The 57,671-nt window shown below is 48.5% G+C and carries 41 protein-coding genes (2 of these 41 cut by a window edge); 28 read left to right on the top strand and 13 right to left on the bottom strand.

What is annotated here, in order from left to right; genetic code table 11:
• The 4 genes from J0A68_RS01230 to J0A68_RS01215 form a co-directional block, all read left to right on the top strand.
• On the top strand, positions 1 to 289 hold the final stretch of the coding sequence (locus J0A68_RS01230; RefSeq protein ID WP_206576360.1) for an efflux RND transporter periplasmic adaptor subunit. It extends 791 nt beyond the left edge of the window; 289 of the gene's 1,080 nt are visible here — the last part of the coding sequence; the start codon falls outside the window, past its left edge; it ends in the stop codon at positions 287 to 289.
• A 2-nt stretch (positions 290 to 291) separates the two neighbouring features.
• A complete protein-coding gene (locus J0A68_RS01225) occupies positions 292 to 3,354 on the top strand; it encodes an efflux RND transporter permease subunit (RefSeq protein ID WP_206576359.1) in 3,063 nt (1,020 codons plus the stop codon).
• Complete coding sequence (locus J0A68_RS01220; protein WP_206576358.1) at positions 3,354 to 4,697, top strand: TolC family protein; 1,344 nt, start codon at positions 3,354 to 3,356, stop codon at positions 4,695 to 4,697. The genes J0A68_RS01225 and J0A68_RS01220 overlap by 1 nt, the downstream gene beginning before the upstream one ends.
• Positions 4,698 to 4,821: 124 nt before the next feature.
• Positions 4,822 to 6,213 (top strand): MltF family protein, encoded by a 1,392-nt coding sequence (locus J0A68_RS01215; RefSeq protein WP_206576357.1) that lies wholly within the window; start codon positions 4,822 to 4,824, stop codon positions 6,211 to 6,213.
• A gap of 4 nt (positions 6,214 to 6,217) precedes the next feature.
• On the opposite strand, the gene J0A68_RS01210 is transcribed toward J0A68_RS01215, so the two are convergent.
• The 3 genes from J0A68_RS01210 to J0A68_RS01200 form a co-directional block, all read right to left on the bottom strand.
• The gene (locus J0A68_RS01210) at positions 6,218 to 6,682 is read right to left on the bottom strand and encodes a RidA family protein (protein WP_206576356.1); all 465 of its coding nucleotides are present in this window, start codon (positions 6,680 to 6,682) and stop codon (positions 6,218 to 6,220) included.
• A gap of 22 nt (positions 6,683 to 6,704) precedes the next feature.
• The gene (locus tag J0A68_RS01205) at positions 6,705 to 8,018 is read right to left on the bottom strand and encodes a gluconate:H+ symporter (protein WP_206576355.1); all 1,314 of its coding nucleotides are present in this window, start codon (positions 8,016 to 8,018) and stop codon (positions 6,705 to 6,707) included.
• Between the two features lie 74 nt (positions 8,019 to 8,092).
• On the bottom strand, positions 8,093 to 10,291 hold the full coding sequence (locus J0A68_RS01200; protein WP_206576354.1) for a T9SS C-terminal target domain-containing protein: 2,199 nt from the start codon (positions 10,289 to 10,291) through the stop codon (positions 8,093 to 8,095).
• 149 nt (positions 10,292 to 10,440) lie between these two features.
• Between J0A68_RS01200 and J0A68_RS01195 the strand changes: the two genes are divergently transcribed.
• The 3 genes from J0A68_RS01195 (at position 10,441) to J0A68_RS01185 (ending at position 14,557) form a co-directional block, all read left to right on the top strand.
• The gene (locus J0A68_RS01195) at positions 10,441 to 11,640 is read left to right on the top strand and encodes a lipoprotein N-acyltransferase Lnb domain-containing protein (RefSeq protein WP_206576353.1); all 1,200 of its coding nucleotides are present in this window, start codon (positions 10,441 to 10,443) and stop codon (positions 11,638 to 11,640) included.
• Between the two features lie 52 nt (positions 11,641 to 11,692).
• Entirely contained in the window at positions 11,693 to 13,735 is a 2,043-nt protein-coding gene (gene uvrB, locus J0A68_RS01190; protein WP_206576352.1) for an excinuclease ABC subunit UvrB, read from the top strand.
• 186 nt (positions 13,736 to 13,921) lie between these two features.
• Complete coding sequence (locus J0A68_RS01185; protein WP_206576351.1) at positions 13,922 to 14,557, top strand: AlbA family DNA-binding domain-containing protein; 636 nt, start codon at positions 13,922 to 13,924, stop codon at positions 14,555 to 14,557.
• Here J0A68_RS01185 and J0A68_RS01180 read toward each other — a convergent pair.
• A complete protein-coding gene (locus J0A68_RS01180) occupies positions 14,547 to 15,464 on the bottom strand; it encodes a 1-aminocyclopropane-1-carboxylate deaminase/D-cysteine desulfhydrase (RefSeq protein WP_206576350.1) in 918 nt (305 codons plus the stop codon). The two genes, J0A68_RS01185 and J0A68_RS01180, sit on opposite strands and share 11 nt — an antisense overlap.
• A 48-nt stretch (positions 15,465 to 15,512) precedes the next feature.
• On the opposite strand from J0A68_RS01180, the gene J0A68_RS01175 reads away from it, so the two are divergent.
• Both J0A68_RS01175 and J0A68_RS01170 read left to right on the top strand, forming a co-directional pair.
• A complete protein-coding gene (locus J0A68_RS01175) occupies positions 15,513 to 16,547 on the top strand; it encodes an RluA family pseudouridine synthase (RefSeq protein WP_206576349.1) in 1,035 nt (344 codons plus the stop codon).
• A 1,535-nt stretch (positions 16,548 to 18,082) separates the two neighbouring features.
• Complete coding sequence (locus J0A68_RS01170; RefSeq protein ID WP_206576348.1) at positions 18,083 to 22,375, top strand: AsmA family protein; 4,293 nt, start codon at positions 18,083 to 18,085, stop codon at positions 22,373 to 22,375.
• A gap of 1,284 nt (positions 22,376 to 23,659) precedes the next feature.
• On the opposite strand, the gene J0A68_RS01165 is transcribed toward J0A68_RS01170, so the two are convergent.
• Complete coding sequence (locus tag J0A68_RS01165) at positions 23,660 to 24,460, bottom strand: 3'-5' exonuclease family protein (protein WP_206576347.1); 801 nt, start codon at positions 24,458 to 24,460, stop codon at positions 23,660 to 23,662.
• A gap of 346 nt (positions 24,461 to 24,806) precedes the next feature.
• Here J0A68_RS01165 and J0A68_RS01160 point away from each other — a divergent pair, with 346 nt between their 5' ends.
• Both J0A68_RS01160 and J0A68_RS01155 read left to right on the top strand, forming a co-directional pair.
• A complete protein-coding gene (locus J0A68_RS01160) occupies positions 24,807 to 24,950 on the top strand; it encodes a hypothetical protein (RefSeq protein ID WP_206576346.1) in 144 nt (47 codons plus the stop codon).
• 784 nt (positions 24,951 to 25,734) lie between these two features.
• Positions 25,735 to 26,295, top strand: coding sequence for a plasmid pRiA4b ORF-3 family protein (locus tag J0A68_RS01155; protein ID WP_206576345.1), 561 nt, complete (start codon positions 25,735 to 25,737; stop codon positions 26,293 to 26,295).
• 527 nt (positions 26,296 to 26,822) lie between these two features.
• On the opposite strand, the gene J0A68_RS01150 is transcribed toward J0A68_RS01155, so the two are convergent.
• The gene (locus J0A68_RS01150) at positions 26,823 to 28,121 is read right to left on the bottom strand and encodes an erythromycin esterase family protein (protein WP_206576344.1); all 1,299 of its coding nucleotides are present in this window, start codon (positions 28,119 to 28,121) and stop codon (positions 26,823 to 26,825) included.
• A 424-nt stretch (positions 28,122 to 28,545) separates the two neighbouring features.
• On the opposite strand from J0A68_RS01150, the gene J0A68_RS23080 reads away from it, so the two are divergent.
• Positions 28,546 to 28,878, top strand: coding sequence for a DNA/RNA helicase domain-containing protein (locus J0A68_RS23080; protein WP_206576343.1), 333 nt, complete (start codon positions 28,546 to 28,548; stop codon positions 28,876 to 28,878).
• Here J0A68_RS23080 and J0A68_RS01140 read toward each other — a convergent pair.
• Positions 28,785 to 30,668, bottom strand: a complete 1,884-nt coding sequence (locus J0A68_RS01140; RefSeq protein WP_206576342.1) for a DUF4209 domain-containing protein — start codon at positions 30,666 to 30,668, stop codon at positions 28,785 to 28,787. The two genes, J0A68_RS23080 and J0A68_RS01140, sit on opposite strands and share 94 nt — an antisense overlap.
• A 186-nt stretch (positions 30,669 to 30,854) precedes the next feature.
• Between J0A68_RS01140 and J0A68_RS01135 the strand changes: the two genes are divergently transcribed.
• The 6 genes from J0A68_RS01135 to J0A68_RS01110 all read left to right on the top strand — a co-directional run bounded on the left by J0A68_RS01135 (position 30,855) and on the right by J0A68_RS01110 (position 39,169).
• The gene (locus J0A68_RS01135; protein ID WP_206576341.1) at positions 30,855 to 32,048 is read left to right on the top strand and encodes an ImmA/IrrE family metallo-endopeptidase; all 1,194 of its coding nucleotides are present in this window, start codon (positions 30,855 to 30,857) and stop codon (positions 32,046 to 32,048) included.
• Between the two features lie 8 nt (positions 32,049 to 32,056).
• The gene (locus tag J0A68_RS01130; RefSeq protein WP_206576340.1) at positions 32,057 to 32,608 is read left to right on the top strand and encodes a hypothetical protein; all 552 of its coding nucleotides are present in this window, start codon (positions 32,057 to 32,059) and stop codon (positions 32,606 to 32,608) included.
• A gap of 26 nt (positions 32,609 to 32,634) precedes the next feature.
• Positions 32,635 to 33,585, top strand: coding sequence for a hypothetical protein (locus J0A68_RS01125; RefSeq protein ID WP_206576339.1), 951 nt, complete (start codon positions 32,635 to 32,637; stop codon positions 33,583 to 33,585).
• Between the two features lie 551 nt (positions 33,586 to 34,136).
• A complete protein-coding gene (locus J0A68_RS01120) occupies positions 34,137 to 35,057 on the top strand; it encodes a restriction endonuclease (RefSeq protein WP_206576338.1) in 921 nt (306 codons plus the stop codon).
• 178 nt (positions 35,058 to 35,235) lie between these two features.
• The gene (locus tag J0A68_RS01115; RefSeq protein WP_206576337.1) at positions 35,236 to 36,027 is read left to right on the top strand and encodes a hypothetical protein; all 792 of its coding nucleotides are present in this window, start codon (positions 35,236 to 35,238) and stop codon (positions 36,025 to 36,027) included.
• 1 nt (position 36,028) lies between these two features.
• Positions 36,029 to 39,169, top strand: coding sequence for a DEAD/DEAH box helicase (locus tag J0A68_RS01110; protein ID WP_206576336.1), 3,141 nt, complete (start codon positions 36,029 to 36,031; stop codon positions 39,167 to 39,169).
• A 329-nt stretch (positions 39,170 to 39,498) separates the two neighbouring features.
• On the opposite strand, the gene J0A68_RS01105 is transcribed toward J0A68_RS01110, so the two are convergent.
• Positions 39,499 to 39,912, bottom strand: a complete 414-nt coding sequence (locus J0A68_RS01105; RefSeq protein ID WP_206576335.1) for a helix-turn-helix domain-containing protein — start codon at positions 39,910 to 39,912, stop codon at positions 39,499 to 39,501.
• 1,432 nt (positions 39,913 to 41,344) lie between these two features.
• Here J0A68_RS01105 and J0A68_RS01100 point away from each other — a divergent pair.
• The 3 genes from J0A68_RS01100 (at position 41,345) to J0A68_RS01090 (ending at position 47,453) form a co-directional block, all read left to right on the top strand.
• Positions 41,345 to 42,829, top strand: coding sequence for a TlpA family protein disulfide reductase (locus J0A68_RS01100; protein ID WP_206576334.1), 1,485 nt, complete (start codon positions 41,345 to 41,347; stop codon positions 42,827 to 42,829).
• A complete protein-coding gene (locus tag J0A68_RS01095) occupies positions 42,826 to 46,020 on the top strand; it encodes a SusC/RagA family TonB-linked outer membrane protein (protein WP_206576333.1) in 3,195 nt (1,064 codons plus the stop codon). The genes J0A68_RS01100 and J0A68_RS01095 overlap by 4 nt, the downstream gene beginning before the upstream one ends.
• 77 nt (positions 46,021 to 46,097) lie before the next feature.
• Positions 46,098 to 47,453 (top strand): RagB/SusD family nutrient uptake outer membrane protein, encoded by a 1,356-nt coding sequence (locus J0A68_RS01090; RefSeq protein ID WP_206576332.1) that lies wholly within the window; start codon positions 46,098 to 46,100, stop codon positions 47,451 to 47,453.
• Between the two features lie 66 nt (positions 47,454 to 47,519).
• On the opposite strand, the gene J0A68_RS01085 is transcribed toward J0A68_RS01090, so the two are convergent.
• The 4 genes from J0A68_RS01085 to J0A68_RS01070 all read right to left on the bottom strand — a co-directional run bounded on the left by J0A68_RS01085 (position 47,520) and on the right by J0A68_RS01070 (position 50,048).
• Entirely contained in the window at positions 47,520 to 47,780 is a 261-nt protein-coding gene (locus J0A68_RS01085) for a hypothetical protein (RefSeq protein ID WP_206576331.1), read from the bottom strand.
• Positions 47,781 to 48,226: 446 nt separating this feature from the next.
• On the bottom strand, positions 48,227 to 48,364 hold the full coding sequence (locus tag J0A68_RS01080) for a hypothetical protein (RefSeq protein ID WP_206576330.1): 138 nt from the start codon (positions 48,362 to 48,364) through the stop codon (positions 48,227 to 48,229).
• 1,072 nt (positions 48,365 to 49,436) lie between these two features.
• Positions 49,437 to 49,847: a MauE/DoxX family redox-associated membrane protein gene (locus tag J0A68_RS01075; protein ID WP_206576329.1), complete on the bottom strand. Its 411-nt coding sequence runs from the start codon at positions 49,845 to 49,847 to the stop codon at positions 49,437 to 49,439.
• A 33-nt stretch (positions 49,848 to 49,880) separates the two neighbouring features.
• Complete coding sequence (locus J0A68_RS01070) at positions 49,881 to 50,048, bottom strand: hypothetical protein (RefSeq protein ID WP_206576328.1); 168 nt, start codon at positions 50,046 to 50,048, stop codon at positions 49,881 to 49,883.
• Between the two features lie 255 nt (positions 50,049 to 50,303).
• Between J0A68_RS01070 and J0A68_RS01065 the strand changes: the two genes are divergently transcribed.
• From J0A68_RS01065 to J0A68_RS01040, 7 genes are all read left to right on the top strand, one after another.
• Entirely contained in the window at positions 50,304 to 50,897 is a 594-nt protein-coding gene (locus J0A68_RS01065) for a Crp/Fnr family transcriptional regulator (protein WP_206576327.1), read from the top strand.
• Positions 50,890 to 51,783, top strand: a complete 894-nt coding sequence (locus J0A68_RS01060) for a terpene synthase family protein (protein ID WP_206576326.1) — start codon at positions 50,890 to 50,892, stop codon at positions 51,781 to 51,783. The genes J0A68_RS01065 and J0A68_RS01060 overlap by 8 nt, the downstream gene beginning before the upstream one ends.
• 396 nt (positions 51,784 to 52,179) lie before the next feature.
• Positions 52,180 to 52,824, top strand: a complete 645-nt coding sequence (locus J0A68_RS23075) for a DUF6266 family protein (protein ID WP_369075003.1) — start codon at positions 52,180 to 52,182, stop codon at positions 52,822 to 52,824.
• An 830-nt stretch (positions 52,825 to 53,654) separates the two neighbouring features.
• Positions 53,655 to 54,404 carry a hypothetical protein gene (locus J0A68_RS01055; protein WP_206576325.1) on the top strand — a complete coding sequence of 250 codons (750 nt, stop codon included), beginning with the start codon at positions 53,655 to 53,657 and terminating at the stop codon, positions 54,402 to 54,404.
• Positions 54,404 to 54,832, top strand: a complete 429-nt coding sequence (locus J0A68_RS01050) for a hypothetical protein (RefSeq protein ID WP_206576324.1) — start codon at positions 54,404 to 54,406, stop codon at positions 54,830 to 54,832. The genes J0A68_RS01055 and J0A68_RS01050 overlap by 1 nt, the downstream gene beginning before the upstream one ends.
• Positions 54,808 to 55,026 (top strand): hypothetical protein, encoded by a 219-nt coding sequence (locus J0A68_RS01045; RefSeq protein ID WP_206576323.1) that lies wholly within the window; start codon positions 54,808 to 54,810, stop codon positions 55,024 to 55,026. The genes J0A68_RS01050 and J0A68_RS01045 overlap by 25 nt, the downstream gene beginning before the upstream one ends.
• A 95-nt stretch (positions 55,027 to 55,121) precedes the next feature.
• Complete coding sequence (locus J0A68_RS01040; protein WP_206576322.1) at positions 55,122 to 55,373, top strand: hypothetical protein; 252 nt, start codon at positions 55,122 to 55,124, stop codon at positions 55,371 to 55,373.
• A 163-nt stretch (positions 55,374 to 55,536) separates the two neighbouring features.
• Here J0A68_RS01040 and J0A68_RS01035 read toward each other — a convergent pair whose 3' ends face one another.
• On the bottom strand, positions 55,537 to 57,671 hold the end of the coding sequence (locus J0A68_RS01035) for a beta strand repeat-containing protein (protein WP_206576321.1). The gene runs 4,360 nt beyond the window's last position; only the last 2,135 of its 6,495 coding nucleotides appear in the window; its start codon lies off the right edge, out of view; its stop codon occupies positions 55,537 to 55,539.

Below are 57,671 nucleotides of genomic sequence, written 5' to 3'. Positions count from 1 at the left end.
AGGCGGCAAGTTCCTGCCGGGCATGTTTGTGAAAATCCGGTTTATTTTGGAAGTGACAGAAGATGCGCTGATGGTTCCGGCAGAGTCGGTGATCCCAGAGCTTTCCGGCTACAAGGTTTTTGTGGTAGGAGAGGGCGGCAAAGCTGAGCAGCGCGAAGTAGAGATCGGAACCCGGACAGATTCCCATGTGCAAGTCCTCTCCGGACTGGGCGAAGGCGATCTGATACTCACGACAGGTGTGATGCAAGTACGGCAAGGAATGCCGATTCAACCCAATTTACCGAACTAAGTATGGCTAGCTTATCCCATATCAGTATCAACAGGCCGGTATTGGCCATAGTCATGTCCCTGGTCATCCTGCTGTTTGGTGGGATTGGGATTTCACTTTTGGGCATCCGGGAGTATCCCAGCGTGGACCCTCCCGTGATCAACGTCAGCACCACTTATGTGGGGGCAAATGCCGACGTCATCGAGGCGCAGATCACCGAGCCGCTCGAAGAGCAGATCAACGGGATCCAGGGCATCAAGTCCCTGACTTCCACCAGTGCGGACGGGCGGAGCAACATCACGGTGGAGTTTGAGGTCGGAGCCGACCTGGAGGCCGCCGCAAACGACGTAAGGGACAAGGTGTCCGGTGCGCAGCGCAACCTGCCCCCCGACGCAGAGCCTCCCGTCGTGTCCAAAGCGGATGCCGACTCCCAGCCCATCGTCGGTGTCAACGTGAAAAGCGACACGAGGAGCCTTTTGGAGCTTTCCGATCTGGCAGACAACGTCTTCAAAGAGCGCCTCCAGACCATCCCGGGTGTCAGCCGGGTGCAGATCTGGGGAGACAAGGAGTATGCGATCCGCCTGAGAATGGATCCGCTGAAAATGGCCTCCTATGGGATCACACCCATGGACGTGCTGAGCAAGGTACAGAGTGAAAACGTGGAGCTGCCCTCGGGTCGGATCGAGGGACAAAGCATTGAGCTTTCGGTACGGACCAAGAGCCGTCTCAGCTCTCCACAGGAATTCAACAACCTGATCATCAAGGAAGACCAAAACAACATTGTCAAGTTCCAGGATATCGGCACGGCCGAGCTGTCGGCGCTGAATGAAAAGACGGTCTTGAAGCGCAACGGCGTGCCGATGGTGGCCGTGGTGCTGGTGCCGCTGCCGGGGTCCAACAACATTGAAATCGCGGATGAATTTCACCGCAGGTTGGGTTTTATCGAAAAGGATCTCCCCGAGGATGTGGGGATAGAGATCGCCTTTGACTCCACCTCCTATATCCGCAGCTCCATCGAAGAGGTGCAGGAGACCATTATCACCGCTTTTGTCCTCGTGGTAGCGATCATTTTCCTTTTCCTGAGAGACTGGCGCACGACCTTTATTCCTGTTTTGACCATCCCGATCTCCTTGGTGGGGGTGTTTTTTGTCATGTACCTGATGGACTTTTCCATCAACGTACTGACCCTACTGGGAATCGTGCTCTCCATCGGATTGGTGGTGGATGACGCGATCGTCGTGTTGGAAAATATCTACTCCAGGATAGAAAAAGGTGAAAGTCCGCAGAAAGCCGCCGAGGCAGGTGCAGAGGAGATTTTCTTCGCAGTAATCGCGACCACTGTAGCCTTGGCAGCGGTATTCCTTCCGGTGATTTTCCTTACCGGTACGACTGGGCGTCTCTTCCGCGAGTTTGGTATCGTGGTGGCGGGTTCTGTGATCATCTCTTCCTTTGTGGCTCTGACGATGACGCCCATGCTCAGTGGGAAGATGCTGAAGCTGCGAGAGAAGCACAACGCCTTTTACAATTTTACCGAGCCGTTTTTTGTGTGGCTCAACGAGGGCTATGACCGGATGCTCGCTGGCTTCATGAAAGCCAAGTGGGTCGCCTTTCCACTGATATTGTTTATGGTGGGCGGGATCTACTGGCTGTTTACACAGATTCCATCAGAGCTGGTGCCCATCGAAGACCGCTCCGAACTGAGGGTGAATATGTCCGGACCGGAGGGTGCGACTTTCGGATTCATGGGGGCAGAGGTCGATCGGATTAGCGACATCCTGCTAGACCAGATCCCTTCCGAAGAGTTGGTCGGGCTGACCAGCGTGACCTCGCCGGGATTTGGCACGGCCAATACCAATTCGGCTTTCATGCGCCTCTACCTCACCGACGCAGACAAGCGGGGGCGTAGCCAGCAGGAGATTTTCAACGCGGTAAACGGTGTCTTGAGACAGCAGACCGCTGTCAGGGCTTTTGCGCAGCAGCCGGTATCCATCGGTGACAGACGTGGCGGTCTGCCAGTGCAGTATGTGATCCAGGCACCGACTTTGGAAAAACTAAAAGAGGTGATCCCGCCTTTCTTGGAAAAAGCATCGCAAAACCCGGCTTTCATCTTTACCGACATCAACCTGAAGTTTACCAAGCCTGAGCTGGAGATCGAGATCGACCGGGAGCGGGCCAGAAACATTGGCGTCTCTGTACAGGAGATCGCCCGCACGCTGCAGCTTTCCTACTCCGGACAGCGCTTTGCCTACTTCATCATGAATGGCAAGCAGTATCAGGTCATCGGCGAGATGCGCCTGCAGGACAGAAACGAGCCGGTAAACCTGAGAATGCTCTACGTAAGGGGTGGAGACGGGCAGCTGGTACAGCTGGACAACTTGGTACGCGTGGTCGAGAAGAGTACGCCTCCCCAGCTCTATCGCTTCAATAGATTTGTGAGTGCTACCGTGACCGCCAACTTGGCCGAGGGCTATACCATCGGAGCGGGATTGGACGAGATGGACAAAATCGCCGCCGAGGTGCTGGACGACTCCTTCTCTACCGACGTTTCGGGTCCGTCCAAGGAATTCCGCGAGAGCTCCAACAGCTTGTTGTTTGCCTTTATCTTTGCCTTGGTCCTGATCTACTTGGTACTGGCGGCGCAGTTTGAGAGCTTCCTCGATCCGCTTACGATCATGTTTACCGTTCCGCTGGCGATCTTTGGGGCCTTGGTGACGCTTTGGATGTTTGATTTTACGCTCAATATCTTCAGCCAGATTGGGATCATCATGCTGATCGGTCTGGTGACCAAAAACGGTATCCTGATCGTGGAGTTTGCCAACCAGCGCAAAGCCCATGGCATGGATGTGGAAGAGGCCATTTTCGGAGCTGCGGTCGCCCGATTCAGGCCCATCCTGATGACGAGTATGTCCACGATCTTGGGGATTTTGCCGATAGCCTTGGCACTGGGTGCCGGAGCCGAGAGCAGGGTGCCGATGGGCGCGGCCGTCATCGGCGGTTTGACCTTTGCCACGATCCTTACCCTATTTATCATCCCGGCCATTTATACCTATCTCACTTCTAAGCAAGGAAGATTAGCCAGAATTTAATGAAAAAAATAGCCTTTTTGTTCGCTTGGGGAAGTCTCCTGACCTCATTGTCGGCCTTTGCCCAAGAGAATTTAGACCTAGAAAAAGCCATCCAGATCGGTCTGGAGAAAAACCTGCAAATAAAGATTGCGGTAGAAAATGTCAGCCTGCGCGAGGGCGATCAGAAAGTCGGAGTGGGCGAATTGTTCATGCCGACCGTGGATGCGACTTACCTGCGCTCCTTTAGCAACGAGGACGTTGTCCAGCGCTTTGTGAATGATCCCGCGCCACGGGAGATCGACAACGCAAAATCCAGGAACGAGAACTTCAACGTGGTGGGGCTGTACGGCTTCAGGCCGGAGGCCATTGTGATCATGAAGCGCCTGGGTGAGTTGACCGAGATCAGCGAGCTGGAGGCAAAGGTCTCGGTGGAAAATACAGTTGCTGGGATCTCTACGGCCTATTACCGTCTGATCTTGGAGCTGCAGCGCTTCCAGGTACTGCGGGAGACGCTGGATCTCAGCCGTGCGCGACTCGACATTGCCAAGGCGCAGTATGAATTGGGCGGAGCCGGAAAGCGTGACTTCCTCACGGCTGAGGTGGACTACAACTCTGACTCCAGTCTGTTGCTCACCCAGGAGCAGATCATCCAAAATGCCCGGGTCAACCTCAATGAGCTCATGGCGGTGGATCCCCGCGAGGAGTTTTTCGTGAGGGATACCATTCTGGTGGGAGAGATCCAGACGCTGATGGACTTGGAGGAAAACGCATTTCTGGAAAACAAGCAATTGCTGATCAACCAGCGCATGAGCAACGTGGCCTTTTTGCAAACCCGCGAACTGCAAGCCTCAAGACTTCCCATGCTGAACCTAAATGCGACCTACGCCAACAATACCTCCAATTCTGACGCGGGTTTTTTGGCTCAAAACCAACGCTCCGGATTCAACTATGGCGGCAATATCACGGTCAACCTGTTTAGCGGACTGACGCTAAACCGCAGGATACAAAATGCCAAAGTCCAGCAGCGCATTCAGGACAACACGCTCGAGCAGTACGAAATCCAGCTGAAGTCGGATATTGCCAGGGCATACAACACCTACTCGAACAACCTTCGGCTCCTCGAGATCGAGCGGAAAAACTTCCAAGTAGCGAGCGAAAACACGGAAATCGCCCTGGAGCGCTTTCGCTTGGGGATCGCGTCCTACCTGGAATTTCGCGATGCGCAGGTGAACCTGCTGACCGCCAAAAACCGCCTGATTACTTCCATTTTCCAGATCAAGGAGCAGGAGATCGAGCTGCTTCGGCTCTCGGGAAAGATCTTTTTCGACAACAGTATGGAAGACCTAAACCTACCCGGTGATTGACAAAAAGACGGAAGCCCGAAAGCTTCCGTTTTTTATTCGCTTTTTTTAAGAAACACTTGGTTTTTCTTTTGGCATAGCGTTTGCCAAATGGGCTTCAGACCCATCCCGGATATTTCCGAAAGGAATGAGAAAAACACTGATTCTGACCTTTTCCCTGCTCACACTGATGCTTTTCGGCGTGCAGTGTACTTTTTTGGAGGGGAAGTTCGAAAAAATATTTCACGACCCTTACGTGCTTGACCTTCAGGGGATCAAGACCAGAGGCACGCTGCGAGCGGCGGTCGACAACAACTCCACGAGCTATTATATCTACCGCGGTCGGCGGATGGGCTACGAGTTTGAGCTTCTCAGGGATCTGGGAAAGAGGCTCGGCGTTCAGATCAAATATGTCGTCGTCAACGACATCGAGTCGGCCTTTGAGCATTTGGATGCGGGCAAGGTGGACTTGATCGCGATGAACCTGGAGCAAAGCGCATCCCGCTCCGAGCGGATCGAATTCACCCAAGCCCTGGGGACGATGAGTACCGTCGTGGTGGGGCTGAAGTCAATGGAGACGCCGGTGATTTGGGAAGGCTTTGGCAGTGACACCATCCATGTGCGAAAAGGGACGGTGTACAAAAACCAGCTGAACCAGATCAAGGATTCGCTATCCTTGGACTTTACGGTGCTGGAATCACCCGACCACGAAGAGACCCTGATCGACCGTGTCGCTGACGAGGAGATCCGCTGGACTGTGGCGGACAAAAACATCGCGCAAGCCAATGCCACTTACTACCAAGGCTTGGACATCAATCTGAAGGTGGCCGAGGAAGGAACTGTGGCTTGGGCCGTACGTAAAAACTCCCCCAAGCTACTCGAGGAGGTCAATGTCTGGCTGACGGACAAAAAGAAGCGCTTTATCCCAGACCTCTACGCCAAATATTTCCTCAACTCCAGAAACAGCTACTACCGATCCAACAGCCAGTTTTCCTCACTGGCGGGGAACAAGATCTCTGTCTTTGATGAGATCATCCGAGACGGTGCCGGAGAGCTGGGCTGGGACTGGAGGCTATTGGCGGCTCTGGTGTACAAGGAGTCCGGGTTTGACACCACGGCTACGTCCTATGCGGGCGCAGAGGGACTTCTGCAGCTGATGCCCGTGACCTTGGAGCGGTTTGGCGTGACCAATCCCAATGATCCTGTCCAATCCCTCCAAGGAGGGGTGAAATACCTGCAGTACTTGGATAAGTTTTGGAGGCAAAGGGTGCCGGACTCGAAAGAGCGCATCCGATTTATCCTCGCTTCCTACAATATCGGCCAAGGCCACGTGGAGGATGCTTGGAGACTGACCCTGAAATATGGTAAGAACACCAGAAGCTGGAAGGATGTCGCGACGTATCTCAACCTAAAAAGCGATCCCGAGTACTATCGTGATCCGATCGTGAAAAGCGGCTTTGCCAAAGGCCACATCGCGGTCAACTATGTCCGCGATGTACTCAGCCTGTTTGAGTCCTACAAGACGCTGGTAGATCCCTGATGCCTCAGTGAAGCTCAAAGAGCGCTTCGATTTCCACCGGAATGTTGTCGGGCAATGAGCCAAAGCCTACGGCAGAGCGCACACCGATCCCGTTTTCCTCTCCCCACACACTCGCAAACAATTCGCTGCATCCATTGATAATGAATGGGTGACGCTCAAACTCAGGGGTGCAATTCACCATTCCCAGTACTTTGATCACGCGCTTCACCTTGTCCAGGCTGCCGACGTTTGCCTTGATCGTGGACAGCATGGCCAGACCGACCTGTCGAGCCGCCAGTTTGCCCTCGTCCATATCCATGTCCCGACCGATTCTGCCGATGATGAGGCTGCCATCGTCCTGTACGGTACCGTGGCCGGAGAGGTAGAGATATTTGCCGTCGATGAGGCAAGGCTTGTAGACGCCTAGTGGTTTTGGGGCTGGGGGAAGGCTCAGTCCGAGCTTCGCAAAGTTGATTTCAGGGGTTTCCATTGAGGTAAAATTTGGATTGAAATTAGACAAAAAGATCCAAAATCAGGACGCCGACAAGTCCCGCGACTGCCACGATAGTCTCCATCAGCGACCAGGATTTGATGGTGTCCTTGATGCTTACGTTGAAAAACTCTTTGTACATCCAGAACCCCCCGTCATTGAAATGGGAAAACATCAGGCTGCCCGCTCCAATGGAAAGCACGAGCAAATTAGGATCGACGTTCATCGTAGTGACCAGCGGCGCGATGATGCCTGCGGTCGTGAGTCCCGCTACGGTGGCCGATCCTACACAAACTCGGATCACAGCGGTGATCATCCATGCCAGGACGAGCGGATGGATATCCCAGGTTTTGAGGCTTTCCGCAATTGTCAAGCTGACTCCCGTATCGGTAAAAATCTGTTTGAGCGCCCCGGCTCCGGCTACGATGAGTAGGATCATCGCCACGTCTTTGGTGGCGACGGTGTAGATATCCATGAGCTTCACCATATCGGTTTTTCGCAGGATTCCCAGGGAGAAAGTGGCATAGAGGAGCGAAACCAGCATCACCACGCCGGGATCTGCGATGAAGTTGACCAGGGGGCGAATGGGGTCTTCTGAGGCGATGTTCAGGTTTAGGGCTGTGGTGCCGATGAGCAGAATCACCGGCAGCAGTGCGGTGAAGACACTGTTCCCGATGCCGGGGAGTTCACTTTCAGGCTTTGGCTCAGACTGGAAAGTCTTCAGTGGCTCGGATTTGATGTTTTTCAGAAATGGCGCAAAAAGCGGCCCCGCGATGATGATGGTCGGGATGGCAATCAGGAATCCGTAGAAAAGTGTGAGGCCCATGTTGGCGTCAAACTGTGCCACCAAGGCCGCCGGTGAGGGATGTGGGGGAAGGAACCCGTGCGTCACCGAAAGTGCAGCCAGCAGGGGAATGCCCACGTACACCGCGGGAAGTTTGTATTGGTAGGAGACGGTAAAAGCCAAGGGCACGAGCAGCACGAAGCCCACATTGTAAAACAGTGGAATACCCACGATCAGACCTGTCACGGCCATGGCCCAGGTCATGTACTTTTGCCCAAAGATCTTCATCAAAAAGCCCGCGATCCGCTGTGCGGCCCCGCTCTCGGAGACCAGCTTGCCGAGCATCGCTCCGGTCACGATCACGATGACCAGGTCTCCCAGCATCGCCCCCATGCCTTTTTGCACGGACTTGGCGACTTGGTCAGCGGGCAGTCCCAGCATGAGCCCAGCGGCGATGGCGGATATCAAAAAAGCAAGAAAGGGATTGAGCTTGGCCCACACGATCAGCAGCACCAGGATCGCTATGCTGAGCAAAACAAAAACAAAGGTCATAGGTTGGTTTGGGGTTGGATGGGTAAGATAGGGAAATCGGGGAAAAGAGCCTTTCCCGCCAAGCAATATTGGGCCTATTTCCTGATCAACTTCCCGGCAAGTCTGTGCTGTTCCGAAATCACCCAAATAAAGTAGACTCCCGGAGGGAGGTTTTGCGCCACCTCGGCTAGGTCCGTCTCGGGGTATTTGTATTGGCCCAGCAGCTTTCCTTGGAAATTTTGGATCACCACCTCTGCGACTTTCCAGTCCAAGTGGTCGGGAAGCTCCAAATGCAAGGGGCCGGAGGAATAGGGGTTTGGAGAGATGAGCAGCCTGTTTGTTGTGGTTTCGTTTTGCAGGGAAGCTTTCACGACCTTGCTCCAGACAGCGTTGCCCGCCTGGTCCACTTGCTTGATCCGATAGTAGTTTTCCCCCGACAGCTTTGCTGCTTTGTCCAAAAACAGGAACTCTTCACTTGAACTTCCACCGCCGAGCAAGCTCGCTTCCCCGATTTTTTCCCACATGGATTCCAATGGATTTGGGCTTTTGTGTATTTCAAAAAGCAAGTCCTCGTCGGCCGAGAGTACTTTCCATTTCAGCAAGATTCCCTGATCGGTTTGCGTCGCGCGCATGTCCAGCCAGCGGATCGGCAAAACGGATAGGGTGCGAAAGCTGCCGACCGTGAAGTTTTTCCCGTCCAGATCCGCAAAGGTCAGGCTCCGCCGCGCCCAAAGCTCCGTGGGGTCAAGTCCCGGCAGATGGTTGCCCGGAGCGGGGTAGCCAGTGCCGACGATTCTCAGGTCATCCACGTCATCGACGATCAGCTTATCCGCCGAGATCCTCAATTCGAGCGGGTTGGGACTCGGAGTCATTCCCGTAAACTGGAAAAAGCTGAACAGGCGGTACAGGATCTTGGTGCCGTCCACATCATCAAATCCGGAATTGTACTCGGCACCGGTGTATTCTGTCAGCGCGATGGTCAGATTTCCCCCGGAGGAGTTTCCAAGGAGTTGGACTTTTCGGATGCCGCCATTTCGGCTGTCTTCAAATGGAAAGGTGGCATTTGTCCCGGTCAGGGAAGCGGGCAGGCCATGGTAGCTGAACAGCCCCACATTTTTCCAAGAGCCACCAGCGTAGCTCAACGAGCCAGCCAGCCCCGTGTTGATGGCCATATTGTTTCCCCCCAAGTCCATGCTGCCCTGTGTGAGGGTGAGATTCCGGAGGATGGTAAGAGGTGAGTTTGGGAAAAATGTGCCGCTGGGCTTGTTCAGATTAAGGTCTCGCACGGAGAGCGGGAAGCCGATGATTTCTTGGTCGCCCGATCCGGCCAAGGTCAGGCTAGTACCGGTAGCGATGAAATTCCCAGATCCAGTCTTTTCCAAACTCCCCAAAAGCGTGAGCTGACTCGGCAGGCTGAGGTTTTGGTTTCCTTGGATCTCGATGTCCCGTACCACAATGGGAGCGGATGCATCAGAATAGGTGCTGGCAAGGTAGTTTTTGGCGGCGGAACCCCCACGGAAAATGACTTTGCCGTTGAGCTGGAAGTTTGCGGCCTCTATCCTCGGGGCGTTTCCTTCCAAGATGAGCGTGCCGCCATTTTGAAGGTCGAAGTTGAGGGCGCTAGTCGTACCGCTGGTAGATCGGTTGAGGATATTGGCGTTGCATTGGGAGATAAACGTCGCTCCAGGCTCGATGCTTAAGCTGCCAAATGGTCCGGAGCCAAATACCGAAGTTTCCGTGTTGAAGGACAGCGTAAAGCATGTATTGGGTATCACCGAAGTATCGACTTTTTGCAGTAGAGTTCCCGAGCGAATGGTGAATGAGAGCGCTTTGAAAGGCGCTTCCAACGTCAGCGTTTCCCCCGGATCAGCTTCGAAGACGACGGCAAAGCGACTTTGTGTAGTCTGTGCACTCCAACTGTTTTTCTGACTGATTACCCGAGAAGTGCCTTTGAATACAATCGTGCTTGAAATCGAATTTCCAATCCAGTTTTGGCTGTTCCAAGCATTGTCCGGAGTACCGGGTGCCGCTCCTGAAAAGGCGTGCAAAGATCCATAGACATGGAGCTGAAAGCCCGACAAAACCAGTTTTTGCCCTGCGCCTGTCTCAGCATTGATAAACACACTTTTCACAGACTCGTTTGCCGTAAGAGTCAAGGTGTGGGTTTGGTCGATGTAGATGTCGTTTCCCTGGCCCGGTTTGACGGTGGCAGGGTTCCAGGCGAAGCCGTCCCAAACAGCCCAAATGGAGATGCTTTGGAAATTCCCGCTTGCGATGGTTTTATAGGCGTTCAATTCTTGGGGAAATGCCTCTCCAAGAAGTAGGTTGACCTCGGCAACTGCCAGAATTAACCAGTATATTCGGCGGTTAAAAAAAATCCACCTGAATACTAAATTGGATCGTATATCCATAAAAACAGGGATTTAAAAAAGTAGTTTAATTTATGCAAGAGGTCTCTAAAAACAAACTAGTTTACCTTCTTTTTTTGCTGGTTTTCATGGGGTTAGCTCCGGCCCGTGCGCAGGTGTATGAGATCAGCCTCTTGACCTGTTCGCCGGGAGAGGAGCTTTATTCCAGCTTTGGCCACAGCGCCATTCGGGTGAGGCAAGTGGAGCCCGCTGGGCAGGATGTGGTGTTCAACTACGGGACTTTTGATTTCAGCGCCCCCAATTTCTACGGGAAGTTCACCATGGGGCAGCTGGACGACTATTACCTCAGCGTCACCACCTTTCCCAACTTCCTGAGGGAGTATGACTACTATCAGCGGGACGTGCGGGAGCAGGTGCTGGATCTGAGCGAGGATCAGCAGCGCCGGATCGTGGAGTATCTGTGGACGGAGGCGGAGCCCTCGAGGCGGTTTTACAGCTACGAGTTTTTCTTCAACAACTGCGCTACCAAGATCCGTGATGCCTTTGAGGCGGCCCTGGGCGAGCAGCTCTCTTGGGATGAGACGGTGAAAGAGGAGGAAAAGACCTTCCGAAACCTCATCGACGAGTACGTCTATCCCCTGCCTTGGGCGGATTTTGGGATAGATCTGGCGCTGGGCTCGGTGATCGACCGCGATGCCACGGAGCGGGAGGAGCAGTTTTTGCCCGATTACATGGAGGCGGCTTTCGCCAAAGCTACCATCCAAGGCGACGGCCCATCCAGACCGCTCGTGAAAGCTTCCCGCACGGTGCTGGAATATCCCAAGTCGGAATTTGAAATGGGCCTGGTAAACCCCTACTACCTGATGTGGGGAGTAGCCATTCTTTTTATGCTTTTGACTGTCATCGGCCACAAAAAGAAACGCCTCTTCCTTGGCTTCGACCTGGGCCTGTTCGCGATCCTTGGCTTGCTGGGCTTGCTGCTGGCGTTCTTGTGGTTTTTCACCGACCATGCTGCCACCAAGTGGAACTGGAACCTGCTTTGGGCTTTCCCCGGCCATCTGGCGCTGGTATATGGTTTGGCCAAAAAACGATTTGAACCCTGGGTAAAAAAATACCTGCTTTTCGCGCTGATTCTGGCGGATGCCGCGGTGGTTTTTTGGATATTGGGTTGGCAGTCTTTTCACCCGAGCCTGATCCCGCTCTTGCTGGTGATCATTCTTCGCACGAACTACCTCTACTACAATCTGGGAGGTAGGTCGCTGGCAAGAGGCTGATTTTGGAGTTTTGAAAACCTTTTGACCCGATTTCGTTGTTGGGAGAGATGCTATGGATTTTAAACTGACCTCTGACTACCAACCCACGGGCGACCAGCCCAAAGCCATTGCGGAACTCACTGCCGGGGTGCAGGCTGGCGAGCCTGCGCAGGTATTGCTCGGCGTGACCGGCTCGGGCAAGACCTTCACCGTCGCCAACCTGATCCAGCAGACGCAAAAGCCTACTTTGGTGCTCAGCCACAACAAGACTTTGGCGGCGCAGCTTTACGGTGAGTTCAAGCAGTTTTTTCCCGAAAACGCCGTCGAGTACTTCATCTCCTACTACGATTACTATCAGCCGGAGGCTTTTATCCCCAGCTCCGGCACCTATATCGAGAAGGATCTCAGCATCAACCAAGAGATCGAAAAGCTCCGGCTGAGTGCCACTTCTTCCCTGCTTACAGGGCGGCGCGATGTGATCGTCGTCGCCTCGGTGTCCTGTATCTACGGTATTGGCAATCCGGATGAGTTTGGCAAAAACGTCGTACGCCTCCAGGAAGGCGACCGGATTCTGCGAAACCAGTTGCTTTTCAAGCTGGTGGACATCCTGTACAGTCGCACGCAAATGGATCTCACGCACGGTACGTTCCGTGTGAAGGGCGACACGGTGGATATCTTTGTGGCCTACGCCGATTTTGCTTACCGGATTTTCTTCTGGGGAGACGAGATCGAGGCGATCCAGCGCATCGAGCCCGCCACGGGCAAGAAGCTTTCTGACGAAAAGATCATCTCCATCTTTCCCGCCAACCTCTTTGTGACCGGCCGCGAAACCATACAGACTGCGATTCATGAGATCCAGGACGATATGGTGGCGCAGGTGAATTTCTTCGAAAAGGAAGGAAAATTCATGGAGGCCAAGCGGCTGCAGGAGCGGACGGAGTTTGACCTGGAGATGATCCGCGAGCTCGGCTATTGCTCTGGGGTGGAAAATTATTCCCGCTACTTCGACCGAAGGCTGCCAGGGGCGAGACCTTTCTGTCTCTTGGACTATTTTCCGGATGACTTCCTGCTGGTGATCGATGAGAGCCATGTGACGGTGCCGCAGATCCGCGCGATGTGGGGCGGAGACCGCTCCCGAAAGGTGAATCTGGTGGACTACGGCTTCCGCCTGCCTTCTGCTTTGGACAACCGACCGCTGAAGTTTGAGGAGTTTGAGACCCTCACCAACCAGGTCGTCTATGTCTCCGCGACTCCAGCCGACTACGAGCTGGCGCTCACCGAGGGCGTGGTCGTGGAGCAGATCATCCGTCCTACCGGGCTTTTGGATCCCACCATCGACATCCGTCCGAGCCAAAACCAGATTGACGATCTACTAGAAGAAATTGACCAAACCATTAAGACTGAGGCTCGGGTTTTGGTGACGACTCTCACCAAGCGTATGGCCGAGGAGCTGCAGAAGTTCCTCGAGCGGGCGGGAGTGAAGTCCCGCTACATCCACTCCGAGGTCAAAACGCTGGATCGCGTGGAGATTTTGCGGGAGCTGAGATTGGGAGTTTTCGACGTGCTCGTAGGGGTGAACTTGCTGCGGGAAGGACTGGATCTGCCGGAGGTTTCCCTCGTGGCGATCTTGGATGCGGACAAGGAGGGTTTCCTGAGAAATGAGCGCTCCCTAGTCCAGACCATCGGCCGTGCCGCGCGAAACTCCGAAGGCCGCGTGATCATGTATGCGGACAAAATCACCGAATCCATGCAGGCAGCCATCGACGAGACTCGCCGTAGAAGGGCTTTGCAAATGGCCTACAACGAGGAACATGGCATCACGCCGACTACGGTGATCAAGTCCCGAGACAAGATCATGGGACAGACGAAGGTCGCCGATTCCAAGAAAGGGGTGAAATACTACGCCGAGCCTATGCCTGCCGAGGCGATGGTGGCAGCCGATCCGGTGGTCGAGTACCTCAGCAAAGACAAGTTGGAGAAGCTTATCGTCCAGACCCAGAAACTCATGGAAAAGGCGGCCAAGGAGCTCAACTTCATGGAAGCCGCCCGACTGCGGGACGAGTGGCAAGCCCAAAAATCCCGACTGGAAGGACTCAATCGAGGTCTGGGAAATTAATCCAAGTGTAGATATGCGCTTGTTTTCCAGTATCCGAACGGCTCGAGGGAAACAACCAGTAAACTCTAGCTTTGTCAACTCTTCGGTCTTCCGCCATCGGTCTTCCAGCCTGCTTGAGCAGACAGGCCCGATTGTTATTGAAAACTCGCTTACTGGCAGAAAAGCGTATATCCATATTTCTAAGCTATGACCCTTCAGGAAGTGAAGGCCCTGGCTGCCAAAGGCGAGGGGCTGAAGATAGAATTCAAGAAAAAGGCGGCTTTTCCCGAGAAGATCGTCCGGGAAGTGATCGCATTGGCCAACACGGCAGGAGGCGACCTGCTGATTGGAGTGGACGATGACGGCACGGTGAGCGGGCAGCGCTATATCGAGGAAGAGATTTTTGTACTTGAAAAAGCCATCCGGGAATTGATTTTTCCAGAGTTGCGGACGGAGGTTTTTACGGTGAAGCTTTCGGAGAAAAAGGGCGTGGCGGTATTCCGGATTCCGCTTAGCATCGACCGTCCACACTATCTGAAGGAGGGGGAGCGAAAGCAATCCTACATCCGCGTGCAGGATCGGAGCGTGCAGGCGAGCCGAGAGGTCTGGGAGGTGCTGCGAAGAAGCCGGGTTCCCAGAGACACGATTTTTACCTACGGCTGGAAGGAAGAAATCCTGATGAAAGCCCTCGAGGAAAAGGAGCGGATCACGCTGAAGGAATTTCAGAAGTTGGCCAAGATCCCGCCATTTCTGGCTTCAAAGACGCTGGTGCGCCTTGTTTCCGCCAACGTGTTGACCCTCCATCCCCAAGAATCGGAGGACTTTTTCACCCTCAAGTCCTAGGCAGCTCGATTCCGGTTTTCTCGGCAAAACCCGCATTGCCCTGTAGGCCGCCGGTGTGGATCATCAGGATGTGGGAGTTCTTTGGGAAATGGCCTTTCCCGACCAAGTCCCAAAGACCAAAAGCCAACTTTCCGGTGTAAATCGGGTCGAGGGGAACTCCAAACTCCGCATAAAACCAAGTCATGAAAGCGATGAGTTCGGGTTTGGTTTTGGCATAGCCGCCGAAATGATAGTCGCTGCGGATGGCGAGCTCTCCTCTTGGCTTGATTTCGTGTTTTTCCAGCAAAGCATTGATTTCCCCGTGGATGAAGTCGCCCTTGAGGGAAGAAAATCCGAGCAGGGTCTGATGGTTTTCCATCGCCGATGCGAGCCCTGCAAAAGTGCCTCCAGTCCCTATGGAGACGCAGACATGGGAAAATTCCGAATGTTCTTTCCCCAATATTTCGCTAGTCCCCCGAATGGCAAGCGCGTTCGTACCGCCTTCGGGGACGAGGTAAAAGTCGCCGAATTCTTTTTTTAGCAGGTCTAAAAACTCGGGACTGTCCTTTTTTCTATAGCTATCCCGATCCACGAGATGGAGCTTCATGCCCATTTTCTGGGCGTGGCGCAGCGTGGGGTTTTCCAGATCCACGTCTTTTCCGCGAATCACCCCGATGCTCTGTAGCCCCTCTGAGCGTGCAGCGGAAGCGGTCGCGTAGATATGGTTGGAAAAGGCTCCTCCGAAGGTCAAAACGGTGCTTTTCCCTGATTCTTTCGCTGCTTCGAGGTTGTATTTGAGCTTGAAAAACTTGTTGCCCGAGACCGCCGCATGGATCTGATCCAGACGCATCACGGCTAGCTTTACTCCCTTTTCTGCCAAAAGAGCGTGGGAAATAGGCTGAATCGTAAAAGGTTGGGGGAGAAGCATTGCGGGACTTTTGCCAAAGTTAAGGCACATCCCCCTATTTTTGCAGCCATGAGCCAACAGCCCGAAGAAGAGTACGAAGAGGACGACATCGAACTGTACGAGCGCCACCGCATCCTGGTGGACAAGGGGCAGTCCCCCGTGCGGATCGACAAGTTTCTCACCGAAAAGATCGCCCATGTCGCACGGAACAAGGTGCAGCACGCCATCGAAACCGACACGGTTTTGGTGAACGGAAAGCCCGTCAAGTCCAACTACCGCATCAAACCCCTGGATGACATCCAGGTTTTCATGGACAAGCCAAGGCGGGACACAGAGGTCATTCCCGAGGATATTCCACTGGATATCCTTTTTGAGGACAAAAGCTTGCTGATCGTCAACAAGCCTGCGGGGATGGTCGTCCATCCCGCCCAAGGCAACTGGAACGGAACGCTCGCCAACGCGCTGGTGTATCACTTTCAGCACCTTCCCGAGATGAAGGGCAACGAAGGACGGCCTGGCTTGGTGCATCGCATCGACAAAGACACCTCTGGACTGCTCGTGATTGCCAAGTCAGAGGAGGCGATGACGCCGCTGGCGGCGCAATTTTTTCACCACACCATCGAGCGGACCTACCTTGCGCTGGTTTGGGGGGAGCTGGAGGAGGACTCGGGAACGATCCGTGGGAATGTGGGCAGAAATGCCAAAGACCGTAAAGTGATGGACGTTTTCCCCGACGGCAGCCAGGGGAAGCATGCCGTGACGCATTGGAAAGTGCTGAAGCGCCTGCGCTACGTGACCCTAGTGCAGTGTAATCTGGAAACGGGCCGCACGCACCAGATTCGTGCCCATATGAAGTTTATCGGCCACCCGCTCTTTAACGACGCCATGTATGGAGGGGACAAAATCCGAAAGGGGACACAGTTTGCAAAGTACAAGGCTTTCGTGCAAAACTGCTTTGACCTCATGCCCCGTCAGGCGCTGCATGCGATGAGTTTGGGCTTTGTCCATCCGCTTACCAAGGAGCGGCTGCACTTCGAGGCGGGACTTCCGGAAGACTTCAGTTCAGTACTCGAGAAATGGGAATCCTATGTCAATTTCGAATGATCTGTTGCGGAAAGTGAAAAAAAAGTGGTGGTATTGTGTAGAATAGAAAATATTTGGCTTTAAAAAGTGTTAAAAACATAAAAAACAGGCTTGCTGTTAGCAGATTGTCAAAAATCAGGGATGAATTGTGTGTCAATTTATTGATATGTCTAAATTCAATCGTTGTCATTAAAAATAATGTAAATATTTGATCATATCTTTGATAAATTTGCAATGAAAGGAAAAGCTGTGCTATATTTGAAACATCAAAAGGGATAAACGATCCCTCACACATAATGTAGGATGTTGAAACTGGCAGACAAGCCCTCCTGTCTCGGGGGTGGAGTACCGATAGCTATCGGTAGGATAAAGCATTTAGCGAGCTCGTAAATTTGCCTAACTACTCCGTGGAGGTTCGAATCCTTCTCCTACAGCAGGTTATTTTGGGTTTATTGTTAATTGACTAAAACCATGAAATTGTATTTCATGGTTTTTTTATTGCCCAAATTTTTCAGTGCGAGGCTCAATGGCGATTGAAAATCTTCCAAAAAGCCACTTTTCGCAACCCATTGCATTGATGATTGTTTAGCTGAAGTGCTTTTATTTTGAATATTGTGTAAATAATTGAAAATATGTTTGAAATATTTGTAACAAATAGCCCGGTCTGTTAACTTTGAGATATCAATAAGGGATAAACGATCCCTCACACACAATGTAGGATGTTGAAACTGGCAGACAAGCCCTCCTGTCTCGGGGGTGGAGTACCGATAGCTATCGGTAGGATAAAGCATTTAGCGAGCTCGTAAATTTGCCTAACTACTCCGTGGAGGTTCGAATCCTTCTCCTACAGCAGGTTATTTTGGGTTTATTGTTAATTGACTAAAACCATGGAATTTTATTTCATGGTTTTTTTATTGTCTGATTTTTCCGAGAAAGAATAAGATTCTGTCTTCGGCTAGGACTGCGGAATTAATATTGGATAAATATTGAAACGGTAATCTATTATCAAATTCTCAACGAAACAGCCTTTTTTCAGCCTCTCATTTTTGATAAGTGTATTTTTTGTGTTAAAAATTAACAATAATGTAAAAAAACAAAATAAAACTTGACGAAATTTTAATAAACGAATGGTATTTCTAATTTTGGGTCATCAAGTTCTCAAACCTATTCAAACTATTGCAAAAAGCTCGTAAGAGCTTTTTGACTATCAGGGGGTCGGGACGATTTCCGTCAAAGGGCGGAAAGAGCCCTTCCTCCCATTTAATTGCTTGACATACTGTAGGATGTTGAAACTGGCAGACAAGCCCTCCTGTCTCGGGGGTGGGGAGCTCAGCACAAAGCGTAATTCAAACCGGACTATTGCCTAACTGCCTCGTGGAGGTTCGAATCCTTCTCCTACAGCGCTTCAGAAAGCAACGCCTCGCGTTGCTTTTTCTGTTTTTGGCCATATTTGTGTTATCTTTTGAATACTTAATTCTTATTTCACTTTTATGGAATCTGGGAAAAGGAGAAAGCATTTTGCCCATCCCGCTCGAAGGAAAATTCTCAGGATCGCAATGATCGCCGTCCTTTCCCTACTTTTTCTGGAGTTTGTCCTCTACTTCGGCTCCAATATTTTTCTGAAGAAATACGCCCAGCGGAAGATCAACGAAGCCACGCAGGATGTGTATCTGGTGGATTTCAACCGCTTTAGTTTTTCGCTGATCCGAAGGGGTTTTTTCCTCGATGGGATCGTGATGCAGCCCGTCAATCCGGAAAACCGGAGGGCTGGGCAGGCACTGTTTGAGGTGACCCTGGATCAGATCGCGTTTCGGAGCCTGTGGTTTGATTTTTTCGACCGTGAATTGACGATAGGGAAAATCTACATCGACAATCCGACCGTAAAGCTCGATCTGCCGGAGGGAATGGACGTGCTGGGCAAGGGCGAAAAAGGCGGCGATGACGAAGGCGCTGGGAAAACTTCACCGATCAAAGCCCTGGAAGAGGAGATCAAGAAGACGGTAGCACGGGTAAAGCTGACGGGGCTTTTGATCAAGGAGGTCGAGATCGACCACGCCAACCTTTTCTTTTCCAACTTTCTAAGCCGCTCCGACCTCAAGGCGGACAATACCTCGCTCTTGATCCGCAACATCGACTTTCTTACCCAAGAGGAATGGAAGACCCCTTTCAATGCGGAGGGCTTTGAGTTTGAGCTGGAGAAAGTCACCTATCCTCTCGCCGATGGGGTCCATCTGGTCACTGCGGATCGAGTCTTCATCTCCTCGCTGGACAACGTGATCGACATCGAAATGGTGAACCTCACCCCCGATCGAACGAAGGAAAGCCGGGCCTACTATCAGGTCGGGCTGCGGGAGCTGCGTGTAGGGAATGTGGATCTGAACAAGGCTTTCATGACCTCTGTGGTGGAGATTGACGAGTTGATCCTGCAAAATCCCGATCTCCATGTGCTGAGCAACCCCCAGGCGAAATCGGATAGTGCCGCCTCCGGTGACCTCAATGATTTCATCAAGGGAAGCCTCAAGTCGGTGGCCATCAAGGAGCTGTCCATCAACAGGGGGAAGTTTGTGAGATCGGAGGTGGAGGACACGCTGAGCAACCGGGTGGAGCTCGATGAGCTTGATTTCAAGATGGTTGACTTTTACATAGGAGAGGATTCTTTGAAGAGAGAGGATAGGTTTTTCTATGGGGAAGATGCGTCGATGGAGATCAAGGGAAGTAGGATCTTTCTCGGGGACAAAATCCACCTGGTGCAGGGCGCAGAGGTGAGCGTGTCCTCTTTCAAAGACCAACTCATCGTAAAGAACCTAAGCGTACAGCCTCGGCCCGAGGCCTTGGCTTCGGAAGATCCGGAGCATTTGTTACAGGTTGAGTTGGCCGAGTTTTCCGTTGAGGAAGTGGGGCTCCGCCAGATGTACAACGACGGAATCCTCCGCGCCGACCAGATCAAGCTGCTCCGGCCAAAAGTGGAATACACCGAGCTGACCCGCTCCGCTTCCGATGGGGAAAACCAAGTGCCGATAGGCGAAATCGTAGGTGGGTTTTTGAGCGAGGTGGCTGTGGGAGTTTTTGAAGTTGAGGATGGCACCATCCAATTTGTGGGTTCCGGAGGGGTGAGACGAAACGATATAGGGTTTGAACAGTTTAGCGTGCGCCTAGACAACCTGCTTTTTCAGCCCAACATCTCCCGGCAAGTCCAAGAACAGCTCCAGCTGGATGAGATTTTTCTGCAGTTGGACAAATATCGCCTGAAGCTGAAGGACAACCTGCACATCATCCTGGCCGATCAACTGACGATAGATTCAAAAAACCAATTGCTGGAGGTGCAAAACCTGAGCATACAACCCGAAAATCGCTCCCAGATCCCTGAGGCACTGGAGGCCTACGGCAAGACTTCCGTAGTCGAGTTTTCGGTACCGATGTTTCGTGCCGAAGGGGTGGATATCAAGGGTGTATTTTATGAGGAGCAGCTCATGGTGCATCGCATTTTGATGCCAAGCCCGGTTTTTTCCATTGAGACCCATAAAGAAAAAATGCAGTTGGCCGGGGAGTCTCCCGGATCAAACGACGAGCTGCGGGACGTTTTGCTGGGATACTTCAAGACCATAGCCATAGACACGGTCAGTATGGATCGGGCCCAGGTCAGCTATCAGAGCTTCGTGGAAGGGAAGAGATCCAGTTTTGAGGAAGACGGCCTGGCGCTCAGCCTGAAAAACTTTTCCTTGGATCGGCAGACCCCCCTGGCTAACGACAAAACGCTGTTTTCCGATGAGATCGACCTGATATTCAACAATTATTCCTTCAGCCTGAGCGGAGGCAAATACGAGGTCACGACCGACAAACTCCAGTACAACTCCCTGCGCCAGTCCCTGGAAGTCAAGGATTTGGTTTTGGCTCCTGCCTCTAATTTTAAGGGTCGCATACAGCTCGGACTGAGCTTGCCCAAGGTCAATTTCAGGGGGGTGGACATCGAGCAGTTTCTTTTTGAAAACAAGCTGGACCTAAACAAACTAGAAATAGACGAGGGACAGATCAGAATCGGGATCGACCAAAAGATAGAGACCAAGCCCCTTGCTCGGGGTGCCAGAAAACGAGCCGGGATCGGTAAAAGGTCCGTCGAGGAAATCCTGATAGACACGATCGAGACGAGCAATTCGAGGCTGGCCATCAACTACACGCTGGACGAATCCTCCGTCAACTCCATCGAAACGGACTTTGGGCTGCTCATCCGTGGGTTTAGGCTGGACTCGACGATCACTGCTACCAAAGACGTGGGAAGCCTCTACGATGACGTGAACCTGAGCCTGAAGGAGTTTAGGTTTGCGCTGCCCGACAGTGTCCATACGCTTGGTTTCTCTACCGTGGAGATCGGCACGCTGAAGGAGGAAATCGTGTTTTCGGATTTTTACCTCAGTCCTAGGGATGTATTTGGGAAGTCGGGCTCACCCACTTTGGATGCGAAGATCGACCAGGTCATCCTGAAAAACAATCGCCTGGCAGAGATCCAGGATACTGGCATTTTCGACTTGCGGGAGTTGCGGCTGGTAAACCCAAAACTCAATCTCTACCTCGATACAGCGGACATCGAGCGTCCGGAGCGGGAGCCCAAGACCAAATCATCCGCTTCCCTGGTCCACACGATTTTGCTCGGGGACTTTGCGTTGGAAAATGGGGAAATGGTACTCCACAGAAAAGGCAAGGGGCCCATCCCGAGGCTTGATTTCCAAGGGCTATCCGTCGATGCGAAAGCGCTCAATCTGAACCTTTTGGACGCAGATCAGTCGCTCGATCTGAAGACCTTGGCGGAGAAAAATACCCAGTTTGGCCTGAAAGACTACTCCACCGTCACTGCGGACAGCCTCTACAAGGTGGATGTAGGCAAGCTGGACTATAGACAGGGGGAGCTGGTATTGGAGGACATCTATTACCGTCCCGTCGATGGCAACTATGCCCTGTTGAGGAAATTGCCCTTTCAGGCGGATGCGGTCACCGCCAGGGTAGGGTCGGTTCGCTTGACGGATATCGATCTGGAGAGCTATCTGGAAGGCAAGCGGATCAAGGCCACCGAGCTAGTGGTGGAGGAACCCCAAGTGGATCTTTTCAGGGACAAACGGCGTCCCCTCGACTCCACCGCCCAAAAGCCCATGCCGCAGGCTTTGATGGAAAATGCGGGTATAGATGCCGACTTGGTGACTTTGAGGGTTAGAAATGGAAGGGTGCGCTATTTTGAGTTTGCGCCGAAAGGCGTGATGCCGGGAATGATCTCCTTCAATCGACTGGATCTGGATATGGCACCTTTCTATTTAAGAAGACCGGGCGGCGAATATCCCCTAGACCAGCTGAGGCTGGGGGTGGAGGCCTATATCATGGATACTTCTCGGGTAAACCTAGAGGCTTTGATGTATTTCAAGCCGAACTATCCTATGGACGTGCACGTGAGGATGAACGATTTCGCCTTTGCGGAAGCCAATGACTTTCTGTCCAAGACCCTTTTTGTGAAAGCCCTGGACGGCACCGTCACAGACGGCAGCTGGCAATTTACGCTGGATGATGACGAGGCGAGGGGAGAGATGGAATTTGGCTACACAGACCTGAAAATCCAGTTTTTGGACTCACTGACACTGGAGCGGGGACTGGGCAAGCTGAAGATCTACACCTTCGGAGCCAATCTGTTCGCAAAAAATTCGAACCCCCGTGGGCTCTCTTCGAAGCTCGCCAAGCGGAGGATCTATCTGGAGCGGGACAAGCGGAAGTTTGTGTTCAGTGCTTGGTGGAAGGCGACCTTCAGTGGTCTTCGGGGCACCTTGGGATTTGGGAGAGCAAAAATGCCTAAGAGGAGAGAAGAGGAGTGAGGATTCGAAGAGAAGAATTCGTTGAGGCGGGTAATATCATTTTCCAATTTGATACCACCTAGGAGCTCACTCTTCTTTGGGAAAAGGGTACGAAGCGTCGAGAACTATTTCTGCGAATTCGTTTAGGGTCGCGCTGGTCTGAAGGAGAGCTTACAGCTTGGCTCGGTGGACAGGCTGGTGTAAGCCATCTAACGGAGTCGAATGCACCAACTAGTGACAAAATATTCCGTTCGACTTATTTATAAACAAACAAAATTAAGCTCTTGCCAAGGGACGCGGACGGATTTAGCAAAGAAGCCTTTACAGTTGACTACCCATGTCCATTTGAGCTGCCTCAGGTTTCACAAACCACCCACTTCATAACGCATCTGAGAGCTAAAACCTCAACAAAAAGTAAAACCACTGAATCGGTAGTGTCCCGTTGTGTCTGGCGCGGTGGGAGGATTTGCCAGCGGGCCAGCGTCCGGCCTCGTGCGGTGAGGACCGAGCGTTAAAGATTAACCCGCCGCGGCGGGCTAATCTAGCGAGAGCCTGTCCCGAGCAGCGCAGCGTATCGGGAGAAAAAGAACAAGAAAAATGAAATTAACAAAACTTTTCCAGCCGGAACGTTGAATACTGAATTCGCAAACCAATTCCAATTCCAATTTCTCACCTCATACCCCTTCACCACCCCTTCCAAAAACTCCACAATTTCCCGTCCAGCGGTTTCCGCTTCATCAGTCAACTTAAGTTCCTCAAATTCACGCCACTCATGATCCACGGCTGGATCAAAGGGCCGGACATGTAGCCGCTTAAGCTTTCAGACTTTACGAACTGCCTACTGCCACTGCAAACTTTACACCTCCAAACTTCCTACTTCCAGGCTTCCCAACCTTTCAGCTTTCTCACTTAGCTTTCTGACTTTTCAACTTTCCCCGAAGTAGGGCAGTGGCCGTCTCGACGGACATTCCGGTAGGATTGGCAAAGACCACACTCCCAAACTCCCTGTAATTATGTGCATCCCGGTAGCGGTTTTGATGCGGAGGTTATTCATTACACACCAATTGATCCCGACAACTGTACGGGATGGTTTTGATATTAGGGTAGGACAAGGCGTCAAAAAATCTTTTTGTAAAAGATTTTAGCCTTGGGCCAAGACGCGGGGTGGCCAAACTTCACCCAACCTCAAGAGGAACTTCTGAGGTTAAGAGAAGATACTACGCCTAGAGGAGTAAGCTCGTTTCCAATCGCTGTGAAAAATGTCCCGATCGCTATTCCAGACAGGATTAGTATCGAATGGAATTCCTATTGATAATTACCCGGATTCAAGTGGCGGACATGATTTCGATAGTTTGGATATCCTTTGGAAAGCTCATGGAAAACATTCGCACAGGTCACCGCATCTTCACACACGTTGTCTCCAAGATTCACTTTAAACCCGCATTCCCGGCCTAACTGAGCATATTTTTCATAATTCCCGGATAATTCAAGCAGGCCTAGGACATCAGTATACCAAATGCTGAAACTTTCTATCCCGTAATTTAGAAATAAGGTCTTAAGAATACCCAGTTCTACTACCGAATCATAGATTACCAGTAGATTGTTATTGCAGATATCTGATAGCGTAGAATCCCAAAGTCTTCTAAAGTTTTGAACAGTTACTATTTCATGAGGTCTCACCTCACGGCCTTTTGGCAAAAGCAACGCATCTTCCTCATCGGGGGGAAGAATGTAGTAGTTAGTCCAATGGACGAGCTCTCCATTTTTCACAAAAGCCAATCCCACATTGCAGACGATTTCCGGGGGTGAATTGACAAATTGAAAAGCCATACTGATGAAATCAAACTCCCCGTCAAAGTAATCCGGAAATTTGTGGGGGTTTTCAAAATCCCCCTTTCTTATTTGGCGCTCGATAGCCTTCAAATACTGAGGTTTAAACGTGATACCCTTTTCCCTGTAATAGGATAAATATGATTTGAGGTACGCAGGCCGGGCGCCCTCAATAGTTTTGAAAAACCAATACTCATTTTCCATGCCTGGGGATGTTCCCAAAGGCGAAAAAGTAGGTGCCTTTTCTCTGTCAAATAAACCATCAAACCAAATCATGCCGATACCTTTCTGGTTTCCAAAAATCTAATCCTGTCGTTTAGAAATGATGTATTAAGTTAATAAAAGGTAACGGGAGATTCAACTAGAGAAATGTCAAAAGGAATATCCAGGTTCAAGAATCCAATCATCCGGTTCAATTTCTCAATCGCGCATCATGATCAATAAGGAACCTGAGAATGGCCGATTCCCGAGATTCCATGCCAGACCAAATTTCCACCAACCCCCCAAAAAAAAACTTTCTCTTTCACTTTTCTCCATTTCAAATCGAAAAATACCCTGTACATGGTATTTTTTATGTCTTAGTTTTTGTTTTTCTTTAGAATATCCAATTATTCCATAGGTCATGGCAAAGAAAAATGAACAAACATCCAAAAAGGCTGCTACTGCGGCGTCGAAAGTTTTAAAGGATACAAAATCCACCAAGGACGCTAAAACAGCCGCTGGGTCGGCTTTAGCTCAGACTCCTGATAAAAAGAAGAAGAAATAATCGGCAGAAAGTATTCAAACTCTTTAATTTTCACTAGATATTAACTCTTTCACCCTAAAAATACCCACTACCCGGTATTTTTTCTTTACCAAAATTCCCTTTCTTAGCAAAACGAAGATTTTGATAATCAGCTAAATCGATTGTGGGAAAAGCCCCTTTGGATTACTAGCCTTACGTTTTTGTACTGCTCGGTCGTCCTCTCTTATAAGAGAGGTGAGGTAGAGAAAGGAGCGTTCCCCGGTCCCGAAAAGCATCGGCAGGAAGTAGTTATTGCTGGCAGCATGCGGGATAGGATAAGAGGCCAATTGCAAATTGGTATGGATATAAGGGTGGAATTGCAAATTCCACCCAGTTCCAATTATAATTTGACTACACCCAGACAGGGGTATCGGTAACTCTGAGTCTATCACTACTCAAGCTCCTTATCCTCGAGAGCCTGTCCCGATGAGCGAAGCGTATCGGGAGAGGGGTGAGGTAGGAAAGCCAATTGCAAAAAGGTTTTGATATCAGGGTAGGACATGGCGTTGAGAAATCTTTTTGAAAAAGATTTTAGCCTTGGGCCAGCTTGCAGGGTTGACAAATCCCACCCAGTCGAAACGATAATTTGACTACTCCCAGATGGGATCTAAGAATCTCAAATTCCTATAGTAAGTGGTTTGTAACACAGATTGACCTTATTTTGGGATGCCTTTCCCGAATGGTTATTAGACGATTGATGATTTTATAGGCTATAACAGTAGCTGAAAATGATCAAGTCCAACCCCTGAAAACAAACCCTAACCTCATGAATGTATATCAGTTACATGTTCAATTGGATGAAACAGAACCGATCATTTGGAGAAGGATATTGACCACTTCCAATGTCAGACTGGATGACTTTCATCGCATCCTTCAGACCATCATGGGATGGACTAATTCCCACCTTCACCTTTTTGAGGTTGGCCGGGCCACCTATGCACCCCTTGAATTTGAAGTTGAAGAGGCTCAGGATTCACGGAAAGTGAAACTTGAAGATATCTTGAATCAGGTGGGATCAGCTATTCGGTATGAATATGATTTGGGTGACGGCTGGGTTCGCACCCTAACATTGGAAAAAATAATCCAGTTAGATAGCGATGCCTTCATAACCCAATGCATCGAAGGGGAGCGTAGCAGTCCTCCGGAAGACTGTGGTGGGGTATTTGGATTTCATCGAATGCTTGAAATACTCAAAGATCCTGGTCATGAGGAATATAGGGAATTTAAGGTTTGGCTTGGCCGCAGCTATCATCCCGAGAAGTTTGACTTGAATAAAGTCAATAAACAGCTTCAGAAGAAAGATTATGGCTGTGAGTGGATCATGTGAGTTTGAATACTCAAGCGTATCTGAGTACTCCTTTTCAAAATCTCCAAAAGGGCCAGAGATTGTGCACACGCTGTGTTCACAATTAAAATATTCTTAAGGAGCTTGAGATCAAAGGCGGGGGAGCCTCTATCGGTTATTCGCTTGAGACGAAGAGGGGGGGGAGACGGAGCCAGGCCAGAAAGAAGACTCAGCGGATGTATCGGAATTTCCCTTTTTCCATTCTTTCTAAGAGCTTCTTGTTCATCTCCTCCAATCCAATCTCCTTTCTCATTTTGTCGATCAAAAGACCCAATTCTTAGATTGAAGGAGGATGTACTCATTCAGTTCAGGAATTGGATTATTGGAGTCTTTTGTTTCAAGTTGTCCCTAGAGACCCGACAAATAGTCTGTAATTTCGTTAATAAGCTCTTCGGTGAAATAGATGGATTTCATCCCTATGTCCCTATGGATTTGCTCAATTTCGGAATCGACTTTGTCTGCCAATAGATTCATTTTTAGGTTATTCATGAATGATCGACCTTCCAAGATCAATCAAGAGCAAATTTGTCAATGTTCAGCACATCTGAACAAGGGTACATTTCCTCAATGTAAAATATTCCATCAAACATTTCTGTCCAGTCAAATTTATTTGGAGAATGAGCTATACCATTCATCCAAAATGTGGATTTTTTGCTTGATTGTAACTCGTAATCCTTAAAATTGGTAAAGGCATATTCAGCTCCGGTTTCCTCAACAAAAGCCTCAAAACTGTTCTTAACCGGCTTAACAAGTTCATATTTTGGATTATAAAGCCTTCCCGCTTTTCCTCTATTGGATGTAAATCCTAGAACATAAAGTTCATCCGAAATACGGTCCGCTATCAATGTTCCTGTATTGATGGAGTCATTGTCTCTTCCTATATGGTAGGGCAAATCCCTGTAACCCTTGAACAGGTGTGAACTACTTGCCCAAACAATTATTTTTTTATCTGAAAATACTTCATTCTTTAGCCATAAGAAGTTGTCACTCATCTGGATATCCCTTGCATTGTTGCTTTCCGCTGTGTCCAATGCATTAAGTGTAAATCCCCTCAAACTTCGAAGTGATTGGGCTAAAAATGACTTCGGTTTCAATCTCTTTTCTGCCTTATCGAAAAAATTGTACAGAGAATCGATCTTGGCGGTAGAAAGACTAGCCTCGTATTCGTCCCTGATCAATACTTCGAGAGATTTGGTGATATTTTCTTTCTCCGAGGAATCATCAAATATAGTTGCGCTGTCCAGGATCTCAATCAGTTGGGCAATAGGGAATTTCCCTTCATTCGAATAAAATAGTCTCGAATCCATTCCAGAAACGAAAATTGGACGTTCTGTTAACTGACTTGAATCTACATAGCTGAATAGCTCGCTACATTCCGTGCAATTCGTCCAAATAGGGGAAATGAATTTCTTGTATTCCGGATCAGAGGAAAAACTCAAGTCGTCGTGATTTGCCAATGCCCGATTAAGTCCCAGAAAATTGCTTTCAAACACAAGCACATCGAAACCCATTTTTTCATGCAGGTATTTGATGATTTTCGTTTTTGCCAAAAATGTAGGGGCATCGCCATGGTCTTGCTCACCTAAGAAAACCACCTTGGAATCGCCTATGGCCGCAGCTATTTCTTCATATCCCTCATAGTTTGAACTCTTCGGATCAATATTCTCTATGGGCCTAGTGTTTGTAAGTACGAAATCCTTGAAGTTCTTGTCATAGGGATACAAAAAATCAACTATGAAAAATCTGTAACACAGCCAGGACACTAAACCAATAGCAAAGAAAAGCAGAAGCCAGCTTTTTGTCTTCATATTAAAAGTTTTTGAGTTTATCGTTGGCTAAAACTAAGACAAAAGTCCGTATTTCTTCAATTTTTAAGTGAAAGTGAGAAATCACCCCTTTTCTTTTACCCTATTGTGGATCTTCGTAGTTTAAGGTGTTAGTATGCCAAACCGTTATAAACAGAATGCTGGAGCCTTTGCTAATTGTAGCCTTATTCCTTAGCGCTGGTTTTTTACTCTCGATGATCCAAGATGCGCACATGAAAAAGCCCTTTCTTTCCAGAATGGGCTTTCGGTTGGTCAGTTTTGCTTCGTTTTGCTTTTTTCTGCTTGGATCTTTCGCGTCTCTGAAGGGCCTGTTTGTTGTGGATCATTTTGGCTGAGAGGTTGGCCATGGAACAATCGGGGTGATTCTGATTAATTTGATATCGAATTTCCTGAATTTGATTTCAGAATGAAATGGAATCTGACCGAAGATGGTTCAGCCTGGGTAATCCGGCCTACTTCGGTAAATGAAATAGGATGTATCCATACCTGTCAGGGTTTGGAAGTTGAATATGTAGGGGTAATAATTGGAGACGATTTGGTAGTTAGGGATGGGGAAATTATGGTGGATCCTTCTAAACGGGATAAAAATGACCGAACAATCAGGGGGTATAAATCTCAAATGGATTTTCTTCTTCTACTTAAGAATTATCTTGAGATATTTCCATTTCCCTCCCACTTAAAATTATACTTTGATATTCTGAGTAAAGCACAGATTATTAGTATTCCTGTCATTATATGATAATTCTCATCATCATAAAAACAATGAGCTACGTTGTTTCTAATATCCAAGCTGCCTTCGCCTCCGAATAAGTAATCGAAGAACAGCTGATCATCTTCATCGAAATACTTCTTAAAACCCTCTGATTCTAAAATCTGGTTTAAGGTCATCGCCTCGATTTTCTTGGTTTTTGCGACTGTGGTCTTTAGACCTGATTGGTACAAGAAAAAACGAAGTAGCCCTTCGATCTTGAGTACGAGGCTGTCAATAGCTAAAACGTAACTGGGTTGATACGTAGAGCTTGCCAGGGAGACTCGAATTTGGGAAAAGAGTTCATGGATTCCTGGAGCTAATAAGGAAATCCAACTTTTAATGCGATCCCTGTTTTGCTGATCCTGGATAAAGTACGGATTTCCTATCCATGTTTTAGTAGCCAGATGTTCGATGAGATTTTTTGCCGTCAACTTTCCGGATTCAATCCCCTTAGTGAAAAGCTCATACAAAAAAGGGATTGTCTGAAAATCTAACTCCATTTGATAAAAATTCATTAGCATCACCTTCCCATCCAAGTCGTCACTTCCAGTAATGGCGTTTCCGTTTATGTCAAAAAAGACAGTTTGAACTCCTTTGAAAAAGTCAGGAACAAGATCTTTCGTCCCCTCTTTAAATGCTGATGCTTTAGGAAAGTCGATTCCTAAAATTAATCTGCCATATATTGAATCAGAATTGGACTCCTTAACCAGTTTCTTTGCCAGTTCTTCTCTTGAATCCCTGTAATGAAATAGTTCTTGGTGTTGTTCTCTGGTAATGGTAAGTGGCCTTGATCCAAGTTTTACAGTCGGCCTTATTTCTTCGTATAGTTCCTCGGCTTCCTTCAACAGAGACTGGTCACCGCCCTTTTTTAAATTATTTCGAGCGCCTAACAATTCACTTAAGTTAAGCCAGTCCCTGTTTTTGTGATTTTCTTTCTTAACGTGGTCTAGCTGTAACTCCCCGATCAAGCGAAACCACCTCTTCTGGTCTTTCTTCAGTTTTCGGGCAAATTTGATCGCGTTTGGAGCATAATGGTGGATTATTAGAAATGGGTCCGCCCTGCTTTCGTCTTTCCAGAAATGGTCTTCGTAGGCGTTGTAGCAGAATACTATGCTATCCTGACTGAATAAAGTCGGGTACTTTAAAACTACTGTGGCTAATTGTTCCTTTACGTAAAAAGGAATGTTTTTCTGATCTTCTAAAATCTGTTTTAAGATCTTGTCGATCGCTACATCATTAAGTTTTGCTTCTTTGCAGATGGCCGCTAGATTTTCGAAATCTTGCTGCATTAAGCTTAGTAGGGTTTCATTTCCTCTTACTGTTATTTCATCTAACAACAGCTCGATGGACTCAACATAATGTATTGCCGCTGCTTCCGCAAAACGTCTATTTCGCAACCCTGACGGGCATTGCCATAGAATGTGGTAGAACTTTGCTTTAAGAAGTGGGGTTTTCGAGTTTTCTGCTCTAAATAGTAAATGACCAAACTCCTTTTTACCTCCCTCACAAAGATCCGGATAGCTGCAAGTTTTCTCCGCTTTTCCCGTTTTTCCATGGATTAGAGGGAATAATTTGCCATCAAGGAGATAATGTAGCAGATAGTCTATTTCAAACTGAGCTTTTTCTTTTTCGTCTTCATTCCTGGCAGCATCGCGATACCTAACCCACATATTTGCCAGATCTCTTCTTTTTTCAAGCTTCAATGCATTGGCATCTATAAATTCATAAAATTCTTCGAAGGAGTGGAATTGCTCTAAGTTGATCTCGTCTGCTCTCATAGTCGGGTATTTTAGGCAAGATGAAGATTGACAGCCTGATCAACAATAGTGTTGACACAAACTGACAGGCTTTTACATTGACACATCCCCCGCAAAAGAACATTCGGTAAAAAATAAAGGGTAATTACCCTCATTATATTATTATTATTCAAAAATTGTCTAAATTTAAAGGGTAATTACGCCCCTATGAAAAATCTAGACGTTGAAAGACTCCTTCAGGACATCTTCAAAGATGATTCGGTTTTTGACGTAAAAGAACGATTCGAGGAAAAGATCGCTGAGTACGGAATCAGTAAAACCAGAGCACTGAAACTGCTCAATGTAGACAAGGACGTCTTTGAGGAAATCCTCGATGGCAGCGCCAAGCAGCCCAACCTGATCCATGTCGTGAAAGTCGCTGAATTTTTGGATGTCGACGTGCATGAGTTTATCAGGATGGTCCTCAGAAACCAAAATCCCGAAAACATCGCCTCTATTGACCGAGCCAGGAAGCTTAAATTCCTGATGAAGAACTTCGATGTCAAAGCCCTGACCAAACGGGGATTCTTTGATGGGGGAGATGAGGTCGAAGAACTCGTGGAGAAGGTGTTGGCCTACTTTGGGTATGATTCCATAGCTGAGTATGAATCCCAACTGGTCGAACCGCTCTACAGCAGATCCAAAAGACCCTTTTCCGACAAGATGAAGGATTTTTGGGTTCGCTCCGCCTACCAGACCTTCAGGCTGATCGACAACCCCAATCCTTTTGACCGAAACCGGCTGAAGGATACCATTGTGAAGATCAAGCCCTATTCTCAGGACGTGAACAATGGGCTTTATATCGTCAGCAGAGCGCTATATAATGCAGGAGTGACCGTCATCTTTCAGGACTATCTGGACACCACGCATGTCCGAGGAGCGACATTTAACATCAAGGACAAGCCCTGCATCGTCATCACCGATTACTTGAAGCGGTATCCTACTCTTTGGTTTACCTTATTGCATGAGCTGCACCATGTGCTTTTTGATTATGAGACAGTGGTTTCCAACAACTTCCATCTTTCTGATCACCAGGATTTGTTTTTGATCGAGGAGAAGGCAAACAGTTTTGCCAGGGACTACTTTCTGCCTGTTGATGGATTTCACTACATCAAGAATTACATCAACAATCCCTACATGGTGGAGCGATTTGCCAAGGACAATGAGATTCACCCCTCCTTGGTCTATTCATTTTATTCCTGGTATCAGAAGGAGCTCTACGGTAAGAACTTCTTCGGAGCCTTTAAGGAATCCTATCCCACCTGTAAGAGTGCGGTAAGCAGATTAAATCCCATCTCCTGGAACGAAGAATCAATTAAAGTCGCCAGTGAGAAAATTAAAGCAGTCTTTGAACTCAAATAATCTCCATAATGGCAGAGGAAAATAAAAAAAGCAAAAAAGAACAGGAGCTGAGTCAAGCGGATTTGGAGCGGCTTGAACTACTTCAGCGCGCTCACGAAAAGAAAGGCAAGCAGTTGACCATTTCCGGAGACACCGGAGCACTGGAAGAGATCGACGAATTGAAGCAGTTGGTCGGAAAGCAACTGGACAGCCCCGAAGAGAAGTATAACATCTACTACAAAGGAATTCGAAAGCTGTTGATCGATCATTTACCAAAAGGTGAGAACTCCAAGCAGATGCGGGAGATCATCTATGATGAAAAGAACATCTTCCTCAATCTGGGCAAGCGCAAAAGTGACAATAAGGGAGTACGGGGCTCAGATGGGCGCATGACCTACCAGCCGGTGATGAATGAAATGCTTGATATCGTGATCGCTTGGGTGGGCGGATCCCAAAACCCTTTTCAGCTTTACAAGGAACTTTACCTGCTCAACGAACGGCATAGCTATCCCCATGAAGAATACGATGAATCTGGAAGGGCAGTGGCTAAGGCAATGTTGAAGTTGGCGGAGAATTTCTAAGTTTTTATTTTATAAATACGTTGAAAATGGTAAATAAACTTACAGCCAAGCAAAAGGTAAGACTAAGAGAATTGGAGCCTAGGCTTGATGATGCAATAAATAAATTGGATATTATCAGAGCAAAAGAAATAGTTTTAGAATTGCAGCAACTACTCAGGCCGACTGGTCATCTTGTTCGGCTGTGTCAGTCGAAGAATAAACTATATGAATTAGCAATTAATTTAGGAGAGTATGATTTGGCATTATCTGGCCTCAAATCAAATAAGATAGTACTTAACGATAATACGAGGATTTACCTAGAATCGATATCTCTACTTGCTATTTGTTACATACGGAAGCAGGACATCGAAAATGCAAAGCCTTTTATTAAGGAAGTTTTATTAAATGAGAAAGTGATAAAGTCTCAGAGAAAAAGAGAAGCTTTTCATTCTGAGATAATAAATAGGTTTAATGAAGAGGTAGCTCTTTGTTCGTTGAAGAGTCCTAATAAGGCACAGTTTGACGAAGTTGAAATTGAAAAAGAGGTAATTAAGATAATTCAAAACTTAAATGAGAGTGAAATTTTTGCAGAATTGGGCAATTCTACTCCGAATTCAACTAAAGAGCTTATCTACTTGGTTCATGATTTTTCTTTAAAACAGCTGCCCTATACGGAGCGGAAAGCACTGCCGAGCCCTGATCAGAAAATTGAAAATGAAGAGATGGGTAAGACGATTTTTCATTCCATAAAAAGAGTAATCCACAATTCCTTATGTAATCCAGAGAGTGAAATTTACAAGGTATGGTATAATGGTGGTGCCAGAATGGTACTCAATAAGGGATACATCCGGACGTCAATCTTGACATGCTTGGCAGACATTGGCATTGGGGCTACTTTTCTAGCTGCTTCGATTATTGCTCTTGTTATCAAGTTTGGGATTGAGGTTTACTGTAATTTGTATGAGCCGATAGGTTTAATGGATATACGAGGGAAGTAGAGCGCCATCCTTTTATCTGTTCAAAAACTTCATATTCCCACCCAAAAAACCTCCTTTCCCCCTCATTTTTTCTCTTTTACCCTAAAAATACCCTGTACTGGGTATTTTTTGTCCCTTAGTTTTTTCTTTTCTTGAGAAACCAACTCACTACCACCCAACTCACTACCACCCAATTGCCAACCTCTAATTAATCGAATTATTCCAGCATTTCGGGGATTTCTTGATCTTCCGTTTCTCCCAAATGCTCAGGCCACTGACTAGGGCAATCCGGAATGTACGCGGATATTTTATCCACCACCACTTGATCGCCTTCTCCTAGAGGACGCCCGTCCCGAAGCATTTCGGGAAAGGAAGGGGAGATATGCATGAGTGGTGAAATTAAAAAGCCAAAAAAATGCTAAGGATAGAAGTGCGAGATTGCAAATCCCACCCAATCTTATAGAATATTTGAATACTCATAGAGCGGTGGAAGAATTCTTCCATATAATTAGTAATTGGATTAAAATTTAAAAGAATAAATCATTCTTAAAACCAATTTGAAAAAAAGTGTAATGAAGAAAATTTCAGCTACAGCAGTAAATGCGCTTAAAATAGCTTTAACAACAATCTATTGGTATAAATCGGACCTTAGAAGTTTTTTTGACCATACGATTTCGAATAAGCTGATACTCTCATATTTGGATTGGAATGACTACAAAAGAAATATCTGTTCACGCCTGGTTGACTTACTTGTTAAAAACGAGGAAAAAACACAGAATGATTTGCTTAAACTTGTCTATGAAATATGCAACATGAATGACTTCACTCATCTTAGACAACTTGATGATGGGGAAGAGAAAGAAAAAAATGCTAAGGAAGCCGTCAATGCGCTAAGAAAGGTTTCTCAAGGCCATTTAGTCCAAATCAAAGAACAAGAAGAAATTGAAAACAGAAGAAAGAAAGTTTTTCATGAGCAATTGAAAAAAACAGCAGTAAGGGAAAAGCTTGAAGAAACAAAAATTGACTTTTACGCACTGTTGAGTTCAAGTGACCCCCAAAAGCGAGGCTATCAGCTTGAGAAATTATTAAAAGATCTATTCAATCTCTTTGATTTAGATTCAAAAGCATCGTTCAAGATAGTTGGTGAACAGATAGATGGAATGTTCACGTTTGAAAATAATGATTTTCTTCTTGAAGCAAAATGGCACAAAGACCCCATTGACATAAGTTCCTTAGATTCATTCAGTGGTAAATTAGGCAGGCGACTCGAAAACACTTTGGGGTTATTTATTTCTATTAATGGTTTTTCTCCTGACGCAATTCAAGCGCATTCAGCGGGGAGAAAATTAATGATATTGATGGATGGAAGCGATTTAATGGCAGTGTTAGAAGGGAGAATTGACTTGATTCAATTGCTTGCTAGAAAAAGAAGATACGCGGCTCAGACAGGAAATATATTTTTGGGTATACATGAAATAATGAAAGGTATATAAGCAAAACGTAAGGTGATTTAATAAACTGACGTTATCTAATTCCTCCATTCCACCTCTAGAACTATTGTAATCAATTGTTTTTTAATTTTTGGAAATGGTTGATATAAACTCTTATTCTTCCGAGTTTTCTGGAATTATGAGATATTTATTTCTTAATCTGAAAATATTGTAAATATCAATGCCATTAATATTTAAGCTAACTGACCATGCACCATTGTTTTACGAAAGGGAGATGGTTGTCAATGATTTTAAAAAGCTCGCAGGACAGGTGGGGCTGTTATTATTGGGGAAGCACAGGCATGTGGCATCAATTCTTTCCGCAAAACATAAAGGAGTTTCTGCTTCTACGGATGTTATGATAGATAGAGCTCAAAGGCAAATGACGGTAAATTCTGATGAAGAAAGGTGGAAGCGCGATGGATGGCTTTTCCAAATGATGACTTGGATTTCAATTCGATTGGAACAACCCGGAATCCAGATTATATCTTATCCTCCACATGACAATCCTGCACAGCATGGTATTGATGGACTTGCCATAATTCTTACTGCCGACAACAAAATGGAGGCATTGATAATCGCCGAGGACAAATATACTGAGAATCCCCGGCCTACTTTAAAAAAATTAGTTTGGCCAGAATTCAAATTATTCGAAAAGGGAGAATTTGATAGCCAATTGGTCTCTAGGACTACAATGCTATTGTCACATCTTAGTGAAGATGAGATAGACGAGATGGTTGAAAATGATATTTATAAAACCTCAAAAAGGATTTACCGGGCAGGAATTACTCCATTACCAAATAGTGTCACGCCGACTCATCGAAAAAAGCTTTTTAAAGGCTACGACCGATGCATTTCAGGGTCCGACCATTTACGACGTCAGGCTTTAACATTTAGTCAACCTGATATAAGAAAATGGATGGATGATTTTGCGTTTGAAATTTATGACTTTTTAGAAACCCAAAGACCTTAAAATGTACAATTCGAAAACAGAGCAGGTCATCCGCAATGCCCCTCAAATTGATGGGTCTGAAACAGATGGCCTTCCCCAATATCTTACCAGAATATATGCACGTATAGTTTCAATTAGGCACAGATTCGACGGATCAAAGAAAATAGATAAAAGGCTAAGACTTGATATTGCTGAATTGAGAAAGCTTGCAAATAATTTGGAATCACTTACAGTACTAAATGTTAATAATGTTAACCATGTATCTGCTGCATTCGTAGCGGGAACAGCGCATCACTTGCTCCAATTAATTAGGGACCAGGCCTATGTTGGTCAAAATTTAGATTATCAATTAGTTCCGGCCTGGATGTCATCAATTTTGTTGTTTTTAATTGGAGAGAGTCCTGCTGATGCGGCAGAGATTGCAGGTAAAATATCTGCTACTAAAGGAGATACAGTTAAAGATCAGTTCTCTAATTCAATACTTTTATTGGCAAGTGGTCAGTTGGAGGCTTTAAGGTCAATTCAACCAATTTTTAAGAATTATACTGCTACTGAAAATAATATTGAAGCGGAGGATTTTTTATGGCATCAATTGCTATTGGGGCTTCAGCAAATGGCTGGGGTTTTTCTGGGTATAACTTCTTTAAAATACGGATATTTTCAAGAAGTTATTAATTTATCTGTCCAGGAAGTCTCATATGGTGATGGAATATTTAAAAGCGGTTATGCTGGCCAGTACCATTTGGCAATACTACTAAAAACGTTAGAGCCAAAATTAATCAGTAGGGGTATTATTAACGTTGAACCACCAATTGATATAGATCGCAGTGATTGGTTTATGTTTTTGCAGAGGATGGCTATTACAAGACCATATTTATGGGAGAATCATTTTGATGCAATTAAAACCGGCTTTTTAAACCACGGAAATTCCGCTGTATTGACTTTTCCAACCGGCGCTGGAAAGACAACTGTCGCGGAATTAAAGATAGCCTCCACAATGATGGCTGGACGTTCGGTTTTGTATTTAGTTCCGACGCATGCACTAGAGGATCAAATCAATCGAGATTTAAAAATCCTCTTTAATAACATCGACACCGATTTGCTGGAGATTGGTGGGGAATTTACGGATTTGAATAATGAGGTGTTATCAACGATAAACGTAATGACACCAGAGCGTTGCCTGACAGTTCTAGATATGAGTTCGGAAAGTTTCACGGAGATTGGTCTGGTGGTTTTCGATGAATTTCACCTAGTAAATGGTAGAGAAGATAGACTTGACAAGAGAAGCCTCGATGCTATGTATTGCTTACTACGATTGTTCACAGAAGTTCCCAATTCTGATTTCTTGTTAATGTCAGCAATGGTTGAGAATGGATCGGAAATAGCTGATTGGGTAAGTAAAATTACTGACAGGAAATGTGTTGCTTTTACTTCAAACTGGAAGCCCACTAGGCAGCTTCAAGGTTGTATCGTATATCCCAATCACGAGTTGGAAGAATTGAAAACATTAATTAAGTCTACTCCTAGAAAGAAACCCAAGAGTGGTCCGCCTAGCACATTGAAAAAGAAAATATTAGCAACACCCCATCAGATTTTCAGTCTGCGTAATATCTGGGACGCAAGCAGAGGTAATGATTTTTTTATTGGGAAATTATCGGGTAAAAAAGTTAATCTTGGAATGAACAATTTTTGGTCCATCAGTAGTAACAGGAACCAGGTTGCCGCAGAATTGGCTTCATTTTTTGTTAATTCAGGAATCAAAACCTTAGTTTTTGTAAATAATCCGATTGTAGCAAAAAGTACCTCAAAGTATTTAAATGAACTTTTAGATCAAAGAGATTTGAGTTTTAGGACTTTTAGCAATCTACACTCAAAGCGAATGGAAAGTCTGAACATTGAACTTGGGGATCTCAAACATTCTTTTTTTAGTTTGGACAAACAAGTTGCAACCCATCACGGTTTATTGCTTCCTGTAGAAAGGCAATTGAATGAGTTGCTCTTCAAATCCAAAAGTGGCATAAATGCAATTGTTGCAACAGCGACCTTAGCACAAGGAATCAATTTACCTGTAGAGGTTGTCATAATCGCAGGTGACGACCGATTCGATGAAGATACCGCCTTAACCGAAAAACTTTTGGCACATGAAATTTTAAACGTAGCTGGACGAGCTGGACGAGCTGGTACCGCAGCCCAAGGCGTTGTACTTATTGTTCCCGGCAATGTCATAGCTTTTGAAAATAAATCCGAAGCTCCAGATGCATGGGTAAATTTGCAAAAGCAAATTTTTTCAAAAAGTGATCAATGTTTAACGATAAATGATCCACTTACAAGATTTTTGGATGAAGTTTCTAGTGTTAATGAAAATAGGTCTTTGTCGCAGAACGCTAAAAGCTTGCTATTTAGATTACATACCGAAGAGAATGCAAGAACTTCAACTAAAAATATTTTTAGTAAGTCTTTTGCCTGGTATAAGGCTGAGCAGACAGGGAATTCCAATTTTTTTGATCAATTTGAGAATTTAATTAAAAGAAGAGAGAGTCTTGCGTTGGATCTGCTTTATGATGAATGGGTTGAGATTGTAAGCCTGAAAACAGGTTTTGATCCTAAAATTATAGAGGAATTAGGCAATAGTCTTGAAGAATCCGAATTGAGGGAACTGTTAGGATTTTCTTTGCGTAAATGGATATATTGGTTTTTGACTTGGTTAAGAGAAAGCGAAACCCGAGTTGCTGAAATGTTTCCTAGTTTGGCTGCAAGGGCCCAACTCGCGCGAGTTCTAGGATTTCAGGTGACAAAATTTGAATTAAGCGAGATTGCAGAAAGAATATTATCTATTGAACCAATTTTGACTGCCTTTGTTGAGGGTGAAAGTTATTTAACAATTAATAACCTGATTCCGGGAAAATCGGATGACTATTTGACTAAGGCAAGACATTTTATATTAAGACTTGTTCCACAAATAAGTTTTGCTATGGGTGCAGTCTCTCTTACGTTTAAAGAGAGGCTTTTGTCTCTTGATTATGATCAAGATGATATTCCATTTATCGTCAAAAATCTGGCAACCCTCATAAGAGAGGGACTGGATACTCAAGAAAAGTTACAATTTAAGATGGAGAATCGAACTTATTTGCGTGTCCAAATCCATAACGAATTCAAAATATAGGGTCTAATTTATATAGTTTTTTAGGCTTGTATAAATTACCTTCTTCTACTTTTAATCGTTATTATTATACGTACCTATAAAGCCACTGTTACTATTACTTCGATCCCCGATATTATTGTGATTAATCAATGCATTATCTGTGAAAAAGAATTCTCCAGGTATTCCAAAAAATTTACCCAATTTTAAAGCGTTTTCAATTGTAATTTTCTTTTTACCTTCAATAGTTGCAATTAGCTCCTCTTTTGGAATTTCTGAACCAATTGCAACCTCTGCTACATTTAGATTTTTGTCGATGATAAGTGTGTTCAGTATTAATCCAATGCTTGTAATTATTTCGTGTTTAGTATTTCAATTTTACTCTTTAAAACCTCAATCATTTCTTTGAGGGTGGAGATTTGCGAATCTTTTTCTTTTATCAGGTTATCCTTTTCGGATATTATTCTCTCATAAAAAGAGTCGGTATTTTTATCATTGATGTAGGTGTGAATATAGCCGCTGTTGCTATTACTTTTTGATCCTGTATTGTTGAAGTTAATTACTGGTAGTTCATCTCCAAGAAAATAGTCCGGTGTTACGTGATAAAGTTCCGCAAGTTGATGAATTCGATCCACTGTTAATTTTGATTTGCCCAATTCCAAACTAGAATACGTTTTCTGGTTGATATTAAGCACATCCGCCACATATTCCTGAGAGTAATCATTTGATTCTCTGAGAATTCGCATGATTTTTTGTGGTCTTTCCATGAGTGGGCGTTTTTTGAGTGAATTAGGTCTTTTGCCACTAGGTTAGGCCTATTTTGGTTTTTCTAAGTCAGCTGATATCGCAAAATTTGCTTGTAGTTGAATCTTAGTTCAATATAGCCAGGATTCTCAATAATTGAAATATTTGATTCAAATACCTTAAGAAAAGTTCGATAGAAAATGTCCAAGAACCTCCAAGTATTGAAACTGATGCAGCCTCCAAGGATTTGGTGCGCTCCGTCCAATACTTGTATTGAATCAGATATTTGTTGTTTTCAGGATATTAGAATCGAGTTTACAGAATTGGGGATTTCGGGAATTGACCGCCTCTTTCCCCTGAAGCCCAAGAATCCGATCTGATCGCCAGATTGGAACTTAACACTTTTTCTCCCCGATTGCCCGACCAGGACCTTGTACCCTCCGGTTGGCTTACCACCACTGATCCGGGAGTGACGCACGTCATTGCGAGGAGGTCTATTTATGGCCAAAAGATCTAATAAGGATTAAGACCGACGAAGCAATCTTTTCCAGAAATCCGGATTCTTATTAATAAGACTGCCACGTCGCCCTCTGGGGCTCCTCGCAGTGACGTACACGGCGGTTGACCGTTGACTGTCGACCGTCGACCAAAAGATAAGCCTTCCACTGCAGAGGAATTTTCGCTTATCCATTCAATCTATTTCTTAACCTGAAGCTGGCCTTTTGGAGGTCGGGTGGGAGGGGATTGCTTTCGCTGTACCATGTACCAAGTACAAAGCCTGCCCGCCGCAGGAGGGTACCAAGTAAGGCAACGCTTTCACGGCATTTGCTGCTCGGCAGTGGACCGTCGTCCGTGGACTGTTGACCAAACTACCCCAGCTTCCAACCATTAACAAGCATGAACAAACTACTACTAACATGCTTACTGGGATACCTATGTCTTCCCCTAAGCACTACCACAGCAAAAGTTGCTGAGTCACCCGGGGCCGATCTTCTTCATAGGTTCGCCGGCCCCACCGTCTCCCCGCATTCAGGAGACACCCATCGGGGAGGGGAAGCCCTCTCCGATACTTTCCTTCATGTTGAGCGGGGTCGAAGCACGGTTGCTGAGCATAGCCGAAGCATCGGTACACCACATGAAATCGACGGCGGACCGTGGTCGGTAAGCCAGTCGAATCCGTGGACTGCGGTCTGTGATCTGGTAACTGCAAACTGGAGTCCGATAGCTATCGGACTGCCCACTGTTACCTGCGATCCCGAGACTGCGAACTGGATACTGCACACTGAACACTGCAAACTGGGATCTGCCAACTGGAAAACGGGATTTAGTTTAGTTGACCAGTACCTTGATCCGGGCGCAGGGGAGGGGCTGACAAAGCTCCAACCCTCCCCGGTCACGGTCTCGGCCCCCGCATTTGTCTATGCGGAGATCAGAAGCTATCAGGCAATAGACTCGGTGGAAATCCGGTTTTGGGACCATTACCTCGGGCAGGCGGTTTCCGTAGCGGGCCTGCACCGGAGCTTCCGGCGACCGGTGGCGGGGAGCATCTTCCAGGGGAATGACGGTGCCCGGGTCTTTACCTATACCAGCCCCGAATTTGACCAGGTCGCCTACCTCACACTCAGTTCTCCCTTGGGGGATGCGTTTGTGGACCGGTTTATCCTCGAGCCGGGGGATTCAATCTACCTGAGCATTGACCTGAGGCGCGGCGACCTGCTTTTTGGCGGGAATGCGGCGGGGAAGTTCGAAGTGCAGCACCGCATCCAACAGGCGAACAGAAGGGTGGATTTTCTGGCTTCGCCATCCTTCCACCTCTCTTCCAAACAGGATCCCGAGGAGCGGAGGAGTTACTTTGAGCGCCTGTCCCCCTCGCTTGCGGGATTTCAGATCAAGGGGATTCAGTTTGTCACCGAGGGCGAAGGCCGATCGCGCTGGATGGAAGGGCAACTCGCCTCGGACCCCTTGGGCGATTCTGGCTTGGCACTCTTGGAGGACTACCGGCCTTTCCTGACCGACCGCCTCTATGCGCTGCTTAGGGCGGATGTCATCGGTAGACAGCTGCATAGGCGGATCACCTTGCTGAAAAACCTGCCCTTGAAGGATTCCGGGGAGACGGCCCGCTATTTTGGCGCCTATTTCTCCGATCCTTCGCAGTGGGGCGTCCCGGATTCGACCGCCTTGCTCAGTGCCTATTTTTCCGATTTTCTCCTTGAAAAGGAAAGTATGGAATCCCGCCTTACCGGGGAGTCGCTGTTTGACTTGCTGGGGCGGGACTATCCGGCCCCCTTGCGGGACCTGTTGATGGGCAAATTTCTGCTGGGTAACTACCGGAGGCTGCCCGACTATGAGAAAACCGTAAGAACGGCCCTAGGGGAGGTGGAGTCGCCCTACATCCGGGAGAGCCTCCTCCACCTGCTGACGGCCAACAAGAAGGGCAGTCCGCTGAAACCGCTGGTCACCTATGACCGGGAAGGGAACCGGGTCACGCTGGATGATTTCAGGGGGACCACGGTCTTGCTGGCCTTTTGGTTTCCCGGGTGCATGCCCAGCAGGCTGATGCACGAGCGCCATCTGGTCAAAGTCAGGGAATACTTCAGGGACCGGGCGGATTTCGAGCTGCTGTCCGTCTCCACCGACCCCAACTATTCCTATTGGAAACAATACCTCCTCGAGCATCCATCCTATCGCTTCGGCAACGTCAACCTGTTTCTGGGCGGGCGGTATTCGGATCCCTTTCTCCACTACTATGACATTTATTCCTATCCAAGGCTGATGCTGGTCGGCCCTGGGGGGGAGCTGATCAAATCGGTGGGGATGCCGGCTGATGCGGCGGGCTTGATCGAACTGGTCGACTCGGTCCTTCCCGGGCTTTCGGCCGAAAATTTACCGAAGGCAACGGGGTCTTCGATTTCCACAAACCCTAAACACGGATTACAATGAGAAAGCTTCTACTGCTAATGTTCTGTTTGATGCCGCTGGGCATCGCATGGGCTCAGGGGAATACCTCCACGGTCACGGGGGTGGTATTTTCCGAGTCGGAGGGAGGCACCCTGCCCGGGGCCACCATTGTGTGCAAGGGGACCCTGCGTTCGGCCATCTCGGATTCTGACGGGGAATTCACCCTCGAGCTGAATCCGGGAAGACAGGTCTTGGTCTTCAGCTACGTGGGTTTCCAGACCCTTGAACTGGAAATCGACGTGCCCCTGGCCGAGAAGCTGTCGGTCCACCTGAAAGTCGACGAATTGCAAATGGAGGGCGTGGACGTCGTTTCCACCGGATATCAGGAACTCTCCAAAGAGAGGGCCACGGGATCTTTTGCGGCGCTGGACCAGCGGCTGGTCAACCGGTCCGTGAGCACCGGGATTCTGGAGCGGCTGGACAACGTCACCAGCGGACTGGTCTTCAACAGGGACCGGGGCGGTTCCGCCGATATCAGCATCCGGGGTACCGCGACGATTTTTTCCGATACGCAGCCCCTCATCGTCATAGACAACTTTCCCTACGACGGGCCCATCGAGAGTATCAACCCCAACGACGTGGAGCACATCACGGTCTTGAAGGATGCCGCGGCAGCTTCCATCTGGGGCGCCCGGGCGGGAAACGGGGTCATTGTCATCACGACAAAGAGCGGCAAAAGGGGACAGGGCTTGCGGGTGTCGTTCAACAGCAACCTGAGCATGATAGAAGCCCAGGATCCGGATTACGTGCCGTTGATATCTTCTCCGGAAATGGTGGAAGTGGAGCGGGATATGTTCAACAGGGGAGTGTATGCTTCCCGCGAGCGATCCAATTCCAAGCCCCTGCTGTCGCCTGTGGTGGAGACGCTCATCGCCTTGCGGGATGGACATATTGACGCCGAGGAGGCGGAAAGGCAGCTTGACTACCATAGAGGGCATTCTACCAGAGACGACCTGGCCGAGTACTACTACCGGCCTGCGCTCAAGCAGCAGTACAGTCTGGGGATCTCCGGGGGAGGGCCGCAATACAACTACAGGGCGGCCATAGGCTATGACCACAATGCCCTCGGAGTCGTGGACAACAATGACAGCAGGATCACGCTGGACCTTGGAAACGCATGGAAGGCGGTGAATGACAGACTGGAAATCGGCTTGGGGCTGTATATCGTACAGGGTAAGGCAGACCTGAAAACCCAACTTCCCCAGGGGATTTCCTCTCCCTATGTCCGTCTGGCGGATGGGGCAGGAAACCCCAACGCAATCGCAAGGCAATACCGGGACACGTTTACAAGCCAGGCATCGGCCGATGGGCTGCTGGATTGGAAGTACTATCCCCTGGCCGAACGGGGCAACTGGACCAATACCCGGGAGTCCCAGGACATCCGGACCAACCTCAGTTTGACCTACGAAATTCTTCCCGGCCTTTCCGTATCCGGACTATACCAGTATTGGACCAACAATTCCACGAACTGGGAATTGAACGATGTTTCGATGTTCTATACCCGGGATTTGATCAACACCTTCACCCAGCGGGAAGAGGATGGGCTTCGCCTTGCCGTACCCATGGGTGCTATCGCGGACCGGACTTGGACACGTGCGGCCAGCCATCATTTCCGAACCCAGTTCAACTATTCCAAAAGTTGGAAGGATAGGCATGAACTGGTCGCGTTGGGGGGATTTGAGGCAAAGCGTTCCGATACCGAGGGCGGTTCGGGAAGATTCTATGGGTACGACGACGAATTGGGGATCAGCCTTCCCGTGGATTTTGCCAACAGATACAGAAGGTACCACAACAACGCCTTGGCGACGATCCCCTACGGGGTAGGCCACTCCGGATTGGCCGACCGCTATATTTCCTATTATGCCAATGCCTCCTATACCCTTGACCGGAAATACCTGGTGTCAGGCAGCGTGAGAAAGGACGCATCCAACCTGTTTGGGGTCGAAACCAACATGAAGGGGGTGCCGCTTTGGTCCGCCGGGGCTGCCTGGATTATCAGCGAGGAGGCCTTTTATCCGCTTGGCTGGCTGCCCTACCTGAAATTCCGCGCAACCTACGGCTTTAACGGAAACATCAACAGATCCGTGAGCGCCTATACGACCGCCTATTACCTGGCGGGAAGCTCCAACTACCTCACCGGCCTTCCCAGCCTGATCATCCTAAATCCCCCGAATCCCGAGCTGAGGTGGGAGCGGATCGGGATTGCAAACTTCGGTATGGACTTCGAATCCAAAAACGCACGCGTGTCGGGGAGTCTGGAATACTACACGAAAAAAGGGGAGGACCTGATAGGGGACAGGCCTTTTCCAAGTTCTACAGGCGTATCGAGCTTCCGTGGGAACTTTGCCGACACGCGGACGAACGGGGTGGATCTGCAGCTGCGTACCAGTATCCTGGATAGGGGACTGAAATGGAGTTCCGGACTGCTGTTCAGTTGGGTGAGGGAAGTGGTCACGTCCTATGACGTGGAAGGCTTGCCCAGTGACTACACCGCCTATGGGCTGGGTGGGGCAGGGGCTTTTCCACCACCGCTCAAGGGTTATCCGCTACACGCGATTTTCAGCTACCCATGGGCTGGCCTGGACCCGGACACCGGCGACCCGCTGGGGATCTCCGAGGGTGTTCCCAGTAAGGACTATACCCGTTTGGTCCATTTTGGGGAGGTGGATGAGCTGGTTTACCACGGATCAGGCAGGCCCACCGTTTTTGGATCATGGATGAACAACGTCTCCCATAAGGGCTTTGAGTTGTCGTTCAATATTTCCTACCGTCTGGGCTATTATGTCAGAAAACAGCCATTGGTCTACAACAGCCTCTATTCGGGAGGCACGATCCATGGTGACTATTCGCGGAGATGGCAGAATCCCGGGGATGAAACCGTAACCCACGTTCCCTCATTCCCTTCGGGGCAGGTGGCGAACAGGGACACATTCTACAACCGGTCTTCCGTCAATGTGGAAAAGGGGGACAATATCCGCCTTCAGGATATCCGGCTGAGCTATTCGGTCAATTCTGCAAGGGTGATGGGAACACCTTTTCGCTCATTGGAAATCTTTGGCTACGCAAACAATCTGGCCATTCTTTGGAAAAAATCGGCTTCCTACGATGATCCCGACTATCAGCTTTCGCCTGCGCCCAGACAATTCTCACTTGGTGTCCGGGCCGGGTTCTAACGATGAAGTTTGGATGTTTATACAACCGAAGTCGGCCCCGGCTCTGACGGGTCCAGTCTTCAAAAACCAACCCTACTATGAAATACTTTAGATATTTTCTGACTACAACCCTGATATCCTGCTGGGGATGCAGCGGATTTCTGGATGAGAAACCCAGTAAAGACCTGGTAGTCCCCAACACGGTCCAGGACCTGCGTGGACTGATGGACAACCAGTCTTTCCGGATGAACAATTCCCCGGGACTGCAGCTTGCCGGTACCGACGATGTATGGACCACCGAGGAAGGCCTGGCGGGATACAATTCGGTGGAAACCGAAAATGCCTACCTGTGGAACGAGGTTGTTTTTGAGGGGCCAAAATCCGCGGACTGGGAGACAGCCTACCGGCAGATCTTTTATGCAAACGTGGTCTTGGATCTGGCGGACAAGATCCGCCTAGGCGCCCCAGGTGAGGAGGCGGAACTGAACGAAGTGAAGGGAACCGCCTACTTTTTGAGGGCGAGGGCTTTGTTTGACATGATGCAACTGTTTGCGGCACCCTATTTCAGGGATAGCGGAGACGGCCTGGGCGTGGTGATCCGCACCCGTCCAATAATCACCGAAGCGCGTAAACGGTCTACTGCAAAAGAGTGCTTTGACCAGATATTGGATGATTTGGAAAAGGCGGTGGCCCTATTGCCTTCTACCTCCCTCTTTCCGACACGACCCACCCAAGCCGCTGCCTACGGAATGCAGGCAAGGGTCAATTTGGTTCTGGGTGATTTTGGGGAGGCCTACCAAAGTGCCTCGAAAGTTTTGGAAAATGGGCTTGCCCTGATGGACTACTCGCAAGTCGACAGCCTTGGTGCCTTTCCCTTTGAGCAGTTCAACCAGGAGGTCATCTACCATACCACGATGACTTTGCAGGCATTCCATTCCAGTAATCTGACTTTTGTGGATTCTGCGTTGATCTCCTCATATGAAAGCGGTGACTACAGGAAGTCGCTATACTACCGGTATTCAGGTGCAGGTGGATATAATTTCAGGGGTAGCTATGCCGGGGACAACAATCTGTTTAGCGGGATAGCGCTTGATGAGATCTACCTGATCCTTGCCGAGTGTGCGGTTCGCCTAAACCGGCTCGACGAGGGATTGGAGTTCCTGAACGGCTTGCTGGAAACCCGGTTTTCCCCCGGTTCATTTGAGCCGGTCACCACTTTGAGCCAACAGGAGTTGTTGGCAAAAATCATGGAGGAGCGGAGGAAAGAGCTGGTATTCCGCGGAAGGAGATGGTCCGATTTACGCAGGTTGAATACGGATCCCTCTTTTGCGAAAACCTTGAAAAGAAGCCTACGGGGAAACGAATACGTCCTGCTTCCCGGATCTGCCAGGTATGTTTTTCCCATACCGCAGGAAGAAATCGTCCTGAATGGGCTGCAGCAAAACCCAAGATGAAAGATTTTAACAAAAACAGCCTACCGCACGCGCGGGAGGCTGTTTGATAAAGGGATTCAACAACGCTTAGGGAACTACCGGCAATTCATCGGAATGCTTGACAAACATCCCGTTTGCAATGACGTTACCCGACGTTGAGGGTGCGTCTCTGAGACAGTTTCCGGTATTGTTGCACTCATAGGTTTCAGGACCTGGATCAACCTCGGAAAGATCGTACCAGATGCTTGGGTTGTCTGGATCCTGGGCATATTCCCCGGTTTTCGGGCTGGTGAAAGCCACAGCTGCAAACGCCGCCAGCACAAAGGCCAGCAGCGGTAATCGTTTCATTAGTGTGTTCATAATCATCGACCCTTTTTTAACCCATCAAAAAGGGACAAACCGTTTGCTTCAATCGCCTACTCTAAAAAGGGTTTTCGGCATCGCCCTGGAGGATTCCATCAGTATTGGTTGGTCTCTCACTCCAGCCATCGAGAGAAATGGATTCCTTGTTGTTAAATATTGAAATGCCCACAAAGCTTCATCGCTGAGAGGCGAGAGCGATTGTGGTTACTGAGCCGGTAGAAGTGCAGCCTGAGCCTTAACATCTAAACGAGCTGCGGAGCGGGAGCCGGGCCAGCAGTCAGCACAGGCCCGCCCCGCTCCATTTTTTTGATGTTTTCACTAAGGATCTATTGATGTTCTATCGGCCATTAGTTATATTTCTATATGAGAAGTTGAGAATCTCCCTTAAAGCCCTATCACCTCAAGGCCCAAGAGTCCCTCTTGGGCTTTTTTTACATCGCGTGGTCAGTGCCCTCCTCGCCGCTAGGCGGGTCCCCACGGACCATCGGACCATTTGGCGTCACCGCTCCGTCCTCCGGCATTTTTTCTTCTACTGTCACCATGTTTCCTGCGCCGGAGGTCAATGGCATTTTTGTCTTTTTTACCGTGGGTTACAGCCTTCGTACCTCAGGCCTCACCCACGGCTATTCATGGTTGGACCCCTTTGGGGTCAGACTCCAAGCCCCAGGCCTTTGGCGGACACAAATCCCAATTCGGATAGGCGCGTTGGGCCGACGTGGACCTGTCCGCCGCAGGAGGAAGCGGGCCGGCGTCCGGCTTTGTGCGGTTGGAGCTTTGCCACGTCTTGACCTTTTGGTCCTTTTGGGTCAAGCCAAAAGGACGAAGAGAAAGAGACCATTGAGGTTCCTGAGGCTTCACCAAAGCCTCGTGCTGCTTCTCAACAAGCCGACCATCTAGCCTCCAACCACCATCTCGGTACCTCGCCATTTTCCGTCTGCTTCCCAACCTCATTCGTGGTCAGTGCCTGCCTCGCCGATAGGCGGGTCCCTACATACCATTGAACCGCTCAGTCCTCCGGCATTTTTTCTTCCGCTGTCACCATGTTTCCTGCGCCGGAGGCAATGGATTATTTCTCTTTTATGCCAGGGGTTCCGCTGCGCTGCACCCCTGCCTGCCCGCCGTGGCGGCGCTACAAGGATTCCGCTCCTACGGAGCTTTTTCCAGTTGTCCTGCTTCACCAGATCCCGAAGGGGTCAAACTTCTCAATTACCACGGGTGAAACCCGTGGCAATTCCCAAGGAAACTAAATCCCGACCCCGTAGGGAGTCGAACTGCTTCCCGCTGTCCTGCTTCTCCCACGATTTTTATCGGGCCGGACTTCGTACCAATCTCCCGTCTCCGTACCTCGGCATCGGCTTCCCGATTCCCAAACTATTCCTGCGCCGAGGTCAACGGCTTTTATCCTTTTATACCGGGCATTCCATCTTTCGTGCCTCAGGATTCCATACCCGGCTACAAAGCTGTCGCTCCTACGGAGCTGTTTCCCGCTGTCCTGTTTCTCCCCCAATTTTTATGGGAGTTGGACTATTTACCAATCGACCCACCTCCAACACCCGTGGTGAGCGAAGCCGAACCATCCAATTTCCAACACCGGACATCGGACACCGGACATCCTACACTCGTGCTGAGCCGGTCGAAGCATTAGCTTTCATACTTCATCTTTCTGCCTTCCATCCATATCCCAACTACTGCCATCCCAATCAAGCCCAGATTCATCCAGAAATGCTCCGCCCATCCCAGACTTTCCAAAATCCCCGCGCAGTTGCAGGGCACCCTAGGAAAAGCTCCCACCCAGATCAGCCCGACATAAGTGGTGAACACTGACATCAAAAGAATGCTGGCTAGATATCCCCACCATCTGGTCGCTGAAATGAGTAGGAGCAGGGCAATCAGCAACTCAACTCCAGGCACTAGGTAGCTCAAGGCATCCGCCAATTCCGGCGGAAACGTCTGGTTGTGAAATGCCTTCCTGCTGGATTGAAAATTGACGAGCTTTTCCAGTCCTGTATAGGTCCACAAAAGGATCAGAAAGGATGAGAGTGTCTTTTCCATTTCATGTTCTTTGAAATCCAAAACTCGGACGCTCTACCCAATGGACTCCCTCTCCTCGAGGAAGCCTGTCCCGATGAGCGCAGCGATATCGGGAAGGGGCGGGGTGAGGTAGGCCACTTCCGACTTTCCCCAAACCGGATCGTTTTGTCCGGTCCGGTGTAGGCCAGAGGAGAATAAGTAAGGAAGGGCTTGTTTTTTCATCGGAGGTTCCAGATAGAAGTATCTGAAATTAAACCCCACTTTGAATTTTGACTATGTCAATTGTCGGGAATGCCCAGTTGACTTAAATAATCCGACAATTGACGGTTTTTTGACTTAAGCCATTAAAAATCGTGACCTAAATTTTGAGAAGTCAATTTCTTAACATTAGATTAACATTGCGTTTTTAGTTTGAACGTCAGTATAGCCAGTTTTCTCACCCTGAACCTTGGATTTTTTTTTAAATAAGTAAATGCCATGGAACAAAAATTCATTTCCCAATTGATCTCGGATTACGATCAGCTCCTCAAACTACCCCGAGAAGCGTATGAGATAGTCATTCCATACCTGAAACAGGTTGCCCTGAAAAGAGGAACGGTAATCAAGGAGTATGGAAAGGCGGATGTCGTCAGCAGGTACCTCTGCGAAGGATTTATCGGTTCTTTCAATTCAAATGGAGAAAAAATCGAGCTATTTTCAATCTTCAAACCTTCGGACACTGTTTTTGACGAAGTTTCCTTTCGAACGGGTATCGCCAGCTCCACGGTTTTAAGAACTATTTCAGACGTTATTTTTCTGGAATTCCCTTCATATGCGGAGTCCAAACTTTTGGCACAACATTCCCGATTTTTACTCCTTGCACACCGAGTGGCACATAGAATTACCGAAAGAAACAGTAGAGTCCATGCCATCGCCAAACTGGGACTTGAGAATGGGTATGCGATCCTGATGAAGGAATTTTTTGGTCTGGAACGTGAAATAACCAATTCGGATTTAGGCTCCTTTTTTGGAGTTTCAACCAGAACGGTGGAGCGGTGGAAGCATGACCTCAAAAGCAAGAGCCATGACTAACCTGATTTTCCCTTCCGCACTGAATAGCCATACCCCAATCCTGAATGTCAAAATCCTCCGGTGGGCATGGAAGGTAGGTTTGTTTGAAAGTCCTTCTGAATTGGAACGATGCCGAATCCAAAAGGTCAATTGGTTTGCAGGGTATCTATTCCCAGAGGAAAGCTCCGATAAATTGGAGCTGATCATGCGATTTTTCCTATGCCTGTTTCTTTTGGATGACTTACTTGACACCTTTCCGGAATCCGATTCTTCGCCATTTTTGAAAGGACTGAAAAACAGCATTGCCATAACCGAGCATCCTAGATTAACTCCTCTCGGAAAAGCCCTACTACAGTCCCATAAATCGTTGGGAAACGGAGTTTCAAGTGAAATTTGGCGTTCGGAGTGGATGGAGGCTTGGGGGCAATATCTTTCAGGGCTACAATGGGAAGTGGATAATAAATCCAATGACCAAATGCCTCGACTGGAGGACTACCGAATGCACAGACCCTCGAGTTCGGGAGTTTATCTGGCGATCCACCTACTCAGATCCGAAGACCACCCTGATTGCTGTGAGGCTGATTTGCTGGAAGATAATGTCGCCCGATTTATTTGCCTGTCCAACGATGTAATCTCCTACGATAAGGAATTCTCCATTGGAGATTTTCACAATGAACTTATCATTCTGGGTAATGCTCTGGGTGAGAATGTAAAACCCTGGGCAATCCAGGAGATCAAGTCAATCCAAAAACGGATAATGGTACTTGCAAAGCAAGTCGGTTCTAAGTCCGAAGCCTGCCAACTATGGGTGGAGCGTCTTTTTTTACTCTTGGGTGGCTGTCTGGCTTGGACAGAGGAGACTTCCAGGTATATGGCCTATGTTAACGGAAATCTGAAATCCTGCTAAATGAAAGGAGGACATCATGCTCAGAAAACGTTGCGTCATTTACCCCAAGGACATTCAGATCATTACCGGGCGGAGTGAGCGCTACGCCCACTCGCTGGTCCAAAAAATGAGAAAGTTCTATGGAAAGGGAGATCACCAGTTTATTACCCAAGAAGAATTCTCCGAGTTCTCGGGAATTCCTCTGGAGCATGTAACACAATATATCATTTGATACGGGTTGGCATGGACCTGAGCAAAGCATGCTATAGGAAAGCAATGGCCTATGTTCTTCGCATCATCTTCGACTCATCTGGGGCTCATCTTCAACTCATCTTCGACTGCGACTCTGGGATGAGTCGAGGAAAAGACGAAGATGGCTCGGAGTTCAACCGAAAATCATAACCAAAACCAATACATATGGCAATCTCAAATGACAACTTAATAGGTAAGGTCTCAGGAAAGCTGGGCAAGATCATTATCTACCGGCGTAATGGTAAAGTCTGTCTTCGATCCAAGCCCGAAAAAATTTCGGTACCGCCCTCAGACAGACAAATCTACCAGCGGAAGGCTTTTGCGCTTGTCTCCACATTTTTGGCTCCAATCAGGAATGAGCTCGAATTTGGGTTTTCGGGAATTGTTGGCGAGAATTCCAAACGGGTGGGCAGGGCGATCTCCATTGCGGTGAAGAAGGCAGTACTCAATGAAAACGGGGAGCCAGTGCTGCAAATTGGACAGGTTCAGACATCGACAGGGCTTTTGTTGATTCCCGAGGAATGTCAACTGCATTGGGAAGGGGATAGCACGGCTCGGCTTGAGTGGAGATCCAATTCCTTTGAAGGGAATGGAAGAGAGGGAGATCGGATATTTTATTTGGCCTACGATCCGGAAGCAAAGAGGAAATGGAGTGTGTCTGAAAGGGGCTATAGAAAGAACGGAAGTCTGGTCATTCATTTTCCTTGGTCTGGCCCACTGCAGGGCAAATTCTACCATTATGTGGCCTTCTATCGCAAAACTAGGGCTGGCATGGAGTTTTCGGATTCGGTCTGTTTGGGAAAGATTTGATGGGGTAAGGCTGGTCGGGATTTACAATCCGCCGATGCTTTGCTCTACGTACCTCGGCATCAACTTTTCGATTCCAGCCACATCCCTGCGCCGAGGTCAATGGACTATTTCTCTTTTGCCAGGGTTTCCGCTGCGCTGCACCCCTGGCTACAAAGATTCCGCTCCTACGGAGCTGTTTCCGGTTGTCCTGCTTCTCCCATGATTTTTACCGGGACTGGACTTTGTACCAATCTCAACCCCGGCCTTTGGCGGACACACATCCCAATTCAGAAAGGCGGGTGGGCCGACGCAAAAGCGGGCCGGCGTTTGGCCCGGTGCGGGAGGAGCTTTTTTGCGTCTTGACCTTTTGGGTCAAGCCAAAAGGACGAAGAGAAAGAGACCATTGAGGTTCCTCATTGTCCTGATTCTCCACCGATACGTATCGATGCTGAACTTCCCCAGCTATTTCCAATACCTCCTCGGCAAGGAATCTCTTGTTCTCACAATAGTCCTTGGCCGATGTGGATTACGGTTATCCACATTTGTCGAGGGTTAAAAACCCCGGCTATGATATCGGCCGTGCCTATGTGACTGTGGTCTGTGGACCGTTGACCAAAGTTCCACCAAAGTCATCCTAAACAGAACCTCGACTTCGCTCGATCTGACACTCGATATGCAGCATCCGACTGCCTGCCAGCTGCTTATTGAGACTGATCACTGGCCGCTTACTGCAAACTGTATACTGCCATTTCCTTCCTAATCCGCGAAATCCGCACGGACCGCACATTCAATTGATAGCCAGGTTGCTAGGCCTGACCTTGGGGGCATGTTTCACTTAAACCCATAGGATTATGGCAAAACAAACAGGAGTGATCACACTCAAGGGGCCGGTCGGGAGACTGTCCTTTTACAAGACCAGAAACGGCTATCTGGCCCGCGAAAAGGGCGGGGTGGAGAAATCCCGGATCATGAATGATCCCCGATACGCCCGTACCCGGGAAAATATCCGGGAGTTTACCGACAACGCCACCTCCTCCAAGCTGCTGCGGGACGCGCTGCGGCCGGTGATCTCGCAAATCGGGGACAAGCGGTTCAACCTGCGCATCACGCAGATGCTGATGCAGGTGCTCAAGTCCGACGAGGTCAACGTCCGGGGTGACCGCCGGGTGAAGGAAGGCAACTGGGAGCTGCTCCGTGACTTGGAGCTCAACGCGGGTTCCTCCCTGGGGAGTACGCTTTATTTCGAACTGCAGACCAGCAATGGGGCGGCTTCATTTGACGTACAGCTTCCCGCCTTTGTGCCCCGGGACATGATAGCCATCCCGGGGGGAGCCACCCATTTCAGGCTTTCCGCTACCGGAGTGGGACTGGATTTTGACCAGAGTACGCGCACGGTCGTACAGGCCTCAGCCCCAGTACACTCGGTGCTGGATGCCTTCACCGTCCAGACGCTCTCCGTGGCCAAGTCCCAGTTGGCCGGTAGCCATTTTGCCTTTCTGCTTAGTGTGGAGTTCATCCAGCTGGTCAATGGGGTGGAGTATGCCATCAACAATGGGGCGCATAACGCGGCCAGGATCATTTTGGCAGAAAAGGCCGCCTAATGCGCCTGCTGCTAAAGCGAAGATACACTCCCCGGGGAACCCTGGGGAGGCTCTTCTTGGGAAGCCGCCAGTTATGCTTTGTCCGGGAGGCTCCGAAGTCCTGCTACAGTCCCATCCGACATTGTCTGGAAGAGGGGGTGTACGAGCTGGAACCGGTCCACACCGAGGCGGAGGGCTGGAGGATCAGGCTGGGGGACGGAGGCTGGATTCTTTCCAAAACTCCTGACCATGTTCCCGAAACGGGTGAGCTCTGTCCGGTGACGGCTTATAGAGCAGATGGCACTCCCTTGTTTACCCGTCTGGCTTTTCTCAAACTGCTCGATGAGCTGGAGGAGGCATGGGTAGGGGGAGAGGTGGTAGAGCTGGAGGTGGTGTCACGGGGAGTTCCCTATCGCCTGGAGTCATGCCGGATACCGTTCTACTCCTAGGCCTGACAGGGGCCATCATCTCGGCGCTGCTGTCGGTGATTGCCTACTTTCTGAAGTTCCTGGTACAGGATTTCCGAAAGCTGCAGCAGGATTTTCTGGAGATCAAAGGCCGTCAGGAGAGCCTGAGGGCAGAGATCGACCGCATATCCGTGGTGTTGCTTTTCTTGAAAAAGCAACTGAGCAGGAAGAATTAGCTTCCGTACCGTTTGGTAGAGGTTTGGAGTATTAAGAGGAATTAAGGCCTACAACAATTCTAAACCCTTAACAATTAACGTTTAACTAATTTTCTATGAACATATTCTCTGAAGTAAAAAACCGGGCTTTGGCCCCTACACCGCCCTTTTTCCAGTTTTTGAAAAAGGCGGGATTGCTCATCGCCGCCATCGGCACAGCCATGCTGACCGCACCGGGCGAGGTACCTGAAATCCTCCTGGCCTATGCGGGCCATGCGGTGACAGCAGGCACCATCCTGGTGAGCATCTGCCAGCTAACCGTCGATGAAGGCAATCTGGAGGAAAAGCTGCTGCAGTCGGTGAAGTAAACCGGTAAAACCTTACAAATTGAAACCCGGGCAGGATTCCTGTCCGGGTTTTTTTATTCATCCAAAACTCCGAATTGTGGGTACCCACTCAGCCTCCCTTAGGCAGAATTAAGAATGACCATCCTTTTCGAAGCGGTTTTTATTGAGGCATGTCAAGCCATCCTCATCGTCTGAGGATTATTTTATGGTATTCCCGATTTGCACCCCAGGCGATTTCGAGGGTGTATACGCCTGCAGCCTTTGTTTTTAGTCGTTCTGACACCAGGATTCCGAGCGCTTCATTTCCTTCAGATTCGATGAAGTCAAATTGTCCAGTAGAAGATATGATCCTGAGGGTGACTGGCTCGTCGTGGTAGACATCCTTGCTCAGTAGTTCAAGGTTGACTACATCCCCATTTGTGGGGTTTGGATATACCCTCCAATACGTCGTGCCAGCTACAGGCGGTACTTGGATGGACTTGGTGACACTGTAAGATGATTCGCCATCAAAGTCTACCTGTCTCAGTCGGTAGAACACGTTCCCACCGGCCAAAGGCAAATTCAAATCTTGGAAGGCGTATTCCATTGGCTGTTCCGAGTAGCCAGCTCCCGATACTTGTCCAACTACCGTCCAGTTTTTGATGCCATCCACCGAGCGTTCGACTTCGAAATGGGAGTTTTCCCACTCTTTGGCAGTAGCCCATGTCAACTCACCGGCACGGGACCTTGGATTGTATTGGGCGTCAAAGTGGAGGTATTCAACCGAGAGGATGCGGTAGTTGAAGTAGCTGATGTATACTACGCCTTGAGCACCATTACCTCCTCCGATAGTTCCTGCGCCACCACCAGATCCGGTATAAATTTGTCCTGGATTTCCTACACCGGACAAGTTACCATCGCCGCCAATTTTTATTCCATTAGTAAATCCCCCAATTCCGGGACTTGAGTTTCCATTTTGATTATATCCAAGTCCACCTCCTCCAGCACCATACCTTATTGAAGTTCCCCCAGCAGAAAATGCCAACCCTTCTCCTCCGTTTCCCCCTTCCGTGTTTCCAGATCCAGCGGCTTTACCTATTCCACCGGCTGATCCAGCACCACCACCACCTCCTCCAGAACGTGCCGCACCTGTTCCACCACTAACTACAGAGTTTCCTCCATTTCTACCTTGTCCTGTAGTTCCAGACCCTCCAAAACCTTGCGTTGTATTGCTATACGCTCCACCCCCACCAGAGGCACCAGAACTACCATCAATATTGTTGAATGAAGCTCCTCCTCCACCTCCGAGGGCATTAAGGTTTATGTTTATCGCGCCGCTTGGGTCTGGTATGGTAGAAGTCACCGTAGAGTTAACCCCGTTTTCGCCCTTCAGGTTGACAGTGCCAGCACCTGGTCCACCTTGGCCCACGGTAACATTTAGGGAATTTCCGGCTGAAATGCCATAAGGTGAGGTGCTTGTAACTGTGGTAGAAGCGAAACCACCTCCGCCACCACCGCCACCGGTTCCACTATTTCCTCCGCTCATTCCGCCACCACCGCCTCCGCCAATGGCATATATTGAGAAATCAACAAGACCTTCTGGGATTTCCCAGGTGTCGTCGCAGGTAAATCTTATTAAAGTGGTACCCGAAATTGCCCCATCATCGATCACTTCGATGCAATCAAACTTATTGGCATCAGGGCAGGAATAGGAAATACTTACTTGACCGTTTGGACCGGCTCCACCGCCACCGTTGACGTAGATTATGCTTGAAGTAGCAGGAGTTGGGGAGGAAGAATCACGCGTCACATAGGTGTTGCGAGCCGCTCCTGTACCTGCGCTTTGACCGATGAATACTCCTAATGGTTCCCCTGGTACAACAGGGATGGTAATTTGGCTGGTTTGTCCTGTTGCGCCTGCTCCTGTTGCTAGAATGGTGATTTCATAGATTCCGGCAGGAACTGTAAAAGTCCTATTACTTGTAATAGTTGCTCCACAAACGCTGAAAAAGGTGATGTTTTTTGTATCATTCACATTTAGGTTGACCGAACATACGTCGGTGACCTTCTTTATACTTTTAATGGTTAGCTTAAACACATCAACATTGATGTTGGTAAGCGGTACCGTTGAAAACGATCCCCTTCCTCCTGATACTCCGAAGCTACTTGAAGTATGCTCTGTTGTCGTGGAACCATCATCAAGGATATAAGTCACTTCGTAGCTTCCATTGGAAAGTAGAGTGGGGGACCCATTGATTGTGACCGTCGCGGACCCACCCGCTGAAGTGGCCGAAACCGATGAAACAGAGGTTAGCACGTAATTTGGACTTACGTCGATGG

It is taken from the genome of Algoriphagus oliviformis, assembly GCF_017254915.1.
Taxonomy (GTDB): domain Bacteria; phylum Bacteroidota; class Bacteroidia; order Cytophagales; family Cyclobacteriaceae; genus Algoriphagus; species Algoriphagus oliviformis.
This window is presented reverse-complemented; position numbering and strand designations above follow the sequence as displayed.

Coding starts and splice junctions, on each gene's coding strand:
- J0A68_RS01195 (WP_206576353.1), top strand. CDS start 10,441: ATGCAAGAGGTCTCTAAAAACAAACTAGTTTACCTTCTTTTTTTGCTG.
- J0A68_RS01085 (WP_206576331.1), bottom strand. CDS start 47,780: ATGAAACGATTACCGCTGCTGGCCTTTGTGCTGGCGGCGTTTGCAGCT.
- J0A68_RS01210 (WP_206576356.1), bottom strand. CDS start 6,682: ATGGAAACCCCTGAAATCAACTTTGCGAAGCTCGGACTGAGCCTTCCC.
- J0A68_RS01185 (WP_206576351.1), top strand. CDS start 13,922: ATGACCCTTCAGGAAGTGAAGGCCCTGGCTGCCAAAGGCGAGGGGCTG.
- J0A68_RS01040 (WP_206576322.1), top strand. CDS start 55,122: ATGAACATATTCTCTGAAGTAAAAAACCGGGCTTTGGCCCCTACACCG.
- J0A68_RS01115 (WP_206576337.1), top strand. CDS start 35,236: ATGCCATTAATATTTAAGCTAACTGACCATGCACCATTGTTTTACGAA.
- J0A68_RS01140 (WP_206576342.1), bottom strand. CDS start 30,668: ATGAGAGCAGACGAGATCAACTTAGAGCAATTCCACTCCTTCGAAGAA.
- J0A68_RS01125 (WP_206576339.1), top strand. CDS start 32,635: ATGGTAAATAAACTTACAGCCAAGCAAAAGGTAAGACTAAGAGAATTG.
- J0A68_RS01105 (WP_206576335.1), bottom strand. CDS start 39,912: ATGGAAAGACCACAAAAAATCATGCGAATTCTCAGAGAATCAAATGAT.
- J0A68_RS01110 (WP_206576336.1), top strand. CDS start 36,029: ATGTACAATTCGAAAACAGAGCAGGTCATCCGCAATGCCCCTCAAATT.
- J0A68_RS01090 (WP_206576332.1), top strand. CDS start 46,098: ATGAAATACTTTAGATATTTTCTGACTACAACCCTGATATCCTGCTGG.
- J0A68_RS01050 (WP_206576324.1), top strand. CDS start 54,404: ATGCGCCTGCTGCTAAAGCGAAGATACACTCCCCGGGGAACCCTGGGG.
- J0A68_RS01070 (WP_206576328.1), bottom strand. CDS start 50,048: ATGAAAAAACAAGCCCTTCCTTACTTATTCTCCTCTGGCCTACACCGG.
- uvrB (WP_206576352.1), top strand. CDS start 11,693: ATGGATTTTAAACTGACCTCTGACTACCAACCCACGGGCGACCAGCCC.
- J0A68_RS01065 (WP_206576327.1), top strand. CDS start 50,304: ATGGAACAAAAATTCATTTCCCAATTGATCTCGGATTACGATCAGCTC.
- J0A68_RS01215 (WP_206576357.1), top strand. CDS start 4,822: ATGAGAAAAACACTGATTCTGACCTTTTCCCTGCTCACACTGATGCTT.
- J0A68_RS01205 (WP_206576355.1), bottom strand. CDS start 8,018: ATGACCTTTGTTTTTGTTTTGCTCAGCATAGCGATCCTGGTGCTGCTG.
- J0A68_RS01120 (WP_206576338.1), top strand. CDS start 34,137: ATGAAGAAAATTTCAGCTACAGCAGTAAATGCGCTTAAAATAGCTTTA.
- J0A68_RS01175 (WP_206576349.1), top strand. CDS start 15,513: ATGAGCCAACAGCCCGAAGAAGAGTACGAAGAGGACGACATCGAACTG.
- J0A68_RS01045 (WP_206576323.1), top strand. CDS start 54,808: ATGCCGGATACCGTTCTACTCCTAGGCCTGACAGGGGCCATCATCTCG.
- J0A68_RS01055 (WP_206576325.1), top strand. CDS start 53,655: ATGGCAAAACAAACAGGAGTGATCACACTCAAGGGGCCGGTCGGGAGA.
- J0A68_RS01170 (WP_206576348.1), top strand. CDS start 18,083: ATGATCGCCGTCCTTTCCCTACTTTTTCTGGAGTTTGTCCTCTACTTC.
- J0A68_RS01220 (WP_206576358.1), top strand. CDS start 3,354: ATGAAAAAAATAGCCTTTTTGTTCGCTTGGGGAAGTCTCCTGACCTCA.
- J0A68_RS23075 (WP_369075003.1), top strand. CDS start 52,180: ATGGCAATCTCAAATGACAACTTAATAGGTAAGGTCTCAGGAAAGCTG.
- J0A68_RS01130 (WP_206576340.1), top strand. CDS start 32,057: ATGGCAGAGGAAAATAAAAAAAGCAAAAAAGAACAGGAGCTGAGTCAA.
- J0A68_RS01080 (WP_206576330.1), bottom strand. CDS start 48,364: ATGCCATTGACCTCCGGCGCAGGAAACATGGTGACAGTAGAAGAAAAA.
- J0A68_RS01060 (WP_206576326.1), top strand. CDS start 50,890: ATGACTAACCTGATTTTCCCTTCCGCACTGAATAGCCATACCCCAATC.
- J0A68_RS01225 (WP_206576359.1), top strand. CDS start 292: ATGGCTAGCTTATCCCATATCAGTATCAACAGGCCGGTATTGGCCATA.
- J0A68_RS01135 (WP_206576341.1), top strand. CDS start 30,855: ATGAAAAATCTAGACGTTGAAAGACTCCTTCAGGACATCTTCAAAGAT.
- J0A68_RS01155 (WP_206576345.1), top strand. CDS start 25,735: ATGAATGTATATCAGTTACATGTTCAATTGGATGAAACAGAACCGATC.
- J0A68_RS01180 (WP_206576350.1), bottom strand. CDS start 15,464: ATGCTTCTCCCCCAACCTTTTACGATTCAGCCTATTTCCCACGCTCTT.
- J0A68_RS01160 (WP_206576346.1), top strand. CDS start 24,807: ATGGCAAAGAAAAATGAACAAACATCCAAAAAGGCTGCTACTGCGGCG.
- J0A68_RS01165 (WP_206576347.1), bottom strand. CDS start 24,460: ATGATTTGGTTTGATGGTTTATTTGACAGAGAAAAGGCACCTACTTTT.
- J0A68_RS01075 (WP_206576329.1), bottom strand. CDS start 49,847: ATGGAAAAGACACTCTCATCCTTTCTGATCCTTTTGTGGACCTATACA.
- J0A68_RS23080 (WP_206576343.1), top strand. CDS start 28,546: ATGAAATGGAATCTGACCGAAGATGGTTCAGCCTGGGTAATCCGGCCT.
- J0A68_RS01150 (WP_206576344.1), bottom strand. CDS start 28,121: ATGAAGACAAAAAGCTGGCTTCTGCTTTTCTTTGCTATTGGTTTAGTG.
- J0A68_RS01095 (WP_206576333.1), top strand. CDS start 42,826: ATGAGAAAGCTTCTACTGCTAATGTTCTGTTTGATGCCGCTGGGCATC.